Source organism: Geminocystis sp. CENA526 (assembly GCF_050753365.1).
In the GTDB taxonomy this organism is placed as follows: domain Bacteria; phylum Cyanobacteriota; class Cyanobacteriia; order Cyanobacteriales; family Cyanobacteriaceae; genus Geminocystis.
Genome location: NZ_JBLZFY010000002.1, coordinates 115343 through 161799, shown reverse-complemented (window position 1 = coordinate 161799; position 46457 = coordinate 115343). Strand labels below are relative to the sequence as shown.

Below are 46457 nucleotides of genomic sequence, written 5' to 3'. Positions count from 1 at the left end.
CTCTTCTACAGTAGTTATGCCAAATTAATAGAAAATAATTAATATAAATTTTATCACCTATATTTTATCATTTATTCTTTAGATAACTTCCTTTGCCCATTGCCCTACCCCTTCCTCAGACTTTTTCAGCACCCCCTACATTAATTTATGTAAATTTTCTGAGATTTTTTAATCTACTTAAAAAAAATGAGATTACAATTAATCGATTATTAAACTAACTGAAAAACCATTCCTAAAGTTCGATCGAACTTGATCAAAAAAGTTATGAAATCTCTAAATTTAATTCTATTTAACAAGTCATTTAAAAAAATATTAATATTTTTAGGAATAACTATATTATCCTTATTTATTGTTATAAATTACTCTAGCTATGGTGTCAATGCTCGTCAAATTCCTGATGATCCTCAAGAGGCAATTTTAAATGGTAAAATGCTTCAAATGGAGCAAAAATTAGATCAAGAATATAGTAGTTTTTTTAATAGAGAAATGCTAGATAAAGAAGAAAGTTCTTTAGAAATGGCAAATATTTTAGCAGAGATGGATGAAAAAACTGGCACTAATTCAGCTATTCTCTGGGTAATGCCCGAAGAAGAATATTTGCATCTAGTCTATTTAAGCAAACAAGGTAAAATCATTGTTAGAGATATTTTCGATGCTCCTTTTGACAAACTTATACAAGTAGTTAATAATTTTTATCGAGAAATTGAAAAGGTTAATAATCCTATGGATTTAACCCTATCAAAACAGTTATATAAATGGATTATTGAACCCTATCAAAAAGACTTTTTAGACGCAGAAAATATCAACAATATTTTATTTTGCATTGGTAATGGAGTCAGATTAGTACCATTAAGTGCTTTATATGACGGGGAAAATTTCTTAGTCGAAAAATATAATATCAGTCGTATTCCAGCCTTTAATTTAATCAATGCCAAATATAACCCCATGAAAAACCCGACAATTTTAGCTATGGGGGCTTCCGATTTTCCTGATAATGAGCCTCTCCCTGCTGTTACTTTGGAGTTACAAAATATTGATCAACGTTTACAACGATCGAATACCTCATCTTCTACAGAAATATTACTTAATGAAGATTTTACTCTGCCCAATATGCAACAACAGTTAAAGGAAAATTCTTTTCAAATAGTACATTTAGCCACCCATGCTAATTTTAGTGGAGGAGATGTCACTGAATCCTATATTCAATTTTGGGATGATAAACTAACCCTTGAGCAAATGTCCAATATGCCTTGGCAAACACCTCCCGATTTGTTAGTTTTAAGTGCTTGTAATACAGCCTTGGGCGATCGAAATGCCCAATTAGGATTTACGGGTATTGCATTACAAACAGGAGTTAATACTGCTTTAGGCACTTTATGGAGTGTCAGTGACTTAGGTACGTTTGCTCTAATTACCGAATTTTATGAGCAATTAATCAATCAAACAGAAGCCAATCCCACTAAAGTTGAGGCTTTAAGAAAAGCTCAGGATTTATTATTACAAGGCAAAGTCTATTTTGAAGACAATGTGTTAATTACTCCCCACGGTAATATTGATTTACCCCAAAATCTGGGTGTGTCAGGAAAAGTTGAATTATCTCACCCCTTTTATTGGGCTGGATTCACTATTATTAGTAGCCCTTGGTAATATCCAATCCAATTAACAATTAACAATTAACAATTAACAATTATCCACTATTTAGGGTTTGCTGAATAAATCAGAAGTCTATTAAAATCAAGGGTTTAGACAAACTACATTACTAAAAAAGTGTGCAGTTTTAGCATTTTTTACGGAATTTTATTTAAAACATTTTTGTATTTATATATTCATACAAAGCCCCAAAACCTTGATTTTTATTACTTATTCCCTTTTCCCTTTTCCCTTTTCCGCTCTTCCCTATCTTCATCAAAATACTTTTTCAGCAAACCCTATTTAACCTGACACCTGACACCTATCCTCATCAAAAGACTTTTTCAGCAGCCCCTATTTATTATCTTTATAAAAAGCTAGGCTTATGACGGATTAAGTTTAAAAACTCCTCTCTAGTTTTATCCTCTTCTTGAAATACCCCTAGCATTGCACTGGTGACAGTCCAAGAACCAGGTTTTTGTACTCCGCGCATTACCATACACATATGAGTTGCCTCCATAACCACCGCAACCCCTTGAGGATCAAGAATAGTTTGTATAGCTTCTGCAATTTGACGAGTTAAACGCTCTTGTACCTGCAATCTTCTTGAGTACATTTCGACAATACGGGCTAATTTACTCAATCCGACAACTTTTTGGTTAGGAATATAAGCAACGTGCGCCCTTCCCATAAAAGGTAACATATGATGTTCACAAAGGCTGAAAAAGTCAATATCTCTGACTAACACCATTTCGTTATGCCCTTCATCAAAAATAGCACCATTGACTAATTTTTCTAACGATTGGCTATAACCTTGAGTTAAAAACTGCATGGCTTCGGCAACTCTTTTCGGGGTTTTTAATAACCCTTCTCTTTCAGGGTCTTCTCCCACCGACTCAAGCATAATACGAACTGAATCCATCATCTGTTGTTTGTTTTCTTCTTGAGTGAGATGGATTTGTGCTACTTTGCCGTTATGGGTATTTCGATCGGGACGGGTAGCTACATTATTATAAACTTCAGAGGTAATAGATGAAGAAACTTCAGGAGAAATTTTAGGAGAGTTAGAGCCGTTGGAAAATTCTGTCATAGTTAAGTTAGTAAATTAGTTTAAGTTGGGGTTGCCCCCTGAGATTTAAGTTACAGCAACTAGAAAAGCTCGAAAAATGAACATTTCAAGGAATTTAAAAATAAAATTATCTATAAAGCACCAATACTAGGAGTAATAGTTAATTGTTCAATGACAGCCTCTTGAGGAAGTAATACAGCTTGTAAAATAGCTTGGGCAACGGTTTCTGGTTTTACCATTGCCGATCGATTTAATTCTACCTTCACCGTATCAGTATCCCAAAGAGGACTATTTACTGCCCCCGGAGAAATCGTAGTAACTCGAATACCGTTACCTCTTTCTTCCATGGCTAAACATTGACTAAAAGTCACTAAAGCAGATTTACTAATAGCATAAGTACCCCATTCAGGGAAAGGAGTTTGAGCCGCTATGGAAGCCACGTTGACGATCGTACCTTTACCTTGGGTTCTCATGGTTGGTAAAACCCCCATGACGCATTCAAAAACACTGGTTAAATTCAGATTTAAGACTTTTTCCCAATCCGTTAAAGGGGTTTCTCTTAGAAGATTGGTGTAAGCTATTCCAGCATTGTTGACTAAAATGTCAATGCCTCCCCATTCCTGCACGATCGACTGTACCTTCCTCCTTACTGTGGATACTTCACTTAGATCAGCGCAAAAGACTTTTACTTGTACCCCATATTCTTTAACCTCATGAGCTACATCTATCAACTTATCTTGGGAACGACTAATTAAACAAAGGTCAATTCCAGCACCCGCAAAGGCTAAGGCTGTCGCTTTACCAATTCCACTACTAGCTCCTGTGATAATCGCTCGTGGTTTATTCGGGGGTAATTCCATGATATTATTGCTTTCTGTTTTGAGTTTTTCTACTCTACAAAATGATTATTAATAGAGTTTCATTAGAATAATGTGAAGTTTTGTAACAAAAATCACCATAGTTATTATAACACGAAAGGAAACAGGTTTTGGAAAAGGAATCCCTTTGTTTTCCTCTCCACTTGTCTTTTTACTTCCTATTTTCCCTTTCGTCTAGCCACTGCTGTAAAATTATCGCTGCCGCTCTTCGATCGATCGAACCTTTATTATAAGAAGAATATTTTTTACTACTTTTTAATTGTTCTTCCGCTTCCAAAGAAGTAAGTCTTTCATCCACAAATTCTAAAGGCAAATTCAAGGCTTTACTCAACCGTTTGGCATATTTAATCACCTGTTTAGCCTGAAAACCAATTTCTCCATTCATGGTATAGGGAATGCCAATTATTAACAAAGTAGCTTCTCTTTCCTTTACTAACTGACGAAAAGCCTCCACATCATTGACAAAAGAAGTGCGATGAATAGTGGTTAACTCTGTTGCCAATAACCCTAAACCATCACAACCTGCAACCCCAACTCTTTTTAAACCAACGTCCAATCCTAATACGGCAACTCTATCCATGAAAATTGTCTATATTTCGCTCTTGAATTTCCTTACTATAATTAGTTAAAAAACTGGAAAAATCTCCTTGTTTTAATGGTTTTCCCACTAACCAACCTTGAATTGTATCACAGTTCAGATTTTTTAATAATAATTTTTGATTTTCTGTTTCTACTCCCTCCGCTATCACTTTCATATTATAGCCTTTTGCTAAAGTAATTACGGCTGAAACTAAGGCTTGATCTTGTTTATTTCTTTCTAAGTCTTTCACAAAAGATTGATCTATTTTTATAGTATGAAATGGAAATTTTTTGAGATAACTGAGAGATGAATAACCAGTACCAAAATCATCTAAAGAAAATTTTACTCCCAAGGATGATAATTCTTTAATAATTAACTCTGTTTTTTCTACATCCTGCATTAAGATAGTTTCTGTAATTTCTATCTCTAAATATTCGGGATTGAATTTAGTTTTCTCCAGAATATTTTTGACTTCATGGACAAAATTTTCCTGTTGAAATTGTTTCCCAGAAACATTGACAGCAATTAGTAAGGGTAAATAACCTAAATCTTGCCATATTCTTCCTTGAATACAGGCTTTTTCTAATACCCATTTGCCGATCGAAATAATCAATCCTGTTTCTTCGGCTAGGGGAATAAATTTGGCAGGAGAAATCGCCCCTAATGTAGGATGTTTCCATCTTAATAACACTTCCGCACCTGACATGATATTGGTTTTTAAATTATATTGGGGTTGAAAATTTAAGAATAATTCATTATTTTCTAAAGCATTATATAAGCTATTTTCTAACTCAAATAATAACATTTGTTCTTGGCTTAATTGAGTTGTATAAAACTGGAAATTATTTTTGCCCATTTGTTTAGCTCGAAATAAGGCAATATCCGCATTTTTGATTAATTGCTTTTCGTCTAAACCATCATCAGGATAAGTGGCGATACCAATACTGCAAGTAACGTAGATTGTATATTTTGCGATAAAAAAAGGATGTTTGAGACTATTAATAATAATATCGGCAATGTCTTTCGGAGTGGCAAAATTTTCTTCTAAAGGCACAATCAAAGTAAATTCATCGCCCCCCCAACGGGATAAAAAACAATAATTTGGTAAACAAGATGTTAGACGTTGGGCAAAATTTTCTAATAACTTATCCCCCGTTGTGTGATTCAAAGTTTCGTTTATATTTTTGAATCGATCGATGTCAATAAAGAAAACCGCTAATTTATTTTTATTTTTCTTTCTTTTTTGTAAAAATTTAGCTAATTTCCAATAAAAAAAATCTCGATTAGGAATACCAGTTAAAGTATCATGAAAGGCTTGATATTTAAGTTTTTCTTCAGAATTTTTGCGTTCAGTTATATCAAAAATATAAGTTCTAATTACATTTTCCCTAGATAAATAATGAACATATTGCTCAAAATATTTATCTTGAATTTTTATTTCCCTAATAATTAAACCCCCATTACTCTGATTTGGTTTATGATTTAAACCTGCAATTAAAGGATTAGAATTGATGGAGATAGTAAATAAATCTGAAAAACATAAATTAGCGGCCGGATTAGTGTAAGTAATGTTACCATCAAAGTCAAATTCAATAATCGGATTAGGAGACAATTCAGGAAAAGAAGCGAGACGTTTAATATCTTTATTGGTTAAATTTTCCTGTAAATTTTCTTCTGAAATAACTAAGGTATCTTGTAATTTTTCTCTACTTAATTGATTAGATAATTGAATATCCTGACTAGATTTTGTATTTTTCAAAAATAAATCAGAGAAAGAATTAACTTCTATTTTTTCTATATCATTTTCTTGTTTATAAATAGCCTTATATTCATTAGTTCCAAAAATAATTACATCTCCATCTTCCAAAGGGTGATGTATCGTTTTTTTGCCATTAACTAAAATACCATTTTGACTTCTTTGACCTTTTAAATCTCCATCAATTAAAATATATATACTTTCTGTTTCCCCTAAATCTTTTCTGATTAAAGTTGCGTGATGTCTGGAAATAGATGACGAAGTTAACTTTATTGTACTATCCGAATGACGACCAACAGAATAAATACTCTCTGTCAAAGAAAGTACTTTTTGTTCTGATGGATTATCAGGAAATAATAACAAAAAATGATTTTTTTTATGATCTAAACTGCTCATTAAGGATAAAACTTGACATCATTAGGGTCTGCTGAGAAACTTTAAGCTATATAAAAATTGATTCTATTCTACTTTAGTTTTCACAATTATTACCAATCCGATAATCCAAAAACTAGACTTAGGTATAATCATCGTATTTTGTTACAGAAAGAACATAAAGTTTGCACTCCATTGCTATCTCTACCAGTGGAGATAAAAAATTAGCAATATTTATGAGGTTTCACACAGCAACAGGAATGTTGAAGTATTGAGAAGCTGTAGTTTTATGTTGTTCAGGAAAAGTTAAATCATTGACGGTTAAACCTTTTTTGACAAGATAATAAAAATCTAATACTTCAATACCAACAATATTATTATCCTTGTCATAGTCAATGATAATTCTATCTGTTTCGGGTTCGGTACTATCAATCTTATTCTCAGTTAATTTAAAGTAAATTGCGTCAATCTCATTATCATAAGTAACGATCATAGTTTTTTCCTCATATTGCGGTTAAAGTAAAGAGTAATTATCCTAATAGGTGTCGTGTTAGCAGACGTTACTACTTCTAACACTCTATTATCAAACTCAGCTATTCTTTTATAGTAATGATATTTTTCTCCACTATCATCAATAATGAACTCTGAGCCTTCGGGGTTTTCGATGGTGTCGATTACCCATGACTCTTTTACTTCTTCTCTTTCAGCTAAACGTTTTCGAGGGTGGTTAGTTCACAAATATTGATTATCCATGTCTCAAACTATTGATATAGGAGGTTTTTAGCTTTTATTTTAGCCTTAGATTATAAATCATAACTAGAGTTAGTTAAAAACTTGGTCATATTTTCTACCGTCAAAGGAGCAGTTAACCAGTTACCTTGTATTTGTTGACATCCTAGTTTAAAAAGTTCATCGACTTCGGCTTTAATTTCTACTCCTTCGGCAACGATGCGCAAGTTAAAACTTTTAGCTATGTTAATCATGGCACTAATTAACGCTTTATCTTGACTATCAGCACTGAAATTTTTGATAATGGGTCGATCGATCTTTAAGGTAGAGAAATTAAATTGTTTTAAATAACCTAAAGCCACAGTATCAGTACCAAAATCATCTAAAGAAATTCTGATGCCTAATTCATTCAAGTCTTTAAGAATTTTAGTGGCTAATTCTAAATCAGAAGCAATGGTTTTTTCCGTAATTTCCAACTCTAATAAATGGGAATTTAAAGAAGTCTTTTGCAGAATATTTTTGATCATACCCACAAAATTCGGTTGTTGAAACTGTTGAGTAGAAATATTAATACAAATCGGTTGATCTTCGAGATTATTCCATTGATGTCTTTGACTACAAGCGGTTTCAATTACCCATTCCCCAATGGGAATAATTAATCCTGTTTCTTCTGCTAAGGGAATAAATTGATCAGGTGTAACTCGTCCTAAATCGGGATGATCCCAGCGAATTAAGGCTTCTATCCCTGTCAATCTGTTACTTTCGATCGAAACTTGAGGTTGATACAGCAAAGAAAATTCATTACGGGTTAAAGCATGGGATAACAACTTTTCTAATCTTAATAAACGTTCCGCTTCTGCTTGAATTTTTTGATCAAAGAATTTATAGTTATTACTACCAGAATCTTGACTCTTAACTAAAGCACTTTGTGCTTGATTAATTAAAATTTCTGTTGTGGAGGCTTCTTCATCTTTAATGGCTATGCCCATACTGGTTTTGATATAAATTTTTTGATTATCGATGAAAAAAGGCGGTATAAAAGACTCCAACATTCGCTGAGAAACCCTGCCAACATCTTTAAAACTCCTGACTTGGGGTAAAAGACAAATAAATTGATAACCCTCCCAATGTGCTACGGTATCGCCCGATCGTAATGATGATCTTAAGCGTTTAGCAAAGCCATCTAAAATATGAGTTTTAAGACCATAATTTAAGTTTGTACCCTCCTGTAAAATTTCCAATTCCACAAAAATAATGCACAATAAGCCCTGAATACGACGACTATTAGCCATTGCCGTATTAAACTGCTCTAAAAACAACTGTCGATTCGGTAAACCTGTTTCCAAATCATACAAACCTTGTTCTTGAATAACCGTGCCTTGATTGATGTTTTTATTAACTGGACGTACAGCAAAAGAAAGTATGGTTTGATCACCGTAACTAATCCAAGTAATATTCGACTCTAATGGTACTATTAACTTGTTTTTACTTTTATACTCAAAATGTTTAATCAGATTATTTTCTTTTTTAGATTTTAAAATTAAGTTTATTTCTTCATCCAAAACCCCCGTCGTCATATCGATTAAATCATACAGTTTTAAAGAGTAAATTTCTTCCAAATTATAGCCTAATAAATCAGCTAAAGCATTATTTGCCTCAAGGATTTTTTTATTATGGGCATCCACAAGAAAAATGCCTTCTTTGGTTTGACTAATAAAAGCCTTATATCTCTGTTCACTTTCTTTTAATTGAGTTTCTAAAACTTTTCGTTTAGTAAAATCAAAAACGTAACTTCTAATTAATTTTTTATCAGATAAATAATGAATATATTGTTCAAAAACTTGCTCTTTTATGGTAACTTCTCGGACAAATAATTTATTATTGTTACCGTGATTTTCAATATTTTTAATTAAACCTACTAACAGGGGATGATTTTCAATAGATGGATTATTATTTAACTCAGGAAACTTATTAAGTGCCGAAGGATTAAGATAAGTAATATTTCCATTCCAGTCCATTTCAATAATCGGGTTAGGACTCAATTCTGGGAAAGAAGCTAGTTTCGTAATCTCAGAATTTTGGAAGTTAACACTATTACTTTCTGAATCTGAATCTAAAGATTCCATGATATTCGGTTCAGAAATAACCAATGTTTGTTTCGCCATAAAATTTTGAGGATTGGCTTTAGTGGGTTGCATGGTACTTTCCAATTCTGGCGGTGGTTGTTTAAAATCTCCAGATTGTAACAATGCTAAATCATTAATATTATTCAGAATATAATAACTAGCTTGAATTTCAAAACCAAAACGAATTACATCCTCATGTTTTAACTCTTGTACTAAACATCTTTTATCATTAATAAAAATACCATTAGTACTGCGATTACCCTGTAAATCACCATCTAATAACCAGTAGGAAAAACTTTGATTTTTAGTGTCGGTTCTGCGTAATAATGTAGCGTGAAAACGAGAAACTTTTTTAGAAGACAAAGGAATTTTATTTCTCACATCCCTACCGATCGAATAATTGGCTTCATCTAAAATAATGGTTTGCCTAGAATTTTCGTCTTCTAATACTAAAACATGGGTGATGGTTTGTAGATTTTTATGGGATGTGGTTTTGAGATAGTCACTATTCATGGTTAATAGTTAAGAGTTAATAATTAATTAATAATTTAGTATTCTTGAAGAATAAGAATAAAAGAATTTAGTAAATGTTTTATCAAAGTCTTGTGATAAGTAAGAGCATCTCATCGTTGAATATCATTATTTTATCTTAATATACAAACAAGACCCACGCTATAAATTTCAGTAAAACTTAAAATAAGCTAGGAAGTCTTTAAACCCCCTACTTAAGTATTTTTTCTGAGATTATTGTTTAGCTATTCATTATAGTATGTTCTGCTTTATGAAGAAAAATAGTTGTTTCTTTGGGGGGTAGGGGACGACTAAATAAATTACCTTGAATTTCGGTACAACCTAAATTTCTGAGTAATTCCATCTGTTCCATTTTTTCTATGCCTACTGCTACTAATCGACTACCATAACCTTTACATAAAACAGCTATACTTTCAATTAAAGCTCTTTGTTTGGGATTATCTTCTAATTGATTGATAACACTAGGACTAATTTTTATGGTATCGAATGCAACTTTTTGCAAATGAATTAAGGCTGAATTACCAGAACCAAAGTTATCAAAACATAGCCTTACTTTGAGGTTAGATAAACGGGATAATATTTGATAGGCTGATTCTTGATTTTGTAAAAAGCAATTTTCGGTAATTTCTAATTCTAAAAATTGTGGTGGCAACCCTGATTGTTCTAAGGCTTTTTCGATCGTCTCCAAAAAATTTGGCTGTGAAAACTGTCTTGCTGAAATATTAACACCAATGGGCAGAGGAGGGATATTTTCTTTTGTCCATGCGATCATTTGCAATGCAGCAGTTTGTAAAATCCATACTCCCAAGGGAAGCATAAAATCTGTTTCTTCCGTTAATCGTAAAAAATGACGAGGCGTAACTTTACCTAGTTCTGGATGATCCCAACGCAATAACGCCTCTAAACCTGTTATTTGTCTAGTTTGGCTATTAATTTGAGGTTGATAACAGAGGAAAAATTGTTGTTCTTTAATAGCGCTACCGATGAGATTTTCTAACTTTAATAAACTAGCGGTTTTCGGGGTAATATTAAATCCCGTTAAATTGTAGTTAGCACTATTTCTTTTCGACTCAAGAGAAAGTAAACTATTTTTTAGTAAAAGAGAAAGTTCATCACCGTCAATGGGATAAATAATTAAACTTAAATTGACATCTAATTTAACGTTACTAGAATATTGTTGTAAAAATTGTTCTAGGGTTAAAGACATTTTTTTTGCTATTTTTGCGGGGTCTTTTGGTCCTTTTATACGGGGAAATAGTACCATAAATTTATTTTCATCCCATCGAGCGACTAAATCCCCTAGTCGTAAACAAGACTGTAAAGTTTGACAGAAATTTTTAACTAATTGATCTACAATATTTTGATTATTATTCTGCTTAAATTCTGAGAATTTTTCAATTTCTATGACGATTAAACTCATTAAATATTGATACCTTTCGGCATTAGCGATGGCAACGCCTAACTGTTCAGTAAAGAGTTTTTGATTAGGTAGATGAGTGGTTTGATCATGGAATACTTGATCATTAAAATGTCCTATATGTTCAGTATTAGTGGCATTCCTAACCACAAAACAGAAAATGTCTTTATTTTGATAGCTAATTAAGCTAATACTGGATTCTAAATTGATTAAAGAACCATCCTGCGCTCGATGTAAATATTGTTTAGTGAAATCTTCTTTATTTTCTAAAACATGAGCTAAATCTTGGTTAAAACTACTCAAATCACTAGCGATAACATTATAAAGAGTTAAGTTAGTTATTTCTTCATTAGAATATCCCAATACTTTTAAATAAGAATCGTTGGCTTCAATAATGCGTTTATTACTGGCATAGGCTAAGAAAATACCTTCGGAAGTTTGTCGAGCGATGGCACGATACCGCACTTCGCTTTCTTTTAATTGGGCTTCGGCTTGTTTACGTTTGGTAAAATCAAAGATATAGCAACGAATTAATTTTTTTTCCGACAGATAATGAACATATTGTTCAAAAACTTCATTGGCTATTTTAACTTCTCGTAAAAAGAGATTTCCTTGTCGATTATTATATTCTGTCAATAAACCTGCAAGGATGGGATGTTCTAATTTTTCGTCATAAATGGTATCGAATTTGATACTAGCGGCAGGATTAACATAAGTAATATTACCATCCCAGTCTAATTCAATAATGGGGTTGGGGGATAATTCGGGGAAGGAGGCTAGACGAATCAACTCTTGTTGATCTTCGGAATTAGTTGCTTCTTCCTGTTTTTTGATCATGGTTTCGCTGGACTGGTTCGTCAATGTAATACGAGACGCATTAATTCGATCGAGTCCATCGGGGTTAAATAAATCGATACCCGAATCCGTAGGAATGATATAGTAACTAGCTTTTGCGTCATTAGCAAAACGGATAATATCGCCGTGTTTTAACTCATGGGAAATAGTAGAATGTCCATTAATCAAAATGCCGTTAGTGCTTCTTTTTCCTTGTAAATCGCCGTCAATGATGCGATAGGAAAAATTTTCAGTTTCATCATCGATTTTGCGAATTAAAGTTGCATGAGTACGAGAAACTTGATAGTCGTAGAGAATAATGGGATTATGAGAATCTCTCCCCAATGTGTAGTTACTTTCTTCAAGAGAAACAATCCTTCTACCTTTACGATCCTCGATAACTAAAATGTGACGAAATTCTTGTACTTCACTCATGTAATTTTACCCACAATAATTAATATAACGCAATAAATATTAATATTCCTTAATCATTTATTTTCATGCTTTATCACCTTCTTTCTATTATAAATTAGTTAGGAAAAGATAGATTATTTAATTCAGATAGGTTCGATCGAGGGAAGTAAGAAGTAGGCAAAAGTCAATATCAGTCAATAGACTTCTCCAGAAATTATTATTTTATCACCGTAGAACAGGCATCTTGCCTGTATTTTTGAAAATGTCTAATAGTTATCTGTATTGTTACTTTGAAACAGTTGGGGATTAGGGCAGGGTTTTTTCAAAGTCGGGGCGAAATTGCATTTTTCTTAGTCGCTTTAGCAGACTTTAGCTATTAGCTTTGTCATCCTGCTAGAGGAGTTATTGATGAAAACCCTTATCCCACAATGAAACAAATTTCATTACTCATAGCATAACTCTACTAAAGTGAGTTAATTTTCAGAAAAATATCTTAATTTTTAATAATAATTGATTTGCTAATCTGAAAAAATGGCTAAATTTGGAGAAAAGATGCCTACGGAGGTAAAATTATCATGACGATCGAATTTGATTATTAAATAAACTTAAAATTCACAAATTACAGGAGCATGATCACTAGGTTGGGTTAATTTTCTAGGGTTAATATCAATATAACAATTAACGGCTTTTTCTACTAATTTATCGGTTAAATAAATATGATCAATACGCCATCCCCTATTCTTAGTAAACCCTCCTTGACGATAATCCCACCAACTATAAAAACTGCCCTCCGTTGTAAATTTACGGAAAATATCGGTTAATCCAAGACTTAAGATCGATCGTAAACTTTCCCTTTCCATTTTTGATGCCATAATGTGATTTTCTTTACCTATAGCTTTATAAATATCAATATCTTCTAGGGCTATGTTAAAGTCTCCACAGACAAATAATTCCTGTGAATATTCTTGTTTTAACATCGTTAAATATTGTTTTAATAACTCTAACCAAGCCATTTTATAGTGATATTTTTCAGAATCGATCGAATTGCCATTTGGTACATAAAGATTAACGATTCTAATATTATTAATAACCCCACTAATTACCCGTTTTTGCTCATCGAAATTAGTGACTAAATCTAAGGGTAAAATATCAGCAAAACCATATTTAATATCTTGTAAAGGTTCACGACTAAAAATCGCTACTCCATTATAGGCTTTTTGACCATAAATATAAGTATGATAACCTAAATTTTTGAATCCTTCTAGGGGAAAATCGGCATCAATAACCTTAGTTTCTTGTAAACAAATAACATCTATATTATTATCGATTAACCATTGTTTTACTTGTTCTTGACGGGTACGAATAGAGTTAACATTCCATGTAGCTATTTTCATTGATTAATTAATATTAATAATTGATAATTTTGGTTCTTTTACAGTAGATAAAAAATAGTAAAACAGGCATCTTGCCTGTGTATTTTTGAGTCAATTACTGTGCCGTTTTTTCTGGTAATTTAAAAGACAATCCACAGGTACAATGTTCTTGAATATCAATATTTTTGAACTGAAATGCACCCCCCATTAAATCTTCTATATAGTCTATTTTTAAATTCTCTAAATATTGATAGCTATTTCGATCGATCACGATAGTTATATCAGAATCTGAAGAGATTTTTTCATCATTTTCTCGAATTTCTTGGTCAAAATTTAATTGATAAACATAATCTTTACATCCTCCTTTTTCTATTTTTATTCTCACATAAGAATTTTCGGAATCTGAACTATTTTTGAGTCTTTTTATCTCTTCGATCGCAGTTTGAGTACAATTTATCATAATGATACTTGATAATGTAATAATTTGTTTCAACAATCCCTATTAGACATCTCCAGAAAAGATTTTTAATTGGCTCTTAGTAAGGGTTTTAACCCTTGTTTTGTTAATTATTGGAGATGCCTTTTGCCTACCTTCATCACTATCTTTTATTCCCTGACTGAGTATAACTTAAACCGCTATTGTCGGGAATAGTCATCTTGAAAACGAACAATATCATCTTCTCCCAAATACTCCCCGTTTTGCACTTCAATTAAGATTAATTTAATCACTCCTGGATTTTCTAAACGATGTGTTGTACACTGAGGCACATAAGTAGATTGATTTGCCCCTAAAATTTTCACCTCATCACCACATTCTACCCTAGCAGTTCCAGAAACTACAATCCAATGTTCACTACGATGATGGTGCATTTGTAGGCTTAAACGATGACCAGGGTTAACCTCAATACGTTTAATTTTATAGCCTGTACCTTCTTCAAGGGTAGTAAAAGTACCCCAAGGGCGAGTTTCGGTAACATGATTGGTTAATGGCTTAAAGATGCTTTCTTTGGGTTGTTCTTGAAGTTGAATCATATTTTTAGTTTAAATTTTATGTGAATAAAAAATACTTACAAATATATAAAATGTCAAATTTTCTCTAGAGATAATCATATAAGATTATATTTTTTTTGTGATCTTAACTTATCTAGGGGGTGCTGAAAAAGTATTTTGATGAAGAGAGGGAAAAGGGAAAAGGGAAAAGGGAAGAGGGAAGAGGGAAGAGGGAAGAGGGAAAAGGGAAAAGGGAAAAGGGAAAAGGGAAGAGGGAAGAGGGAAGAGGGAAGAGGGAATAAATGACAAAAATCAAGGTTTTGATGCATTACACAATAAACAAAAATTATAAGTGTATTGTGAGCAATAAGATTTTAAATACCCTGTTTTTGACCAAAAATTGTGAAAATTGAACACTTTTTAGTTGATGTAGTATGTCCAAACCATCGATTTTAATAGTCTTCTAATTTATTCAGCAAACCGTATCTAGGTTGATTTTTCATTGTACATGATTCATCAAATCTCGATCGAACTCCTCTCTCGAACTTTATTAAAAATCAAGTAGAGGGTGTTTTGTTGGGTTACGCTGTCGCTCACCCAATCTAGGAATTTATTATTTTTCGATCGCACCAAATTGATCAATTAATAACTCTTTGAGTACTCCTTTTAGATCATCACAAGGGATACTTTTTTGTGCTACTTCCCCTAAATGGGCATCCTTGCCAACTTTGCCTCCTAAAAAGAGGTTAACTCCTTCTACTACTTGCCCGTCTTTTTTGGCTTTTGTACCCATTAAACCGATGTCTCCAGCTTGGGCTTGTCCACAAGAATTAGGGCATCCTGTCCAGTGAATACGCACTCTTTGGGGTATGTTTAACTCAGCATCCAATTCTTGAGCTAGTTTTAAGCCTCTTTGTTTTGTTTCCACAAGGGCAAAATTACAATAACGAGCGCCTGTACAGGAAATTAACGATCGAGTTAAAGTACTAGGATTAACAGAATAAGTTTGTAAAATTGGTTCAGCTAAAAACGCCTCTACTCTATCATTAGGCACAAAAGGAATAATAAAATTTTGTTCTACAGTTGCTCGAATTTCTCCATTACCGTAAATATCTGCTAAACGGGCGATTTCATACATTCCTTGAGCGTCTAAATGTCCTACAGGTACATGAATACCGATATAACTATAACCCTCTTGTTTTTGAGGATGTACTCCTAAATGATCCTTTTTGTCTTGGGTAATTTCATCTTCAGGGGAGGCAAACTGTAAAGATTTACCTAATTTTTTCTCTACCTCCAAACGAAAACGATTCATGCCCCATTTATCGACTAACCACATTAACCGTGCTTTACCTCGATTTTCCCTTAACCCTTCTTCTAAACCACACTCACTATACACCGCTAGGATTGCTGTGGAAAGTTCGATGACTTCATCATTAGGTTTTACCCATACATCCATGGGAATCGACTCCGCGCATCGTTGCGCCGACAAATAACCGCCAATTAACACATTAAAGCCAAATTCTCCATCTTTAAAAGCAGGAATAAAGGCAATATCATTAATTTCGGCATGAATAGAATTATCCCTAGCGCCGTCAATGGCAATATTCAACTTACGGGGGAGGTTGCTAAATTCGTAGCTTCCTTTACCTTTGTTGGTGATAACGTCTTGTAATTTTTGATTTAATTCCCTAGTATCAAATAATTCATCGGGATCAATTCCAGCAGTGGGAGAACCTGTTAAGTTACGCACATTATCCATGCCTGATTGAACGGAGGTAATGCCAACATCTTCTAAGCGTTGGAAAATCTCTGGAATGTCTTGTAAATGGACTCCTCTTAATTGGATATTTTGACGAGTGGTAATATCTGCACTGCCGTCTTCACCATATCGATCGATAATATCGGCAAAAGTGCGCATTTGTTCGCTCGTAAAAACCCCGTTAGGGATGCGCAAACGTAACATAAACTTACCCGGAGTGACAGGGCGAAAAAAGATACCAAACCACTTCAAGCGGACAATTAAATCATCCTCCTCCATTGCCTCCCACCCCATTTCGGCAAATTTAGTTAATTCGTCTCTAATGTCTAAACCGTGTTTTGCGGCTTTAACTTTTTCTATCTTATTTAATTTAACTTTTTTTTCCGTTGCCACCGTCATGGTTTAACCTCTAATGATAAAACTTTACAATATAAATTAAAATTAATTACTTTTAAGAAAGTATTTGTTGCTATGCACAACTTAAAACTTCTCAGAACTTACATGATTTTCACAAAAATATAGGGTTTAAGATTCCGTGGCACGGGCTAATATGCCCGTATTTAGCTCAGAATGACGAACTGAGGTTATTATTGTGTAAGTCCTGTTTTTCTTAGTTACTTTGACAACAGATTATTAATTTTATCTTTTACCTTTTGTAATTTTTTATACCGAAACCCGTTATTATGCCTATTTTTGCATAATAGATATGTATTTTTTACATTTTAACCTAAAACAAAAAATAAATTAACTCACAAAAAACAATTTGTTATGCCGATTTATTTATATTGGGGTGAAGATGATTTTGCCATGAGTCAGGCAATTTCCACTTTAAAACAAGATACCCTCGATCGAGACTGGATACAGTTCAATTTTGACAAATTAGCAGGAGATAAAGAGGATTCTATTCTTTCTGCATTGATGCAGGTGATGACTCCTCCTTTTGGTGGGGGCGATCGAGTTGTATGGTTATTTGAAACAAATATCTGTCAAAGTTGTTCAGAAGAATTATTAAGTCAATTACAAAATACAATTCCTCAAATTCCCGACACTACTCATTTTTTGTTAACTACCAGCAAAAAACCAGATGCTAGAATCAAAAGTACCAAGTTAATTACGAAATATGCGAAGGTAGTAGAATTTGCATTAATTTCCCCTTGGCAGACGGAAATTTTAATCAAAAAAGTCGAAGAAGTTGCCCAAGAAAAACAAGTAAAATTAACTCCTTCTGCTATTAAAATTTTAGCTAGTTGTGTAGGGAATGATAGCCGTTTATTGTGGCAAGAATTAGAAAAATTAGCTATTTATCAAGGTAATAATTCAGCCCCCATCGAGGAAGAAACCGTTAAAAGTTTAGTGAATGTTAGCACTCAAAATAGTTTACAATTAGCCCAAGCTATTCTCGATCGAAATATTCCTTTAGCCTTAACTTTAGTACAGGATTTAATTACCTTAAATGAACCAGCATTGAGGATTGTAGCGACTTTAGTGGGGCAATTTCGCACTTGGGCAATCGTCAAAACCATGATCGAATCAGGAGAAAAAGACGAGAAAAAAATTGCTGAATCAGCAGATTTAGGCAACCCCAAAAGAATCTACTTTTTAAGACAAGAAATCAAAGCTCGATCGAGCCAACAATTATTATCTAGTTTACCGATATTATTGGAATTAGAAACCAGTTTAAAACTAGGAGCTGATCCTTTGAATGCTTTAGAAACAAAAGTTATTGAATTGTGCAATGTTTAGTTTTATTTACTCCAAAAGACTGAAATTATTAACCTTAACTATTGTCGCTTTTCTTACCTTTATCTTGGTAAGTTATTTTAGTAATAATCTAACTGATAAACAAGTAATAGGAAAAACTAATTTTTCTCCAGAAATTGCAGAAATTATCGACAAATATAATCTCAAACAACCCCCAAGGGGAGACACCAGATTATTAGTAATTAGTGATTTGAATAGTGCTTATGGTTCAACAGAATACGAAAAAGAGGTAGATTTAGCCGTCAAAATGATTCCTTTTTGGCAACCAGATTTAATATTATGTAGCGGTGACATGATAGCAGGGCAAAAATCCACCCTTACTCCTCAACAAATTCGCGCTATGTGGAAGGCTTTTGACAGTCACATCGCCCAACCCATAAGAAATTTAAACCTTCCCTTTGGCTTTACCATCGGCAACCATGACGCATCGGGCGCTATCCGTAATAATCAATTCACCTTTCAACAGGAAAGAGACTTAGCTGTAGAATATTGGCATAATCCCACCCACAACACTGGGGTTAATTTTCTCGATCGATCGCAATTCCCGTTTTATTATACCTTTGAACAGAACGGAATATTCTATTTAGTGTGGGATGGTTCAACCAGTCGCATCCCTGAAGATAAATTGGTATGGGTAGAAAAAAGCCTTGCCTCGAAAACCGCCCAAGAAGCCAAAATGAGAGTAGTTATCGGGCATTTACCCCTATACGCCGTTGCCAAAGGGAGAGATAAAGTCGGAGAAGTCTTGCATAATCCTGAACAATTAAGAGCATTACTAGAAAAGTATAACGTCCATACTTATATCAGTGGACATCAACACGCCTATTATCCCGCTTATAAAGGAGATTTACAATTATTACATACAGGGGCTTTAGGTTCAGGCGCTCGTCAACTACTTAATACCGACACTCCTCCTCGAAAAACCCTCACGGTAATAGATGTTAATTTTAATGAAGATAGCTTGACAAAATATACAACCTATGATATGAGAACCTTTAAAGTGATCAACTATGAGGAATTACCAAGATTGATTCAAGGGCATAATGGTATCGTTTATCGCCGTGATATTAACTAGGGATTGTCTTATAAGCTAAAACGCACTTGTATAGTCTATAATCATAATAACACAAATAAATTTGTTGATTGTAGTCATGCCTATTAAAAATTTCTTGTCACTGGAAGAAAAACATTATTTACAAAATGCTTTAAAAAAAGGAGATTCAGAAACATTCTATGAACAACTAGAAAAGTTAAAAGAAGAAGTAAAAAAAGAATGGGTAGAAAAAGGAAATAATGAACAAGATTTTGAAACATCTGGTCCAAAAATTATCATCATATTAGATAATGCCAGTTTTCATAAGAAAAAAGAAATAATAGAGAGAATAGAACAGAATTTACCAAATATTAGACTAGAATATTTACCTGCATATAGTCCAGATTATAACTTAATAGAGTTAGTATGGCATTCAGCAAAAGAATATATAGCTCATAGAGAATTTGAGAATAAAGAACAGCTAGAAAAAACAGTAAACTATTTATTAAATGAAGAAGGTTTAATTATTAATTGGAGTAAAAAATTTAAGAATAAGGGTGAATTAGTCAATGTAAGTTAAATGCGTCTTAGCTTATTAAATTCTAAGGTAGTTCACGGGAATCATATAACTTTACACTAGGATAAATTAAATGAATAGGGAAATGTCAACATTGAAAAATTGAGCTAAGGCTTTAGCTTGGGTTTTACTAATACCTCTTTTACCATTTACTACTTCGGAAACTACTCCCCTTGAGCCTATAATACCTATTAATTCTTCTTGTTTGATCTTATTTTCCTCCATTAAATGTCTTAATATCTCCAATGGGCTACCTTCAGTAATAGGGTAATTATCATTCTCGAATTGTTCAATTAACACATACAATAGCTCTAATAAGGTTATTTCTTCTTGGGTTAAGTTGTCTTTGTGTTCTAATGTTTGAGCAAGGGCGATCGCGCTCTCGTTTTCTGCTTCGGTAGTAATAGGTTTTGGTTGATACTGTGCTAGTAAACTACCGTATTTCTCAGGGCTAAAAGTAAGGGTCATTTTTCCAACCTCCTTTATCATATTGGGCATGAGTTAAAATATACTTAATATAAATGGTTTGACGAAGATAAATTACGTCTGCAATTAGACGATAATTGTTACCTTTTATATTGAATACTGTAAAGTTACCAACTGCTTCAGCCGTTTTATAAGTCTGTTGAACTTCCACTAAGTTTTGCCACTGGGCTTTACTAGCAATTCGATACCATTGTTCAAGAGCAGTACAAGAGTCCCCATGACTTTGACAAAACTCTCGTAGTATTTTACGACTGATAATACGCATCTTAGTTATTTGACTTTTATGTTTTCATATTCTCATTATGAGAATGTATTGTCAACTTTTTAACCACCGTGTAATGAATTACACGGCTAACAAAATATCGTTCTACGAACTACAAAAAAAGTGCGATCGCCACCTCAAAGAGTTCAAGAAGATTGAACGGGAAATCGATAGCCGTTTAATTTATTAAATGGCAATATTATGGGGATACACCGATAATTTAATCTTTTTTTATGTTTTTTGATGAGTTCGATCGATCTTCCTATGGTAATCATAACCCACTGTGAAAAAACTCTGCTTAAAAACGACCTTTCAAGTAAATCAAATCTGTTTAAGCGTGTTGTAATTAACTAACTTTGTTTTAATATTAAGCTAAATCAATTATTCAGCCATTTATTTATCAAGCATTTTTAAAATTTAACAATGAAATCTAAATATTTATCAGTATCAACTTTAATTGTAGGGATGAGTTTTGTCGTCAATACTCCTGCTTTTGCCGATGATATGACAGATTCTTGGGTAGTTAAATCTCCCACGACTACAGATAGCGTTTCCCCTCATAATAGTTCTCAAGTATTGTTTTCTCAAGATAATACTACTCCCGAATCTCTCACTCCCGAAAGTTCGATCGAAGTGGAAACCATACAACCCATAGAATATACTTTAACACCCTTACAGTTAAAACCGTTAGACCCCATGACGATCGAAACTGCTAATATTTTACCTAAAGGGGCATTATATACCAGTTATGGAGTTAACCTATTCTCCAAAGGTTCAGAAGGCGGAGGCATTGGCTTACAAACCTATAACGCTTCCATCGATTATGGTATTAGTGATAAGTGGCAGATAGGGGCAGGTTTATCATTCTTTGATGATGTGTTGGGGAGTAGATTTAATGGAAAACCCACGGATTTTGGCTTTTTATCCTTTGCACCTAATTTCAAATATCAATTTATTAACGAACCTACCTATAGTGTCGCCGTAGTTGGTTCATTGGAATTTCTCAAAATTACGGGAGAAAATGGCTTATTTACCCCCACAGATCGATCGAACTCCAGTACTACTGTAGGAGGAACAATTCAAGTACCCTTTACTTACAATTTCGCCAATACCTATCAATGGCATTTAGTCGGTGGTTTAGCTATCTTTCCTGACACAGTTAATGGCGGAGGCGATTTTTACGGTACATTCTTTAACTTAGGTACAGGAGTTAGTTTTAAATTTGACGATCGCATCGGCTTTTTTGCTGATATAAATGTACCCCTTGGTCCCGGTGGTAACAGTGCTAACACCAGGGGAGATATTACTAAAAGCGTAGTGTGGAGTGCAGGTTTAAACTATTTACACAGTCCAAATGTAGCGGTAGATTTATCTATCACCAATCGCTTAGGCAATACTCCAGCAACGAAATTATTATCCTTTCTGCCCGATGGTGGACCCGTTGGCGTTGGTTTAAATGTGCGCTATACTCCTGATATTGGTCACAATTATCAACGCAGTTTTGACTCTCGCCCCCTACAACCTTTTTCCGATCGAGATAAACAATTATTGTTTAATGGTATTATCTTGAGTAGCCCCAACACCATAAGACAAGGGATGTTTTCCTTTGATGGTGGTATTGGTCCTAGTCTCAATTTTGAGGTAGGCTATGGAATGAGTGATAATGCTCAATTAGGCTTTATCGGACAACAACCGGGGCAAACGGATAAATCCATTGGAAACTCTCTCAAATTAGGCGGTTCAACTAAACTCAGATTTTTAAATCAAAGTCAGGGAGATCCTTTTTCCTTTGGACTTCGTGGTGCTTTCCAAGAAGCTACGGCTAATGAAGACGGGGTAGGTGCTTTTACAGCCGAAGCCTCTTTTGCTTACGAAATTAACGATCGAATTGCCTTAACCTTTAACCCGAAATTGGGATTATACGGAGGCAACCGCATTTTAGGCACGGGTTTAGGATTTAATGTGGAAGCATTTTCTGGATTTCAAATCATCGGTGAAGTAACTCCCATGTTGAGCAATGATGCCACCGTGTGGGCGGCTGGCGCTCGTTATATGCCTCCTAAGACTAACGTAGGAGTGGGAGTTTATACAACAAATGCCATCGGTACAGGAGAAATTGGCAGTGTTATTACTCAATCTGATAGCAATGTTAGCGTTGGTTTTAACATCATGTGGTTATTTGGTAATAATTAGGCATTGTGTGAACTTACCTATTTATTTGACCAAGGATTTGCCGATTGATCTGCAATATACACCCAGAATCGATCGAACAAAGTAAAATTATGTTCAGGTAAGATTTCTCCCCAAAAATCCCAACCAGCATTGGCACTTTCTCCATCGTGAAATTGTGCCATACGATACCCCATTCCTAAAGTTTCTTCACAAATACTATTAGCCATAGCTAAAGACTCAATTTTTAAGCCTTGAATGGGCTTAGTTGATGCAATATAACCTCCACTCCATGTAGCTCGATCAGCACCTCCCGGAGTTTTATGAGAGACGACAAAATCAGGCTTAGATAAATCACTTTTTTTGATGCAAAGAATCGGCAGAGATTGATTAATAAAAGTATCCCCTTGATAGGGATTAGTGTTAATATCAGAACCCACCAAAGCATAATAATTTTTATTATCCCAACTTTTGAGCAGTTGCAAAGTTGTCCAAGTCATTGCCTTAAATGGTGTGTCATTCACAGGCTCTTTTTTTTCATCATTAACTAACAAATTTTCTGCTATCTTCACCGAAGATTTTTCCTCACTCAAAACAAGATTTTTAGCAATAATATATGCAAGAACAACAAAAAATAGCAATTTGATTATTTTCATAATCTTAAATAGAGTCTGCTGAAAAAGTATTTTGGTGAAGGTAAGGAATAAGTCGATAATTTTTCTTAATTCTTAATTCTTAATTCTTAATTCTTATTAACTACCAAAACGCATTTGAGTTAACGCCTGTTGAGTTTTACTATCAAGAGAGTTAAACAAAAAACGTCCACGGGATTTTTGTTGAGGACGAAAATTACGTTTATTTTTATTCTTGGTAAAATCAATCTCCTTTTCTAGTGCATGAGCAGAAAGCCATTCTGCACCATACCCTACTACAGTGTGACGTTGAGCTTGATCCGATGTCGCCACAATAATTCTTGTATCGGTTTCTGGATTGCGACGAGGGAAAGAAGCACAAAATTTTTCTATATAAGTATCTGCGGTTTCAGTATAGGATGTATAGTAAACTGAAAGCTTTTGATTTAATTTTTCTTCATAACTAGGGGTTTTCTGATAATGAGAATCAAAAACAATTTTTGACTCTAAACCCTTATAACCCGTATAATTGACTAAACTTTCTATGAGGGATTCCCTAGCGTGTTCTAGCCCATTTTTGTCTCTAATACATTTAAGCGAATGCCATGTTCCAATTATGTTGTAGCCATCTACCAACAAGATAGCTTGAGAATTTATAGAAACCATTTTCCTGCATATATATTTTACTAAAGGTCATTTTGATGATGTCATAATGGTAGATTTTAACAAAAATTAAAGATTTTTGCTGTATCCATTTCTACTAATTTTTCAAAATGCCCTATGAATATCAAGGAAATGATTAATTGTGAAATACTTTACAGTCTTGCAATAAAACTTAATATTACAAAAAACAGTATTATGAGGTTTTTTAAGTTCCGAATTATGTTAAGACTGTTTTAATTCCAAGTCAAATTGGTATCTTTCTTTGGCTTTTCGATCGCAATAAGCAACCAAATTTTCTAATTCTGAAGGGGAGTCCACTTCAATTATTTTCCCGCCAATTTGATCAAATTCCTCATTGGTGTTCGATCGCCACATTTGCTGTACTTTAATTTTAAGATCATTTCCAAGAATTTCATTTTCTCTAGCTTGACTCAAAATAATTTCAAATTCAGAGTCTTGAGGAAAATCTTTATTAACAATAATTTGAATACCCGTAGGGGTTAAATCAAGGGTAAAACCTAAGAATTTACCTTGAGAATCTAAAACTCGACAAACAGCTAAGACACGGCGATAATTTCGTTGTTCATTAATTTGAGTCATAGTTAAATTATCTTTTAAATTAGGGTGATTTATTTATGGTAAAAATGTCAATTAAATTAATTCCAGATGACTTTATTGTAACTCTCAAGAGTCTTTTTCTGATGATTCGGAACTATTTTCTGGAGAAGGAGTAGGGGGTGCAGGAGATGGTGTGGGAGATGTATCTATTTCCAAAGTTTTCGGAGATGGTGTAGGCGCTGTTTCTATTTCCAAGGTTTTTGGAGATGATGCCGAAGGATTAGGAATTTCGGGTTTAACTTCCGCAGGTTTTGGCGCGACGGGAGGAGCAACCACAGTAGGCTTAGGAGCTACAGGCTTAGATTCTATTTCTAACTCTTGGGAAGGAGTAACATTTTCTTGAGGAATATTAATAACATTAGATTCCTTTTCTTCTTTAGGAATGGTAACGGTTGCGGGAGGATTAGAGGTATTATTAGAATTATTCGAGGGAGTAGAAGTGCTAGGGGAAGGAATATTAGAATTGGAATTTACGGAAGGATTATTTCTGAGACTATCCACAGAAAGAGTCGGGCAAATTCCAGCATTATAGCTATAATTTACATAAACATGGTAAGCCTTATTTGCTCCTGTTTCATTGGCAAAACCATGATTTCTAATTTGTCTTAAGGCTTGATCATTAAATAAAGGATAACCTGAACTTTTGATTAATTGGGTATTAACTACACTTCCTGCGGAATCAACTGTTACTCCATAGGCGGCAGTGCCTTCCAATTTGCCCACACAAGCATCTTTAGGATAAACACCACTTAAAGTTAATTGTTTAGGGGTAACGTTTTGAACTTCTTTTGCCCATGTAATATAGTTCCTTCTCGCTTCTTCATCGCTAGTGTTTGCCGTGTCTTTTTGGAGTTTTGCAACTAAATTATTTTGTCTTTGAAAGGCTAAAGGTTCATCATTTTCTCCTCGAATGACAGGAGTATAGTCAACTCTACCATTAATCACATCCCTAGGATTAGCACTAATTTCTACTTGGGAATCAGCAAATATTTGTTGTCTAAGGATTGATTCTTCAGGGGTAATAGTTCTTTCTTGGGTCGGGTCTGCGGTAATATCAATTACATTACCTTCTTTTGGGGTGTTAAAGTCGATCGACGGGGGGGGCAATGCCGCAATAGCATTATAATTGACGGGGGGAGGAGGGGGGAGTTGTGTGGGAGTAGGAATAGAGGGAGTAGGAAGATAAAAATTATCGTAGTTAGTTGAATAATTAATGGGAGGAAGGTTAGACGCTGGGGGTAACGAAGGAGGAGCAGGTAAATTTGCTAGTAGGTTATTGTCAAAAACAGGCATGGGGAAATCAGCCATAGGAGGAGGAGATGGTATCTCTAAAGCTGACAGGGGTATGGTAGGTAAGGAAGTATCTCCCGAAGGTAAGTTATTGAGACTATCCCAATTAAAAGAAGCGTTTGGGGTTAAACTAGGTAATCTTGTTTGTTCAATGGCGTTTAATTGAACTACTGGTGTATTTGATAAATTATTACTGGTATTATTATTTTTATCCTGCCAATGGGGGAAAACTACGGTAAAAAATACACCATGAAAGGCGATCGAAGTTAAGAGAGGCCAGTTAATTTCTTTGATTACTTTACCTGCATTGGCTTGTAATGATAATGTTTTAGAACTCGTAGTTGTCACCATAATTCTTCTTAATTTTTTTTCCTATCGTATTGTATCAACTTTAACTCTTAACTTGCATTTTTAATTTGATTCCTTTACTGACTATAGCTTAAGAAGATAGGAAACATCACTCAATTCTTAAATTCATCATCTATAATGAAAATTATAAAGAAATATTAAGAAAAATATGAGTAAAGTTAACTTAGCTGAAATATCCAATAAATTAGACAGTAGCAATTCTAAAGATAGACTCCTCGCCCTTGCATCCCTAAGAGAAGTTAGTGCAGAGGATGCTGTGCCTCTGATTATCAAAGTTATCGATGATGAAATTTTACCAGTTCGATCGATGGCAGTGTTTGCGTTAGGGGTGAAAAAAACTGAGAAATGTTTACCTATCTTAGTAAAATTATTAGAAACCGATCCTGATTATGGTATTCGTGCCGATGCGGCGGGGGCGTTAGGTTACTTAAAAGATATTAGAGCATTTGAACCCTTAGTTCGATCGTTTTATGAAGATACAGAATGGTTAGTCAGATTTAGTGCGGCTGTATCATTAGGTAACTTGGGAGATATTAGAGCAAAACAAGTATTATTAGAGGCTTTACATAGTGGAGAAACAGTTTTACAACAAGCGGCTATCTCGGCATTAGGGGAGATAAAAGCGGAAGATTGTATTGAAGAAATCTTAGTTTTTGCCCAATCTGAAGACTGGTTAATTCGTCAAAGATTAGCGGCTTCTTTAGGTAATTTTCATACCGCAAAAAGCATTTCTGCTTTAAAATTTTTAGCAAAAGATGCCAATCCGCAAGTGTGCCAAGCGGCAAGTTATTCTTTAGAGAAAATTAATGCTTCTATCTAATCTCAATTCGATATAAAATTGTTAGTTAAGGTAGGTAGAGAAAACACTTCGACTAACAATTTATTCTACTTAGGGTTTGCTGAAAAAGTATTTTGATGAAGAGAGGGAAAAGGGAAAAGGGAAGAGTGAATAAATGACAAAAATCAAGGTTTTGAGTTCTTGCATTGATATATAATTACAAAAATGTTTTAAATAAAATTTAGTAAAAAATGCTCAGTTTTTCAGTAAAAATTGTGAAAATTGAACACTTTTTATTTGATGTAGTATGTCCAAATCATCGATTTTAATAGTCTTCTGATTTATTCAGCAAACCCTACTTAAAGAGCCATAATTTCATATCATTAAACATCTTTTTTCGTAACTCGATCGAGAATTTCTAACATCTTTGCTTGTCTATCTTCCACATCTTCTAAACGGCGATAATAATCCGCTTGAATTTCCCAAAAATTAGCCTGAGAAGCAGAAAGTCTCGACATCCATTCATACATTTGTTTTCGATCTTTTTTCCCTTCTTCTTTTAACTCTGTCAAACTATGACTTAAGGCTTGAATTGCTTTAGCATTCGATGCTATTAGTTGTTTAAGTTCTTCATCACTCATAATTATAAAAATCTCATTATCAACAATATATTGATTTTAACACAAAGATATAATTGTAGGGTGGGCATTGCCCACCAATATTTTTACCTATAGAAAAGCATCATTTTAATATTTAGATAATTACGAAGACTTATTTTAAAAATATCAAAATAACGAGGGAATTTTTTTTGTAAATAAGTAAGAGAAAAACCTAACTTATTCCGTCACTTTGTTACTTTTAATCATCATCATTTGTAAGCCTAACCAACCAATTACAATATAAGCGATCGAAAGCATTAAACTATTAATAGAAGTGCGTAAACTTTGTTTTAAAGCTACGGATTGAGCCTTTTTAATTTCATTATTTTCTACTTCTTTAAGTTCATTTTGCAATCTAGTTTCAACCTCTTGAAGTTTCGCTTTTAATTCTTCAGGTTTTTGAGACAAATCTAACATCTGTTGTAGTTGATCTCTTTGACTGGTAAGTAACTCTAACTGTTGGGGTTCAAGCTGTTGACCTTGTATTACTCCCCCCGCATTAATTACTTGATTTCTTTGCTCGATTTCTTGTTTTAATTGTTCAGGATTTTTGGCGATCGCATCCAATTGTGCCACAAAACCCTGTATTTGTGCCTGTTGTTGTGATACTTTTTGATTAATTTGAGCCATTAATTCACCACTGACACTATTCATATTTCCTAGATGTAAGGGTACTAATAGTAAGAAAATTAAACCCAAAATACTAGAAATTATAAACACAGGTAATCTAATTATTTGTAATGATTTACCATTAATATTATTATCATAAATCCACCATCCTATTAATAATAAAGAAATTCCAACTAACGGTACAATACCTCGATCGACTAAACTATTCGTAATATTTATTTGCCAACCTTGCTCCTGAAATTGTAACGGAAAAACTAAAAATAAATAATCAATTAAAGAAGAAATTAATAAAATTCCTCCCACTAAACTTAAACAAAGACTGATAAAACTAGAATTAATTTTCATAAATATTATTATAGTGAACAATAAATAGTGAACTACCAACAGTGAATATTGTCAATTAATTTTAATTAATTTTTCTGGGCAAAACTCCTATATAAATCCTGTGCAATATTAGAGGTTACAAGATGTTCGATCGAACCGCCGAATTTAGCAATTTCTTTGACGACACTACTACTGACAAAACTTAACTCTGTATTAGTCGCTAAAAAAATAGTTTCAATGTGAGACTCTAAAGTTTTATTGATATGTGCCATTTGTAATTCTTGTTCAAAATCGGACATTACTCTTAAACCTCTTAACAAAACTCCCGCTTGTTTTTTCTTCGCATATTCTACCGTTAAACCCGAAAAACTATCCACTTCTATATTATCAATATTTTTGGTACATTCTTTAATTTGTGAAACTCGTTTTTCCACAGTAAAAAGAGGAGTTTTATTAGGATTTTTTAACACAGCAACAATCACTTTTTCAAATAAAATACTACTGCGTTTAATTAAGTCAATATGCCCTAAAGTAATAGGATCGAAACTACCCGGATAAATAGCAATCATAAATAATATCTTATAAGGTTAATCTAAAATAATCCTTAATTAATAAGGTACACAAACAATCCGAAAACTAAAACTATACTATAATAAAATGATAGATGTTTTTCTCAAAAATAATCGGAGGATAAGTGTCTGCAAAAGATATTTGTCATGAAGCAATAAAAAATGCTCTGCTTAAAGATGGTTGGCGAATCATAGCCGATCCCTATACAATTAAATTTCAAGAGGTTCAATTATTTGCCGACTTGTTAGCAGATAAAACATTAGAAATTGAAAAAAATGGGCAGAAAATAGTTGTTGAAGTGAAAAGTTTTATAAGTCGCTCCGTAATGCGTGAATTTGAAACGGCTTTAGGACAATATATAATTTACCGCATTTTTTTAAAAAAGATTCTTCCAGATAGTAAAATTTACTTAGCACTCAGCAAAAATATTTATAAGTCTTTCTTTCTTAAAAAAGCGATTTCTTTAATCATTGAAGAAACTAATTTATCTCTAATTGTTGTTGATTTGAATAAAGAGGAAATAATTAAATGGATAAATTAACTAATTATCGTCATCTAATAACTAAAATCTTGACAGAATATCAAGAATTATCCAGTAAAACCCCCAATCCTTCGGGAATTGATAGTGTATTGGCATTGGATGAAAAACGAGATCAATATCTTTGGATGCAAACAGGTTGGCATGATGACGAAAAAATTAGGGGAATTTCCGTGTATATTCGCATTAAAAATCAGAAAATCTATATTGAAGAAGATTGGACAGAAGAAGGAATTGCTACAGAATTATTAAGAGAAGGTGTGCCTAAAGAAGATATTGTATTAGCTTTTCATGATCCTGAAACTCGTAAATATACGGATTTTGCGGTTGCTTAAAGTTGTTTAAATTTATGGAAAAAAGTCATTTTAAAAAATACAGGCAAAATGCCTGTTATACGGTTAGACTATAAACTATTAAGCTGATTTGGGGCTTAAAGTTAACATGATATTATTCATACTATTATATAAATCTTCTCTACTGTGAAAACCCTCTAATCGATGGATAACTTCTCCCCTATTAATTAATAATAAAGTAGGTAAATTTCGCAACCGATAACTATTAGCTAAAGACAAATTTTGATCTGCATTAATACTAACTATTTTTAGTTGTTCTTGCCATTCTGATTGTATCTTATTTAAAATGGGATTTAACATTAAACACAATCCACACCAAGGCGCCCAAAAATTAACTAACACAGGTTGAGATGACTGTAAAACTTCTTGATTAAAGGTTGTTTGAGTGACTGAAATCATAATTGTTTTTAAAATAATTTGGTTAGAAAAAAGTTATTAAAATTGGAATTGTTAAATAATCTAAAGAAATAGAGTACTTCTTTATGATTTGTTACTGAAAAAATTGTTTAAAAAAGGTTGATATAAAAAATTGTTAAAGATTGTCAAGACTGGTTTCTAAATAATTAATTTATCGGTGAAACATTTTAAGTAAGTGAGTAAAATTAATTGTCTATTTACATTTTGTTCGGCAAAAGGCAATATGGTATTGAGAAAATTTTATTAATTTCAAAGTCCACAATCTATTTTGCCTGAGTACTTATTAATTCGTCTCTCATATCTTAATTCTATCTTGATTTAACGTGATCCCCCATAATTATCTTCATTTACCAAAAAAAATTATGAAGACAACAGAGAAGGAAAACTAAAAATACTTCATTACTTCTTACTTGTTACTCATTACTCATTACTCATTACTTTAAAAACTCACTCTTGCAGTAGCTATCATTAACCAAGGGTGTAACCACCAGAATAAGAAAATAAAACCAATAACTCCTGCATAAGCTGGTTTAATAAATTCCTTGATGTCTAGTTTCTGTCGCCCGTCTAATATTGCCAACATTGGTATAATAGATGTTCTTTCTTTCACTTTCAGGAAGGCTTCACCGTAACGTTTTGTTAAGCGTCGATCGCCATGCCATACAGCAAAGATATGATGAGCTATTAAGCCAAAGGATGTGACTAAGGTAAAAGTTGTACCAAGCCAGAGACTATGGGCGATACACCAAATAACTTGCCCTACCATCTGAGGATGACGGGAAATGCGAATAATCCCAGTTTCGTAGAGATGTACTTCTGGTTTAGCAATAGCGGCAATCTCCAATAAGTTAAAGGTAGCAGGATAAAGAAAAATAAAGGAAAGAAAGGAGAGTATCCACACAGTAGTTTTAACCCCTTGAATATCTTGTACTTGCCACAAAACCAAACCTTCGTAACGATGGTTAAAAAAGTAGATGATGAGAATAGTAGCGAGGGGAATACTGACTAAGGCGAATAAAACTCTGTATAATCTCGCGCCAATTTTGGATTCTCCCCACATTCTTAACCCTGCTAAACCACTGTGGGCGATGGCAAATATCAATAGTAAACCAATCATGATAAAATGACTAGGGGTTAACCAACTCGGTAGGGTAAAGGGTGATAATTGTGCCATTAAATCCAAGTTAGAAAAATTGATCATTTTTGCGTCAAAGTGGTGCATAGAGTCTATACTTAGGAAATAGAAAATATAATTAATACTTATTTTATTGTTTAATTAAATCTTATCAATGATGGTGTCAAAAATTGATCCCTCAATGGTTAGAGTCTAAATTTTCTGGTTAGAAATTTAAACAAACAATTCCCGTTATTACTTATTCATCAAATATATGTCAGATATTCCTTTCTCTCTTGATCAATTACGGATTTTAAAAGCTATTGCTGACGAAGGTAGTTTTAAGCGAGCGGCGGATAGTTTATTTGTCTCTCAACCTGCCATTAGTTTACAAATCCAAAATCTCGAAAAACAATTAGCTGTACCTTTATTTGACAGGGGAGGAAGGAAGGCTCAATTAACGGAGGCTGGTAATTTACTTCTTGCCTACGGCGAAAAAATTATTACCCTTTGTCAAGAAACCTGTCGTGCGATCGAAGACTTACAGAATCTTCAGGGTGGTACTTTAATTGTGGGTGCTTCTCAAACTACTGGTACTTATTTACTACCGAGAATGATTGGCTTGTTTCATCAAAAGTACCCTTATGTTAGTGTGCAGTTACAGGTCCATTCTACTCGGCGCACTTCTTGGGCGGTGGCAAATGGGCAGGTTGATTTGGCAATTATTGGCGGTGAAGTGCCTTCAGAGTTACACGACATTCTGGAAATTATCCCCTATGCACAAGACGAGTTGGCTTTGATTATACCACCTAATCATCCTTTTGCTGAACAGGAAACCATTGCTAAGGAGGATTTATATAACCTTAATTATATTACTTTAGACTCTCAGTCCACAATTCGCAAGGTTTTAGATCAAGTTTTGAGTCGTTGTGATATTAATACGGGTGAGTTAAAGGTGGAAATGGAGTTAAATTCGATCGAAGCCATTAAAAACGCTGTACAATCAGGCTTAGGTGCGTCTTTTGTGTCGGTGACAGCCATTGAAAAAGAGTTGAAAATGGGTATCATTCACCGCGCCCATATCGAAGGAGTAGAAATTCAGCGCACTTTATCGGTGATAGTTAATTCTAACCGTTATCGATCGAAAGCGGCGGAGGCATTTATTAAGGAGATATTACCCCAGTTTTCTAGTGACAATTATATGCTATCGATCGAGCAATTATCCAAGAAAGATAAGACATTTTTAGACAAATCTGTGGAAATAGTCAATGATGAGTAAAAATTAACAATTAATAATTAACAATTAACAATTATTCACTATTCATTAGTTCTTACTACGAACCAACTATTTATAATTACCTATTCAAAATAGATTAATTATTTACTTTACTGAATGACAAAAAAGTGTAACAATGGGTTATTAATTGCAGTAAATTAAAGAATCAATATAATTAATATGACCACTAGCCCATTTTATCAAGGAATCCAATATTTTAGCGAAGAATACCCGCATTTTAACGAATATGGTCAAGAAAACGCCATTTTAGAAGATAAAACTGCTATTTCCTCTCCTTCAGACAAAAAAGCCGTTTATCAAACCCTTCTTGCTTCTGATGCTTTGCGTTATCTTACCCTTCATGTTACCGCTAGTAAAGAATCAGGACACCCTGGCGGTTTCGCTAGTTGTGCCGAAGTTATCGCCTCCCTTGTCATGTTAGGGCATAAAAACCTTATCACGGAAGTGGGACATCATGCCCCCGGATTCTATAGTACTGTATTCCTCGATCGATCCCTCGAAAAAATGGGCATTTATACCGTAGAAGATATGAGTAGCCGTTTTCGGGAAATGCACGGGCTTTTAGGGCATTTATCAGGACAAATACCCGGATTACTCAATCCTGCGGGACCTCTTGGGCAAGGACAGCATTTTGCTATGGCTGGTGCGAAATTACACCCCAATACGCTCTTTCCTGTCACCATTGGCGATGGTGGATTAGGTGAGCCTTATATTATGAGTAGTTTTGGACACTTCAATACAGCTTATCCCCAAGCTACCAACTTTTTACCTATCTTAGTATGGAATGGGTACTCCCAAGAACACCATAGTATGGTATCCACCAAAACTAACGAGGAAATGATAGCTTATTGGCACGGTAACGGTTTTAAAGAAGTAATCCTCGTCAACGCTAAAGACTTCGATGACGCTAACCAAGAGGGTGAATATGTGGACAGTACGAAGTTTTCCTTCGAGAAACGCTTAGAATTTACTCAAGCTGTCTTAGAAGCCACCGATAAAGCCAGTAAATCTGCCTTGGGAGGCACTTTAACGGTTTTAATCATTAAACAACTAAAAGGAGCAGGAGTCCACAAACGAGGTTCACAATCCCATAACCTTTACCCCGGTGATAGTTTAGAAAAAGATTATATCGTCTCCGCCCTCCAAGAAAGAGCTTTGACGAAAGAGGCATGGGAATTAGTGCGTAGTAACTTTGTTCGTGCCAATGGTGGCTCAAATGCAGAAAAAGCCGTCACCGAATCAGTTTTACCTCTTCCCGATTTAGGCACTTTACCCTTAACCGAGTATCCTTTAGGAGAGAAAAAAGTGGCTACTACCGCTATGGGTGAAATTGTAGTTCATGTCGGTAAAAATGATCCTAACTTCGTAGTCACTAACGCCGATGGTAACGCCGCATCAGGAATCAATAATATTAACGTAGGCTTAAAAATCGTTCACCCCACCGTAGATAATACATATTATCAAGAACCTCAAGGACAAGTTTATGAGCCTTTAAGTGAAGATGCCTGTGCTGGTTTAGCCGTTGCCTTATCGCTTTTTGGTGCAAGAACCTTATGGTGTTCTTACGAATCATTTGCAATAAATGGCTTACCAATTTGGCAAACCGTAACTCAGGCTATGGCGGAATTGAGACGGGAAACCCCTTCTACGATTACCTTATTCACCGCAGGAGCATTAGAGCAAGGGCGGAACGGTTGGACACACCAACGCCCTGAAATCGAGAACTATTTTGCCGCTATGATGCGTAATGGGAACGTTTTCCCCCTCTTTCCTTGCGATGCTAACAGTATTCAAGTTTGTTATGAATGGGCGTTGTCCACTAGCAATAAGGGAATTACTATTACTGCAAGTAAGTCGCCATTACCAATTTTAACCACTTTTGAGCAAACCAGAGAAGCCTTAGAAAAAGGCGGAGTTATCCTCCACGAATCCGAAGGAAGCAAAAAAATCGTTTTCCCTGTTATCGGTGATATGACGTTAATTCCTGTGTTTGAAGCGGCGAAAACCTTAGAAGCCGAAGGCTATGGAGTGCGTATCGTTTCTGTTATCAATCCTCGCCGTTTGTATCGTGCCAGTGATGTGGCTTGGGATAGTTGCACTGTCAAAGATGATGGTTTTCTTGATGATGCAGGATTTGAGGCGTTATTCGGGGGCGATGTGGTTATCGGGGTAACTGGTGGCACAAGTGCCATGTTAGAGCCTATTATGTTGCGTAGTAACGCAAAACGAGATACTTTTGCTTGGAAACGAGGTGAAACCACTGCTAGTGCAGGGCAATTAATGGCGTTTAACGGTTTAACTGCTGAGGCTTTTGTCACCAGAGGGAAACAATTAGCTTGATAATTACATTTTTGGTGGGGATTGGGCTGAAAATTTTTCAGCCCCTACAATTTTGATGTCATTTTCTTTGTAGGGTTTGAATATTGTTTAACCCTTCTTCATGCCAAAAACGTTCAATTTTTTTAGACATCTCCAAAAATTATTTTTAATTGTTTCGTAGTAAGGGCTTCAGCCCTTAAAATCTTAATTAATGGAGAAGTCTATTACTTGTAAATTTCCATTCCTACACAAGAACATACTAAATTTCGATCGCCATAGGCGTTATCAATGCGCCCCACAGTAGCCCAAAATTTATGTTGTTGACTATAAGTATCAGGATAACCTGCAACCTCTCGACTGTAAGGGTGACTCCAATCACTCGACATCAAGCTAAAAGCTGTATGAGGAGCATTTTTTAACATATTATCCTCAGAATCCATAGTACCATTTTCGATCGAGCTAATTTCCTCACGAATACTAATCATAGCATCGCAGAATCGATCGAGTTCAGATAAAGACTCACTTTCCGTAGGTTCGATCATCATTGTACCAGCAACAGGCCAAGACATGGTAGGTGCATGAAAACCGTAATCGATTAAACGTTTAGCAACGTCTTCCACCTCAATATTCGCAGTTTTGCGCAAAGGGCGTAAATCAATGATACACTCATGGGCAACCAAACCAGACTTACCCGTAAACAGAATAGGATAATGGGGAGCAAGACGATGAGCGATATAATTGGCATTGAGAATAGCGATTTTTGTGGCTTCCGTTAAGCCTTCCCCTCCCATCATGGCAATATACATCCAAGAAATAGGCAAAATACTAGCACTTCCCCAAGGCGCAGCCGAAACCATCCCCATGGATTCCTCTTTACTTCCCCCCTTACTAACAGACTCCTCTGTATTTCCCCCCTTACTAAGGGGGGTTAGGGGGGATAAATCTTCATTAAGGGGGGTTAGGGGGGATTCAGTAGAAGGTAAAAAAGGCACTAAATGAGGCATTACGCCGATCGGACCTACACCCGGACCTCCACCACCATGAGGGATACAGAAGGTTTTATGTAAGTTTAGGTGACATACATCAGCACCAAAATCTCCGGGGCGACATAAACCAACTTGGGCATTCATATTCGCACCATCGAGATATACTTGCCCTCCAAAACTGTGAATGATACCGCAAATATCTTTGATGCCTTCCTCAAAAACTCCGTGAGTAGATGGATAAGTCACCATCAGCGCAGCTAATTTGTCTTGATATTTTTCTGCTTTTGCCTTCAAATCTTCCATGTTAATATCCCCTTGAGTATCACATTTGACGGGGATAACCTTTAAACCACACATCACCGCACTAGCAGGATTTGTGCCGTGCGCAGATTCAGGAATTAAACAGATATTTCGATCGAAATCTCCTCGACTATCGTGGTATTTACGGATAACTTGTAACCCTGCATATTCTCCCTGTGAACCAGCATTGGGTTGTAAAGAGATACCTGCAAACCCCGTAATTTCTGCTAACCATGTTTCTAATTGCGAGAATAACTCTTGATAGCCTTGAGTTTGAGATAAAGGTGCGAAGGGATGAATACTATTAAATTCTGCCCATGTAACTGGTAACATTTCCGCAGTGGCATTAAGTTTCATGGTACACGAACCTAAAGCAATCATGGAAGTAGTCAGAGATAAATCTTTACTCTCCAGACGATGTAAATAGCGTAATAACTCCGTTTCCGAGTGATACTGATTAAATACGGCTTCCGTGAGATAACGGCTTTGTCGTTGCAAATTAGAAGGAATACCCACGCTATCTAAATCCCTGTGGTTTGTAGTAAGGGCTTCAGCCCTTGTTTTCCAATTATTATCCGCAAAAATCGCTAAAATTTCTTGAACATCTTTAAGGGTAGTAGTCTCATCAAGACTAATCGAAATTGAATTTTTGTTATAACGGAAGTTGATTAATTTTGCTTCAGAGTTTGATCGAACCTTGTCAAAATTGACATTTTCAATAGTAATAGTGTCGAAAAAGTATTGAGATTTGATTTTATAGCCTTTTTCAGCTAAACTTTGAGCTAAAATTTTTGTCAATTTATGAACTCTTAAAGCAATATTTTTAATGCCTTTTTCGCCATGATAAACCGCATAGGCTGAAGCAATGACAGCTAATAAAACTTGAGCCGTACAAATATTACTGGTTGCCTTATCTCTACGAATATGTTGCTCCCTTGTCTGCAAAGCAAGTCTTAAGGCAGGATTACCATGGACATCTTTGGAAATGCCGACAATGCGCCCCGGCACTTGTCGCTTATACTCATCTTTAGTCGCAAAAAAGGCGGCATGGGGTCCACCATAACCTAATGGTACACCAAAACGTTGCGTATTTCCTACTGCAATATCAGCATTTAATTCACCGGGGGATTTTAACAAGGCAAGACTTAATAAATCACAGGCTAAAGTAACAATCCCTTTTTGTTGATGAATTTGCTCAATGATATTACTATAGTCGTAAATTGTGCCGTCTGAAGCAGGATATTGAAATAAAGCTCCAAAAATGGGAGTATTAAAGTCAAAAGTCTGGGGATTATCAATAATTAGCTCAATATCTAAATATTTTGCCCTAGTTTTGATAACTTCGATCGTTTGAGGGTGACAGTTGACATCTACAAAAAAGTAATTCGATTTATGCTTAGTTACGGCATAACTCATCGTCATGGCTTCGGCGGCGGCGGTAGCTTCATCTAACAAGGAAGCGTTAGCAATTTCTAACCCCGTCAAATCGATAATCATAGTTTGGAAGTTAAGTAAGGCTTCCAGTCTTCCTTGCGCAATTTCTGGTTGATAGGGAGTATAAGCGGTGTACCAATTAGGGTTTTCGAGGATATTTCTTTGGATAACCGCAGGGGTGATGCAGTTATAATAACCCATGCCAATATAAGAACGATACACTTTATTTTGCAGTGCGATCGACTTTAACTGATTTAATGCCTGAGTTTCTGTGAGGGGTTGGGGTAAGTTAAGGGGGTTATGTAAACGAATAGACTCAGGTACAGCAGTATTAATCAAACTATCAAGACTGTCATAGCCTAGAGTTTCTAACATCAATTGTTGCGCAGTTCGATCGATTCCCAGATGACGATGTTTAAAAGTATCTTCAGTAATCAAAGAATCAAACTTAGAGGGGTGTATGTCATTATTTTCTACAACGGAGGGAGAGGTTATATTTTCTAAATCTAGCATGGGCTGACGGCAGTTATTAATATTGATATTTCTTAATATATCTTAACTTAATTAATAACAATACCTGTCATTCGTTATTCACTCCAAACCTCCATAACTAGATGAATGATTCATCAAATTAATATTTTGTATGGGATTATCGACAATACCTATATTATTTACTGGTAAATTTAATTTATTTTGAGAATTTGTCATAGAAAATATATTGTCATTTGTTATGGCTATAACACTGATTGAACCAATGCTCGATCGAAAAGTACCAGGATTAACGTGTTCAATCATTAAGCGTGTGCCTATCATACCATCTATTGGTTGATGAATAATAGATTGTACAGTAGCAGAAATAGAAGTATTATTCATTCTCGTTTCTGTATAACTACCAGACATCACAACTTGTCCATGGGCAATATTCGCACTGAATAATAACCAGAAGGTACTTATTAAACTGAAAATAGAGGGAATCGATTTTAAAGTTTTCATTTTCCCTTCTCCTTTACTTATTTATCTATATCTTCATTATAGGTATTTAAAATATTTATGTAAACCTAGAAAATACTCAATATTTTTTCTTTATTTTTTCAGTAAATATGCTGATTATTTTTTATATTTATCAAAGAATTTACATAAAATCTAATATTCATTCCTATTGAAATAACCTTAATAAAATATTTTATATTTTTTGTTTAAAATATAAATAGAATATGCCAATCCTTTGACACAATCAATTATTAGAAAAAACATCGAAGATATTATCCCAAATATTCTCTTGCCTTTTACGATAAAATAACTTACACAACTTAAATAGAAGTACTATATAATCAATAAAACTTAACTTTTTTACCTAAGTGATAAACTATAAATAGATGTTGATTTTAAGGATAGTATTAACTTATAGTTATAGCAATTTTAGATGATAGAGGAATTGCGAAAAAAGTATTTTGATGAAGGCTAGAGACAGAAGAAACACTTGAAAATACTTGAATTATTCAAAAAAAATGGACAAGCCACCTCCCCCTGAGCGCTACGGCTCAAGAAAAGGTGGCTTTTATTTTATACCTCTATTATAACTTTGAATTTTGTGATTTGTCAAGTATTTTGATTAAATTTTGTGATTTTTTTCTCAATCTCGATCGAACCCTCATTAAATATCAAGTTATGACAATTATTAAGCTAGTTAAAAAACTAATAAGGTTAAAATTAAGGAGAATTAAACATTAAGATTAATTTCTTTTTTCGTAAAAGGTAAATCATCATTAATCGCCTTGATTTCCTCGATCGAACCTTGATTAATTTCATCGATATAATGACGTAAAATACTGCTCATGCGAGGGTTATAAAAACGGTGCATACTATGATTTGCAGTAGCAGGAAAACCGCGCCTACGTTTGTGAGAGCCACCAGCCCCCGGATCATACATTTTAATACCTTCAGCGATGCCCCACTCGATGGGTTTATAGTAACAAGCCTCAAAATGCAAACAGTCATATTCAGCTAAACTGCCCCAATATCTACCGTATAAATTCTCATCTTTTCTGATACAAAAAGACATTCCCACGGGAATATGATCATTATCTTCTCTATGGGCAACCACTAACATTAATCGATGACTATAGTTAGGATAAAGTTGTTCAAAAAATTGTTTATTTAAGTACTTACTTCCCCAATAAAATTTATCGCAAGTATTGCTATAAAACTTGTAGATATAAGGGTATAAATAATGAGGAATTTCATCTCCTACCAAATTTTTTGTCACTAAATTAGCCTTAAGAACAGCCTTTCTTTCTCGTTTAATATTTTTACGTTGATCAGAGGTAAATATTTTTAAATAATCATCGAAATTATTAAAGTTTTTATTACTCCAAATATAACTGTGGTGCATCCAAGCAGTAAAGCCAAATTGACTAATAACAGTTTGCCATTGAGGATCAACAAATAAGAAATTACAACCAGACAAATTATTTTTTATGCAAAAATGATCAATTTCATTTACCATCATTTCGGTAATTTTCAACTCGTCTTCATCCTCTGCAATTAAGAAGCGATAACCCACGGCAGGAGTAAAAGGAGTCATACCCAACAACTTGGGATAGTATTGGATACCTAAACGATGTGCTAAATCTGCCCATTGATGATCAAACACAAATTCACCGTAACTGTGACCTTTGATGTATAATGGGGCAGCAGCCACTAAAGTTTGATGATGCCACACCGTTAAATGACAAGGTTGCCACCCCGTGCGTGGTTTAACACTTCCAGAGGTTTCTAAATTATGTAACCATTCCCACTCTAAAAAAGGAGTCGCAAGGGGTAACGCCATAGCATCCCAAGCGGTTTGAGGAATTTCTGCTATTTTTTCGTGCCAACGGAGGGTATAAGGAGAATCGTTTTTTTTGCCAAAAAGTTGTTCAATCATAAAACTCTATCGATCGAAGATGATATAATGGGGTTTCTCTTAATTTTAGGATGCAATTTTATTTTTTATGGAAGTAATACCCGCCATTGATTTATTAGCAGGGCGTTGTGTGAGATTATATCAAGGGGATTATCAACAGTCTCAAGTTTTTCATGAGAATCCTTTAGAAGTAGCTTTACAATGGGAATCTCAAGGCGCTACCCGTTTACACTTAGTGGATTTAGATGGTGCAAAAGAAGGCACAACCATTAATTTAGATGCCATCGCCTCCATTGTGCAACATTTATCTATCCCTGTACAAGTAGGGGGGGGATTGCGCGATCGAACTGCTGTTGCTAGACTATTTGAATTAGGGGTAGAAAGAGCAATAGTCGGTACTGTAGCCATAGAAAACCCAGAGTTAGTACAAGAATTATGCGAAACCTATCCCTATAAAATCGCTGTCGGAATTGATGCGCGTAACGGGAAAGTTGCCACCAAAGGGTGGTTAGAAACATCCACAGTAGAGGCAACGGATTTAGCCCAACAAATATCTGACAAAGCCGCCGCCATTATCTATACTGATATTAGCCGAGATGGTACTTTAGTTGGTCCTAACCTCGAATCTTTAAGGGAATTGGCACAAATATCGAAAATTCCTGTTATCGCTTCGGGCGGTATTAGCTGTTTGACGGATTTACTTAGTCTGTTATCCTTAGAATCTTTGGGCGTAACGGGTGTTATTGTCGGCAAGGCTCTTTATACTGGTAAACTTGATCTTAAAGAAGCTATCGGTTCGATCGATAATGGGCGATTACAAGATGTTATTATAGGCAATACCAGAATCGTTTAAAATTAAGTATTAGGTGTCAATTAATAACACGCTGTGTAATAAATGACACGTCTAATAATTTCCCGTTCAATAAATTGAACTCTAAATTTTTCAAACGGTTAATATTATTCATTATTCACTATTCACTATTCACTATTCACTATTCACTATTCCCTATTCCCTATCTTCATCAAAAAACTTTTTAACAACCCCTAAATATGAGTGTCAAAGTAAAATTTTTACCCGATGATGTCACAGTTATAGCAGAAGTTGGTGAACCTTTGTTAGAAGTTGCCAAGCGAGGAGGTGTTTTTATTCCCACGGGTTGTGTTATGGGTTCATGCCATGCCTGTGAAGTAGAATTAGAAGATGGTACTCCTATTTGTGCCTGTATTAGTGCCATTCCTCCTGATACCAAAGAGTTTATCATTAATCTCTATTCCGATCCTGTATGGTAATTTAAGAATGCAAAATTGAGAATAAATGTTCATTTTGGTATATTTTTCTGATGGGGTTGGGCTTAATATATTAAGCCCCTACATTTTTTTAATTCTTAATTCTTAATTCTTATCTAACGGCTTCGAGAAGACGAGAATAATAAAAATTAGTGCTAGTCATATCTGTACGTTTGATTTGAAAGCCATTATCTTGCAGGATTTTGACAATATCTTCCTCTTTGTGTTGATAGGCACGGGTAGTTTTACTCGGACCGGGAAAAAATTCACCAATGCGCTTTAAAATGGTTAAAAAGAAGGTTTTAGGAGCAAAACTCAAAATTAAACGAGATTTAGCTAAAGATGACAAGTGTTTAATCATCTGAGCGGCTTCTTCTGTGGGATAATGTATCAATACGTCTAAACAAATAACAGTATGATATTCTCCCCTAATAGATTCTAAATCTTGTACCCCTAACCTAATGTTACGGGGATTTGTCATTACTTGTTTGATTCTTTCGGCGGCTTCTCCTACCATTTTACTAGAGATGTCACTGGCAAAAATAATAGCACCTTCTTGGGCTAAGGGAATAGTTAAACTACCAACACCACAACCCGCATCGCAGATAGTAAGATTCGCTAAATTACCATCTTCTTTTAACCAATTTACTACTTTATCGATCGTCTGTTGATGCCCTTCCCTAATGTCTAATTGCACTTTATTTACTTGCCCGTCACCGTAAATATTGCGCCATCTTTCAAAACCAGTAGCATTAAAATAGTCTTTGACGATCGACTTATCATCTAAGGATTTTTGTATTGTGTTAACCATTATATATATATCTGATAATAAAATTAATAATTATATCAGTTTCGTGGAAACAAGAATCAATATTTAGAGTCTGCCGAAAAAGTATTTTGGTGAAAATAGAGAAAAGGGAAGAGGAAAAAGTTAAAACTTTTGATGGTTTTCCAGAATTAAGAACAAATGGATGTTATATAGTTTCTACGTTTGTCAAATTAACTCCTTTAAGGGTACGTTTGATTAACCCTGTAAGTACCTTTCCGGGTCCGACTTCTACCACTTCTGTCACATTTTCTAAGGGGAACTGCAACATTATCTCACGCCAACGCACTCCCCCCGTCATTTGCTCAATTAATCTTTGTTTGATTGTATCGGCATTTTGACTAGGAGTAGGATCAACATTGCTTAAAATAGGTATAGTCGCATCGTTAAATTTAATGCCGTTTAATACTTGGGAAAATTCGGCGGAGGCTGTTGCCATTAAAGGAGAATGAAACGCTCCTGAAACTTTTAAGGGAACTGTTAATTTTGCCTTGACTTGAGATACCACGGAATCCACTGCATTTGGTTCTCCTGATATTACTACTTGTCCATCACTATTATCATTGGCAATGACTACATTTTCCGTGTTAGAGACGATCGAATCTAAGGTATCCCGTGTAAACTTCATTAAAGCCACCATTTTACCGCCTTGAGCCTTATCCATCAACTCTCCCCGTTTTTGCACTAATTTTAAACCCATAGCAAAATCATAGACTCCTGCGGTATAAAGAGCGACATATTCTCCTAAACTATGCCCTGCAACCACATCTGGATTTTTGCCTTGCTCTCGTAATAAATCAACTAAAATAGTTTCGATGGTATAAAGACAAGGTTGAGTGTAAAGAGTGCGAGATAAAACTTCTTCATCACCCTGACATATTTCTAACACAGACCAACCCAATATTTCCTCTGCCTGTCGAAATTTATCTAGTGCGATAGAATTATTTTGTAAATCTAACCCCATACCTTGAGATTGTGAACCTTGTCCGGGGAATACCCATGCTTTTTTAGTCATTTATGATACAATTTTCTTAAAGTGCCAACGCAATATTATATATCAATTTCTGTTAGGTACGAAGTAATGAATAATGAATAATGAATAATGAGTAATGAGTAATGAGTAATGAGTAATGAGTAATAAGTAATGAGTAATAAGTTTTGATAATTTACTATTATAAATTGATTATTTCAAGATTTTTTATTATTTTAAATCCGCAAGTAAAAAATCCCCCCAATACCCCAATACCCCAATACCCTGATGAGATAGAATATCCTCATAATTGTCCTTTTTCGATCGAACAGATATTGGATAATGATTTTTATGGTATGTAAAATTTATTAAAATTGATGATGACAACTATTCCTCAAACCCTAGAAGAAACTATTATTCAAGCCCAATCCGCCTTAAAAGTAGCCTTAGATAGCGGTTGTAATCGTATCACTGTTGATTTAGTCATTCCCGAAATCGCTTTAAAAGCGCAGTATTTAGCCTTAGAATTTGCTCAATTATTTAAAGATGAGTATGGCATGGGATTAAAAGTACTTTTTCCTGACACTGGCGCGGCGGCATTAGCGAGAAGGGAATGGGGAGAAACAGAGTTTATAGTAACAGACATCGGCAGTAGTCGCACTCCTGTGGATACGAAAATTAGTGAAACAGATCAAATTTTTCTGGTAGTTTCTCCTTCTTCGGTGGAGGTTGCCTTAGTAGAAAGACTCTGTAATTTAGCAGACGATCGACCTGTTATACTATTAATACCCCAATTAGAGGACGTTTCGATCGTGGGGATTGGTTATGCCGCCCGTCAATTAAGAGAGAGATTCATCAGCATTTTAGAATCCTGTTATTATATTAGACCATTAGAAAATGCAGTGGTGTTGAGAAGTTATCCCAATTTATGGCAAGTATGGCAACAAAACGAGGGAGAAGAAGAATATCAACTTATCGCAGAAGTATCTCAAAAACCTTTAGGAGAGGCGTTAGACAGAATTTTAGCAGGGCAAAATGACGAAGAAAATAATCAAAACTCTGCACCATCTCTAGGATTTTTTGGCTCAATTAAAAGTTTCTTAAAAGCCCTAAACAATTAAGAATTAAGAATTGAGAATTAAGAATTAAGAATTAAGACTAGAATACTAGAAGACTAAGATATTTAACAACTATTCATTATTCATTATTATGTCGATCGAACAATTTACTCTCTTAATTCATCCTTTTTTTACCATAGTAGCGGTATTTCCCCTCATCGGAATAGTGTCTTATTTTGCTTGGGAAACTCGTCAAAGAAGATTAGAAATCAAAGAGGGGGATAAAAGTAAAATTCCGCCTTCTGTCGGTTTAAATCACGTTATCTTAGGTAAATGGTTATCTTCGGCAGTAGTTATTGCCTCTTTAATCGGATTAGCACGACCAATTATAGCAAAAAATATTATCAAAAATGAACTATGGGCGACTAATTTTTTTCAGTTTATTTTTATTATCTTAATGTTTGTTTTTTCCATCATTTCTTTTGTCTTTTTATTTCGATCGAGAGGTAAATTATGGCGAGGAATTTTTGCTACTTTAAGCGGTATGGGAATAGTTATTTTAGGTTGTCAGGATGGTATTTTTCGGCGAGGAAATGAGTGGTTTTGGTCACATTATTATTATGGGATAGTTGTTTCATTATTGATGATTTTTTCCGTGGCTATTATCGATGATATTTACCGAGATCGATCGAACAAATGGCGTAATATTCACATTATTTTAAACTGTTTAGCTCTATTATTATTTTTAGGACAAGGGATAACAGGCTCAAGAGATTTATTTGAAATTGGACTGTGGACTCCTCCTCCTGCTTTAGTGATAAAATCTATCAATCTTATTATTTAATGGGTGTTCCATTTATCCAAAATGTCATAGAATAATATTTCTTCAATCCAAGTTTTGGCAATCACGGTTAAAGGCAAGGCTAATAATAATCCTAGCAATCCAAAAGCCGTAGCAAAAAAGATTTGTGAGAATAAAGTTACAGCAGGTAATAATGATACTTTATCAGCCATAACTTTAGGTGTTAACCAATAACTTTCGATATTTTGTACAATAAAATACCAGATAATAATAGGTATAATTTTCCATGGAGAATCCACCACTGCAATCATAACTGGAAAGACAACACTTAAAGTCGGTCCAATATTAGGAATAAAGTTTAATAAACCGGCTAAAAGGGCATGAACTAACACTAATTTTACTTGTAAAACCCATAATCCTAAACCGCTTAAAGTGGCAATAAATATACAGTTTACAATGATTCCACTTAACCAACTTACGATCGAAACCTCACTTTTTTCCAGAATATCATTGATACGATGACGATAAAAAGCAGGACAAATTTTAATAAAATAACGGCGGTATTTTTGA

The 46457-nt window shown here is 34.6% G+C and carries 43 protein-coding genes and 2 pseudogenes (1 of these 45 cut by a window edge); 16 read left to right on the top strand and 29 right to left on the bottom strand.

Features of this window, described 5'->3' with window-relative positions:
* Nucleotides 1–264 precede the first annotated feature (264 nt).
* Nucleotides 265–1647, top strand: coding sequence for a CHAT domain-containing protein (locus ACN4EE_RS01515; RefSeq protein WP_431704626.1), 1383 nt, complete (start codon nt 265–267; stop codon nt 1645–1647).
* A 349-nt stretch (nt 1648–1996) separates the two neighbouring features.
* Here the strand turns inward: ACN4EE_RS01515 and folE are convergent, their stop codons facing one another.
* The 11 genes and pseudogenes from folE to ACN4EE_RS01460 form a co-directional block, all read right to left on the bottom strand.
* Nucleotides 1997–2719, bottom strand: a complete 723-nt coding sequence (gene folE / locus ACN4EE_RS01510; RefSeq protein ID WP_431704625.1) for a GTP cyclohydrolase I FolE — start codon at nt 2717–2719, stop codon at nt 1997–1999.
* Between the two features lie 110 nt (nt 2720–2829).
* The gene (locus tag ACN4EE_RS01505; protein WP_431704624.1) at nt 2830–3558 is read right to left on the bottom strand and encodes an SDR family oxidoreductase; all 729 of its coding nucleotides are present in this window, start codon (nt 3556–3558) and stop codon (nt 2830–2832) included.
* A 169-nt stretch (nt 3559–3727) separates the two neighbouring features.
* Nucleotides 3728–4156, bottom strand: coding sequence for a Holliday junction resolvase RuvX (ruvX, locus tag ACN4EE_RS01500; RefSeq protein ID WP_431704623.1), 429 nt, complete (start codon nt 4154–4156; stop codon nt 3728–3730).
* Complete coding sequence (locus tag ACN4EE_RS01495) at nt 4149–6308, bottom strand: EAL domain-containing protein (protein ID WP_431704622.1); 2160 nt, start codon at nt 6306–6308, stop codon at nt 4149–4151. Before ACN4EE_RS01495 ends, ruvX begins: the two co-directional genes overlap by 8 nt.
* A 220-nt stretch (nt 6309–6528) precedes the next feature.
* Nucleotides 6529–6777, bottom strand: a complete 249-nt coding sequence (locus ACN4EE_RS01490; protein ID WP_431704621.1) for a DUF2283 domain-containing protein — start codon at nt 6775–6777, stop codon at nt 6529–6531.
* Nucleotides 6774–7004, bottom strand: a pseudogene (locus ACN4EE_RS01485) (DUF4258 domain-containing protein); the annotation flags it as partial. The gene ACN4EE_RS01490 and the pseudogene ACN4EE_RS01485, both read right to left, overlap by 4 nt.
* Nucleotides 7005–7087: 83 nt before the next feature.
* Nucleotides 7088–9652, bottom strand: a complete 2565-nt coding sequence (locus ACN4EE_RS01480; RefSeq protein WP_431704620.1) for an EAL domain-containing protein — start codon at nt 9650–9652, stop codon at nt 7088–7090.
* Between the two features lie 238 nt (nt 9653–9890).
* On the bottom strand, nt 9891–12356 hold the full coding sequence (locus ACN4EE_RS01475; RefSeq protein WP_431704619.1) for an EAL domain-containing protein: 2466 nt from the start codon (nt 12354–12356) through the stop codon (nt 9891–9893).
* 584 nt (nt 12357–12940) lie between these two features.
* Complete coding sequence (xth, locus tag ACN4EE_RS01470) at nt 12941–13729, bottom strand: exodeoxyribonuclease III (RefSeq protein WP_431704618.1); 789 nt, start codon at nt 13727–13729, stop codon at nt 12941–12943.
* Between the two features lie 94 nt (nt 13730–13823).
* Entirely contained in the window at nt 13824–14168 is a 345-nt protein-coding gene (locus tag ACN4EE_RS01465) for a HesB/IscA family protein (RefSeq protein ID WP_431704617.1), read from the bottom strand.
* A 176-nt stretch (nt 14169–14344) separates the two neighbouring features.
* Entirely contained in the window at nt 14345–14740 is a 396-nt protein-coding gene (locus ACN4EE_RS01460) for a phosphomannose isomerase type II C-terminal cupin domain (RefSeq protein ID WP_431704616.1), read from the bottom strand.
* Between the two features lie 119 nt (nt 14741–14859).
* On the opposite strand from ACN4EE_RS01460, the gene ACN4EE_RS01455 reads away from it, so the two are divergent.
* Nucleotides 14860–15000, top strand: a complete 141-nt coding sequence (locus tag ACN4EE_RS01455) for a hypothetical protein (RefSeq protein WP_431704615.1) — start codon at nt 14860–14862, stop codon at nt 14998–15000.
* Between the two features lie 311 nt (nt 15001–15311).
* On the opposite strand, the gene ACN4EE_RS01450 is transcribed toward ACN4EE_RS01455, so the two are convergent.
* Nucleotides 15312–16859, bottom strand: coding sequence for a ferredoxin--nitrite reductase (locus ACN4EE_RS01450; RefSeq protein ID WP_431704614.1), 1548 nt, complete (start codon nt 16857–16859; stop codon nt 15312–15314).
* Nucleotides 16860–17228: 369 nt separating this feature from the next.
* Here ACN4EE_RS01450 and holA point away from each other — a divergent pair, with 369 nt between their 5' ends.
* The 3 genes and pseudogenes from holA to ACN4EE_RS01435 form a co-directional block, all read left to right on the top strand.
* Nucleotides 17229–18203 carry a DNA polymerase III subunit delta gene (gene holA, locus ACN4EE_RS01445; protein ID WP_431704613.1) on the top strand — a complete coding sequence of 325 codons (975 nt, stop codon included), beginning with the start codon at nt 17229–17231 and terminating at the stop codon, nt 18201–18203.
* Nucleotides 18196–19296 carry a metallophosphoesterase family protein gene (locus ACN4EE_RS01440; RefSeq protein ID WP_431704612.1) on the top strand — a complete coding sequence of 367 codons (1101 nt, stop codon included), beginning with the start codon at nt 18196–18198 and terminating at the stop codon, nt 19294–19296. Before holA ends, ACN4EE_RS01440 begins: the two co-directional genes overlap by 8 nt.
* Nucleotides 19297–19426: 130 nt before the next feature.
* Nucleotides 19427–19834: pseudogene (locus tag ACN4EE_RS01435) on the top strand (transposase); the annotation flags it as partial.
* A 66-nt stretch (nt 19835–19900) separates the two neighbouring features.
* On the opposite strand, the gene ACN4EE_RS01430 reads toward ACN4EE_RS01435, so the two are convergent.
* Nucleotides 19901–20299: a helix-turn-helix domain-containing protein gene (locus ACN4EE_RS01430; protein WP_431704611.1), complete on the bottom strand. Its 399-nt coding sequence runs from the start codon at nt 20297–20299 to the stop codon at nt 19901–19903.
* Complete coding sequence (locus tag ACN4EE_RS01425; protein WP_431704610.1) at nt 20283–20582, bottom strand: type II toxin-antitoxin system HigB family toxin; 300 nt, start codon at nt 20580–20582, stop codon at nt 20283–20285. Before ACN4EE_RS01425 ends, ACN4EE_RS01430 begins: the two co-directional genes overlap by 17 nt.
* 420 nt (nt 20583–21002) lie before the next feature.
* Between ACN4EE_RS01425 and ACN4EE_RS01420 the strand changes: the two genes are divergently transcribed.
* The gene (locus ACN4EE_RS01420) at nt 21003–22772 is read left to right on the top strand and encodes a hypothetical protein (RefSeq protein ID WP_431704609.1); all 1770 of its coding nucleotides are present in this window, start codon (nt 21003–21005) and stop codon (nt 22770–22772) included.
* 17 nt (nt 22773–22789) lie between these two features.
* Here ACN4EE_RS01420 and ACN4EE_RS01415 read toward each other — a convergent pair whose 3' ends face one another.
* From ACN4EE_RS01415 to ACN4EE_RS01400, 4 genes are all read right to left on the bottom strand, one after another.
* A complete protein-coding gene (locus tag ACN4EE_RS01415) occupies nt 22790–23404 on the bottom strand; it encodes a hypothetical protein (protein ID WP_431704608.1) in 615 nt (204 codons plus the stop codon).
* A gap of 96 nt (nt 23405–23500) precedes the next feature.
* Nucleotides 23501–24046, bottom strand: coding sequence for an NYN domain-containing protein (locus tag ACN4EE_RS01410; protein ID WP_431704607.1), 546 nt, complete (start codon nt 24044–24046; stop codon nt 23501–23503).
* A 219-nt stretch (nt 24047–24265) separates the two neighbouring features.
* Nucleotides 24266–24643 (bottom strand): PilZ domain-containing protein, encoded by a 378-nt coding sequence (locus ACN4EE_RS01405; RefSeq protein WP_431704606.1) that lies wholly within the window; start codon nt 24641–24643, stop codon nt 24266–24268.
* 84 nt (nt 24644–24727) lie between these two features.
* Nucleotides 24728–26302 (bottom strand): TonB family protein, encoded by a 1575-nt coding sequence (locus tag ACN4EE_RS01400; RefSeq protein WP_431704605.1) that lies wholly within the window; start codon nt 26300–26302, stop codon nt 24728–24730.
* Nucleotides 26303–26468: 166 nt separating this feature from the next.
* Between ACN4EE_RS01400 and ACN4EE_RS01395 the strand changes: the two genes are divergently transcribed.
* Entirely contained in the window at nt 26469–27140 is a 672-nt protein-coding gene (locus ACN4EE_RS01395) for a HEAT repeat domain-containing protein (protein ID WP_431704604.1), read from the top strand.
* 341 nt (nt 27141–27481) lie between these two features.
* Here the strand turns inward: ACN4EE_RS01395 and ACN4EE_RS01390 are convergent, their stop codons facing one another.
* The 3 genes from ACN4EE_RS01390 to coaD form a co-directional block, all read right to left on the bottom strand.
* Nucleotides 27482–27739, bottom strand: a complete 258-nt coding sequence (locus ACN4EE_RS01390) for a hypothetical protein (RefSeq protein WP_431704603.1) — start codon at nt 27737–27739, stop codon at nt 27482–27484.
* A 195-nt stretch (nt 27740–27934) separates the two neighbouring features.
* Nucleotides 27935–28732, bottom strand: a complete 798-nt coding sequence (locus tag ACN4EE_RS01385; protein ID WP_431704602.1) for an HpsJ family protein — start codon at nt 28730–28732, stop codon at nt 27935–27937.
* 65 nt (nt 28733–28797) lie between these two features.
* Nucleotides 28798–29280: a pantetheine-phosphate adenylyltransferase gene (gene coaD / locus ACN4EE_RS01380; protein WP_431704601.1), complete on the bottom strand. Its 483-nt coding sequence runs from the start codon at nt 29278–29280 to the stop codon at nt 28798–28800.
* A 125-nt stretch (nt 29281–29405) separates the two neighbouring features.
* Between coaD and ACN4EE_RS01375 the strand changes: the two genes are divergently transcribed.
* On the top strand, nt 29406–29822 hold the full coding sequence (locus ACN4EE_RS01375; RefSeq protein WP_431704600.1) for a XisH family protein: 417 nt from the start codon (nt 29406–29408) through the stop codon (nt 29820–29822).
* On the top strand, nt 29810–30154 hold the full coding sequence (locus ACN4EE_RS01370) for a XisI protein (protein WP_431704599.1): 345 nt from the start codon (nt 29810–29812) through the stop codon (nt 30152–30154). Before ACN4EE_RS01375 ends, ACN4EE_RS01370 begins: the two co-directional genes overlap by 13 nt.
* Nucleotides 30155–30232: 78 nt before the next feature.
* Here the strand turns inward: ACN4EE_RS01370 and ACN4EE_RS01365 are convergent, their stop codons facing one another.
* Entirely contained in the window at nt 30233–30571 is a 339-nt protein-coding gene (locus tag ACN4EE_RS01365) for a thioredoxin family protein (protein ID WP_431704598.1), read from the bottom strand.
* 457 nt (nt 30572–31028) lie between these two features.
* Nucleotides 31029–31763, bottom strand: coding sequence for an NnrU family protein (locus ACN4EE_RS01360; protein ID WP_431704630.1), 735 nt, complete (start codon nt 31761–31763; stop codon nt 31029–31031).
* A gap of 214 nt (nt 31764–31977) precedes the next feature.
* Here ACN4EE_RS01360 and ACN4EE_RS01355 point away from each other — a divergent pair, with 214 nt between their 5' ends.
* Nucleotides 31978–32982, top strand: coding sequence for a LysR family transcriptional regulator (locus tag ACN4EE_RS01355; RefSeq protein ID WP_431704597.1), 1005 nt, complete (start codon nt 31978–31980; stop codon nt 32980–32982).
* Nucleotides 32983–33159: 177 nt separating this feature from the next.
* A complete protein-coding gene (locus ACN4EE_RS01350; RefSeq protein WP_431704596.1) occupies nt 33160–35340 on the top strand; it encodes a phosphoketolase family protein in 2181 nt (726 codons plus the stop codon).
* A gap of 203 nt (nt 35341–35543) precedes the next feature.
* On the opposite strand, the gene gcvP is transcribed toward ACN4EE_RS01350, so the two are convergent.
* The 3 genes from gcvP to ACN4EE_RS01335 form a co-directional block, all read right to left on the bottom strand.
* Nucleotides 35544–38552: an aminomethyl-transferring glycine dehydrogenase gene (gene gcvP / locus ACN4EE_RS01345; RefSeq protein ID WP_431704595.1), complete on the bottom strand. Its 3009-nt coding sequence runs from the start codon at nt 38550–38552 to the stop codon at nt 35544–35546.
* A 78-nt stretch (nt 38553–38630) separates the two neighbouring features.
* Nucleotides 38631–39032 carry a hypothetical protein gene (locus tag ACN4EE_RS01340; RefSeq protein ID WP_431704594.1) on the bottom strand — a complete coding sequence of 134 codons (402 nt, stop codon included), beginning with the start codon at nt 39030–39032 and terminating at the stop codon, nt 38631–38633.
* 727 nt (nt 39033–39759) lie between these two features.
* Nucleotides 39760–40965: a GNAT family N-acetyltransferase gene (locus tag ACN4EE_RS01335; protein WP_431704593.1), complete on the bottom strand. Its 1206-nt coding sequence runs from the start codon at nt 40963–40965 to the stop codon at nt 39760–39762.
* Nucleotides 40966–41032: 67 nt separating this feature from the next.
* On the opposite strand from ACN4EE_RS01335, the gene hisA reads away from it, so the two are divergent.
* Together hisA and ACN4EE_RS01325 are read left to right on the top strand one after the other, a co-directional pair.
* A complete protein-coding gene (gene hisA, locus ACN4EE_RS01330) occupies nt 41033–41797 on the top strand; it encodes a 1-(5-phosphoribosyl)-5-[(5-phosphoribosylamino)methylideneamino]imidazole-4-carboxamide isomerase (protein WP_431704592.1) in 765 nt (254 codons plus the stop codon).
* Between the two features lie 197 nt (nt 41798–41994).
* Nucleotides 41995–42234, top strand: coding sequence for a 2Fe-2S iron-sulfur cluster-binding protein (locus ACN4EE_RS01325; protein WP_431704591.1), 240 nt, complete (start codon nt 41995–41997; stop codon nt 42232–42234).
* 109 nt (nt 42235–42343) lie between these two features.
* Here ACN4EE_RS01325 and bchM read toward each other — a convergent pair whose 3' ends face one another.
* Both bchM and fabD read right to left on the bottom strand, forming a co-directional pair.
* Nucleotides 42344–43042 carry a magnesium protoporphyrin IX methyltransferase gene (bchM, locus tag ACN4EE_RS01320; protein ID WP_431704590.1) on the bottom strand — a complete coding sequence of 233 codons (699 nt, stop codon included), beginning with the start codon at nt 43040–43042 and terminating at the stop codon, nt 42344–42346.
* Nucleotides 43043–43205: 163 nt separating this feature from the next.
* A complete protein-coding gene (gene fabD / locus ACN4EE_RS01315) occupies nt 43206–44072 on the bottom strand; it encodes an ACP S-malonyltransferase (protein WP_431704589.1) in 867 nt (288 codons plus the stop codon).
* Nucleotides 44073–44236: 164 nt separating this feature from the next.
* Here fabD and ACN4EE_RS01310 point away from each other — a divergent pair, with 164 nt between their 5' ends.
* The 3 genes from ACN4EE_RS01310 to ACN4EE_RS01300 all read left to right on the top strand — a co-directional run bounded on the left by ACN4EE_RS01310 (nt 44237) and on the right by ACN4EE_RS01300 (nt 45929).
* Entirely contained in the window at nt 44237–44389 is a 153-nt protein-coding gene (locus ACN4EE_RS01310) for a hypothetical protein (protein WP_431704588.1), read from the top strand.
* An 18-nt stretch (nt 44390–44407) separates the two neighbouring features.
* On the top strand, nt 44408–45148 hold the full coding sequence (locus ACN4EE_RS01305) for a DUF1995 family protein (RefSeq protein WP_431704629.1): 741 nt from the start codon (nt 44408–44410) through the stop codon (nt 45146–45148).
* An 88-nt stretch (nt 45149–45236) separates the two neighbouring features.
* Nucleotides 45237–45929 carry a DUF4079 domain-containing protein gene (locus ACN4EE_RS01300; RefSeq protein WP_431704587.1) on the top strand — a complete coding sequence of 231 codons (693 nt, stop codon included), beginning with the start codon at nt 45237–45239 and terminating at the stop codon, nt 45927–45929.
* Here ACN4EE_RS01300 and ACN4EE_RS01295 read toward each other — a convergent pair.
* Nucleotides 45926–46457, bottom strand: the 3' portion of a protein-coding gene (locus ACN4EE_RS01295; RefSeq protein ID WP_431704586.1) for an AI-2E family transporter. 491 nt of this gene lie beyond the right edge of the window; 532 of the gene's 1023 nt are visible here — the last part of the coding sequence; its start codon lies beyond the right edge, outside the window — the gene reads right to left on this strand; it ends in the stop codon at nt 45926–45928. The two genes, ACN4EE_RS01300 and ACN4EE_RS01295, sit on opposite strands and share 4 nt — an antisense overlap.

Excerpts from the sequence above, each read along its gene's own strand:
- ACN4EE_RS01300 (WP_431704587.1), top strand. The coding sequence starts at position 45,237 with ATGTCGATCGAACAATTTACTCTCTTAATTCATCCTTTTTTTACCATA.
- ruvX (WP_431704623.1), bottom strand. The coding sequence starts at position 4,156 with ATGGATAGAGTTGCCGTATTAGGATTGGACGTTGGTTTAAAAAGAGTT.
- ACN4EE_RS01460 (WP_431704616.1), bottom strand. The coding sequence starts at position 14,740 with ATGATTCAACTTCAAGAACAACCCAAAGAAAGCATCTTTAAGCCATTA.
- hisA (WP_431704592.1), top strand. The coding sequence starts at position 41,033 with ATGGAAGTAATACCCGCCATTGATTTATTAGCAGGGCGTTGTGTGAGA.
- ACN4EE_RS01450 (WP_431704614.1), bottom strand. The coding sequence starts at position 16,859 with ATGACGGTGGCAACGGAAAAAAAAGTTAAATTAAATAAGATAGAAAAA.
- ACN4EE_RS01415 (WP_431704608.1), bottom strand. The coding sequence starts at position 23,404 with ATGAAAATAATCAAATTGCTATTTTTTGTTGTTCTTGCATATATTATT.
- ACN4EE_RS01360 (WP_431704630.1), bottom strand. The coding sequence starts at position 31,763 with ATGGCACAATTATCACCCTTTACCCTACCGAGTTGGTTAACCCCTAGT.
- ACN4EE_RS01385 (WP_431704602.1), bottom strand. The coding sequence starts at position 28,732 with ATGAAAATTAATTCTAGTTTTATCAGTCTTTGTTTAAGTTTAGTGGGA.
- ACN4EE_RS01325 (WP_431704591.1), top strand. The coding sequence starts at position 41,995 with ATGAGTGTCAAAGTAAAATTTTTACCCGATGATGTCACAGTTATAGCA.
- ACN4EE_RS01440 (WP_431704612.1), top strand. The coding sequence starts at position 18,196 with ATGTTTAGTTTTATTTACTCCAAAAGACTGAAATTATTAACCTTAACT.
- folE (WP_431704625.1), bottom strand. The coding sequence starts at position 2,719 with ATGACAGAATTTTCCAACGGCTCTAACTCTCCTAAAATTTCTCCTGAA.
- ACN4EE_RS01465 (WP_431704617.1), bottom strand. The coding sequence starts at position 14,168 with ATGATAAATTGTACTCAAACTGCGATCGAAGAGATAAAAAGACTCAAA.
- ACN4EE_RS01475 (WP_431704619.1), bottom strand. The coding sequence starts at position 12,356 with ATGAGTGAAGTACAAGAATTTCGTCACATTTTAGTTATCGAGGATCGT.
- ACN4EE_RS01495 (WP_431704622.1), bottom strand. The coding sequence starts at position 6,308 with ATGAGCAGTTTAGATCATAAAAAAAATCATTTTTTGTTATTATTTCCT.
- ACN4EE_RS01505 (WP_431704624.1), bottom strand. The coding sequence starts at position 3,558 with ATGGAATTACCCCCGAATAAACCACGAGCGATTATCACAGGAGCTAGT.
- ACN4EE_RS01410 (WP_431704607.1), bottom strand. The coding sequence starts at position 24,046 with ATGGTTTCTATAAATTCTCAAGCTATCTTGTTGGTAGATGGCTACAAC.
- ACN4EE_RS01515 (WP_431704626.1), top strand. The coding sequence starts at position 265 with ATGAAATCTCTAAATTTAATTCTATTTAACAAGTCATTTAAAAAAATA.
- ACN4EE_RS01305 (WP_431704629.1), top strand. The coding sequence starts at position 44,408 with ATGACAACTATTCCTCAAACCCTAGAAGAAACTATTATTCAAGCCCAA.
- coaD (WP_431704601.1), bottom strand. The coding sequence starts at position 29,280 with ATGATTGCTATTTATCCGGGTAGTTTCGATCCTATTACTTTAGGGCAT.
- ACN4EE_RS01335 (WP_431704593.1), bottom strand. The coding sequence starts at position 40,965 with ATGATTGAACAACTTTTTGGCAAAAAAAACGATTCTCCTTATACCCTC.
- ACN4EE_RS01395 (WP_431704604.1), top strand. The coding sequence starts at position 26,469 with ATGAGTAAAGTTAACTTAGCTGAAATATCCAATAAATTAGACAGTAGC.
- bchM (WP_431704590.1), bottom strand. The coding sequence starts at position 43,042 with ATGGTTAACACAATACAAAAATCCTTAGATGATAAGTCGATCGTCAAA.
- ACN4EE_RS01390 (WP_431704603.1), bottom strand. The coding sequence starts at position 27,739 with ATGAGTGATGAAGAACTTAAACAACTAATAGCATCGAATGCTAAAGCA.
- fabD (WP_431704589.1), bottom strand. The coding sequence starts at position 44,072 with ATGACTAAAAAAGCATGGGTATTCCCCGGACAAGGTTCACAATCTCAA.
- ACN4EE_RS01490 (WP_431704621.1), bottom strand. The coding sequence starts at position 6,777 with ATGATCGTTACTTATGATAATGAGATTGACGCAATTTACTTTAAATTA.
- ACN4EE_RS01480 (WP_431704620.1), bottom strand. The coding sequence starts at position 9,652 with ATGAATAGTGACTATCTCAAAACCACATCCCATAAAAATCTACAAACC.
- ACN4EE_RS01350 (WP_431704596.1), top strand. The coding sequence starts at position 33,160 with ATGACCACTAGCCCATTTTATCAAGGAATCCAATATTTTAGCGAAGAA.
- ACN4EE_RS01400 (WP_431704605.1), bottom strand. The coding sequence starts at position 26,302 with ATGGTGACAACTACGAGTTCTAAAACATTATCATTACAAGCCAATGCA.
- ACN4EE_RS01355 (WP_431704597.1), top strand. The coding sequence starts at position 31,978 with ATGTCAGATATTCCTTTCTCTCTTGATCAATTACGGATTTTAAAAGCT.
- holA (WP_431704613.1), top strand. The coding sequence starts at position 17,229 with ATGCCGATTTATTTATATTGGGGTGAAGATGATTTTGCCATGAGTCAG.
- xth (WP_431704618.1), bottom strand. The coding sequence starts at position 13,729 with ATGAAAATAGCTACATGGAATGTTAACTCTATTCGTACCCGTCAAGAA.
- ACN4EE_RS01425 (WP_431704610.1), bottom strand. The coding sequence starts at position 20,582 with ATGCGTATTATCAGTCGTAAAATACTACGAGAGTTTTGTCAAAGTCAT.
- gcvP (WP_431704595.1), bottom strand. The coding sequence starts at position 38,552 with ATGCTAGATTTAGAAAATATAACCTCTCCCTCCGTTGTAGAAAATAAT.
- ACN4EE_RS01420 (WP_431704609.1), top strand. The coding sequence starts at position 21,003 with ATGAAATCTAAATATTTATCAGTATCAACTTTAATTGTAGGGATGAGT.
- ACN4EE_RS01365 (WP_431704598.1), bottom strand. The coding sequence starts at position 30,571 with ATGATTTCAGTCACTCAAACAACCTTTAATCAAGAAGTTTTACAGTCA.
- ACN4EE_RS01340 (WP_431704594.1), bottom strand. The coding sequence starts at position 39,032 with ATGAAAACTTTAAAATCGATTCCCTCTATTTTCAGTTTAATAAGTACC.
- ACN4EE_RS01405 (WP_431704606.1), bottom strand. The coding sequence starts at position 24,643 with ATGACTCAAATTAATGAACAACGAAATTATCGCCGTGTCTTAGCTGTT.
- ACN4EE_RS01430 (WP_431704611.1), bottom strand. The coding sequence starts at position 20,299 with ATGACCCTTACTTTTAGCCCTGAGAAATACGGTAGTTTACTAGCACAG.
- ACN4EE_RS01370 (WP_431704599.1), top strand. The coding sequence starts at position 29,810 with ATGGATAAATTAACTAATTATCGTCATCTAATAACTAAAATCTTGACA.